The sequence below is a fragment of the Alterinioella sp. B-7 genome (genome assembly GCF_056857775.1).
Genome location: NZ_JBSXNT010000020.1, coordinates 1 through 54359 on the forward strand (window position 1 = coordinate 1; position 54359 = coordinate 54359).

A 54359-nucleotide genomic window follows, 5' to 3' on the forward strand; every position below is an offset into this window, starting at 1 on the left:
CCAATCAAGTGTGCAGGACAAACCAATGCGGGCGGGGCTCAAGCCCGGAGACGATGTCTTTGAAAGCTCAAAGCATCTGGATATTTACGAGCTCCCGCCCGCAACCATCATCGCATAATCCAAACGGACTGGATATTTGCGGAACAAAGAGGCCGGGGTTAATTTTGTGTAAGCGTGCGGGAGAGTCGTTAACCGTTTGAAAGTAATAAACTTATTGACTTGGCGAACGGTCTCTGGCATAGATTGTGACATGCTGGAAGAAATGGGCAAGCGGCCTCGGGGGTGACCCTGACGGTCGCTTTTTCGTTTCTGCTCGTGCGGGATTTTGCACGGGGAAAACAATTATGACGATTTTGACCGATGGGGAAGAAACGTGGGCGCAGAAGATGCTGGGCCGCGCGGAGACGGCGTTCTCGACGGCACAATTGGTGCTGCAGAGTGCGATCGAAAAGCTGAAGGCGGAGCAAGAGGTCTCGGGGACGGATCTCTCCAAGGACCTTCGGGCGATGAACCATGCGCTGATGATGGCGATGGGTTTCGAGGGGAAGACACGTGACGCAGCAGCAGAACAAGCAAGGGTTGGGGCCGGTGCCCTCGACCTCGACGCGGCGCGCGCTGAAATCGGGTGCCGCCTGGATTGCCTCAGAGCCGCCCGAGGTGGCGGAGGCGTTTCTGGCGAGCCTGCCGGATGAGGCGCTGGCCGCGTTGCCCTGGATCTTCGAGTTCTGGGCCTTGCCGCATCAACTGGCCCCGGAGGGCGACTGGAAGACCTGGGTGATCCAGGGCGGGCGCGGCGCGGGCAAGACCCGCGCCGGGGCCGAATGGGTGCGGTCCATGGTGGAAGGCGCGACGCCGGAGGCGCCGGGACGGGCGCGACGGGTGGCGCTGTTGGGTGAGACCTATGACCAGGCACTGGCGGTGATGGTGAAGGGGGAGAGCGGGATACTGGCCTGTTCTCCGCCCGACCGCTGCCCGCGCTGGGTGGCGGGAGAACGAATGTTGGTCTGGCCCAACGGGGCCGAGGCGCGGCTTTATTCGGCGCATGACCCGGAGGCTTTGCGCGGCCCGCAATTCGACGCGGCCTGGGTCGATGAGCTGGCCAAGTGGAAGCGGGCAGAGGACACCTGGGACATGCTGCAATTCGGGCTGCGTCTGGGCGACGATCCACGGCAGGTGGTGACGACGACGCCGCGCAATGTGGAGGTGTTGAAGGAGCTTCTGGCGCGCAACAACACGGTCGTGACGAGCGCGCCGACCGAGGCCAACCGGGCCTATCTGGCGGACTCGTTCCTGGCCGATGTCCGGGCGCGCTATGGCGATACGAAACTGGGCCGGCAGGAGCTGGATGGCGAGCTGGTCGAGGATATGGAAGGCGCGCTTTGGGACCGGGCCGCCCTGGAGGCGGGACGGGTCACGGAGCTGCCCGAGGGCGCGCGTATCACGGTGGCGGTGGATCCGCCGGTGACGGGGCATGCGGGCTCGGACGCCTGCGGGATCGTCGTCGTTGGCGTGGTGCAGCACGGCGCGCCGCAGGGCTGGCACGCGGTGGTGATCGAGGATTGCAGCGTTCAGGGCGTCTCGGCGCATCAATGGGCGGAGCGGGCGGTGGCGGCCTATGAGAAACACGGGGGCGCGCGGATGGTGGCGGAGGTCAACCAGGGCGGCGACCTCGTGCTGGACGCGGTGCGGGCGATCGACCCGCTGGTCAATGTGCAATCGGTGCGGGCGTCTCGCGGGAAAGTGGCGCGGGCCGAGCCGGTGGCAGCGCTTTATGAGCAGGGCCGCGTGGCGCATATGCCGGGGCTGAACGCGCTTGAGGACGAGATGTGCCGGATGACGATGACCGGCTACCAGGGGCGCGGCAGCCCGGACCGGGTCGACGCCCTCGTGTGGGCGCTGACCGACGGGATGATCGTGCCCGCGCGGAATGTCGCGCGGCCGGGGATGCGGCGGATCTGAAATTTTTGCAATGAAGGGCGCGCTATCCGCGCTTTTCGAGGCGTTTCGCTGAACCGGCGGGGCGCCTTTTTTGATGGATCAAGGAGACAAGCGGATGGTGTTGGATTTCTTGCGGAAACCGGAGCCGGTGGAGGCAAAAGCCTCGGCGACGGGGCGGGTGGTGACCTGGGCAGGCGCGGGGCGCGTGGCCTGGAGCCCGCGCGATACGGTGTCGCTGATGAAGACGGGGTTTTCCGGCAACCCGGTGGGCTTCCGGTCGGTCAAGCTGATCGCGGAGGCGGCGGCGGCGCTGCCCCTGATCTGCCAGGATGCCGAGCGGCGCTATGAGGTGCATCCGGTCTTGCGGCTGCTGTCGCGGCCCAATGCGGCGCAGGGGCGGGCGGAGCTGCTTGAGGCGCTCTACGCGCAACTGCTGCTGTCGGGTAACGCTTACGTCGAGGCGGTGAGCCCGGAAGGCGACACGCCCGAGGAATTGCATGTGCTGCGGTCCGATCGGATGGGGCTGGTGCCGGGGCCGGATGGCTGGCCGATTGCCTATGATTACACGGTCGGGGCGAAGAAACACCGGTTCGACGCGCGGGGGCTGTCGCCGATCTGCCATATCAAGCTGTTCCATCCGCAGGACGACCATTACGGGTTGAGCCCGATGCAGGCGGCGGCGACGGCGCTGGACGTGCATAACAGCGCCTCGCGTTGGTCGAAGGCGCTGCTGGATAATGCGGCGCGGCCTTCTGGCGCGATTGTCTATCGGGGCGCGGATGGCGCGGGCACGATGACCGGCGACCAGTTCGAGCGGTTGCAGGCGGAGATGGAGAGCCATCACCAGGGCGCGCGCAATGCGGGGCGACCGATGCTGCTGGAAGGCGGGCTGGACTGGAAGCCAATGGGGTTCAGCCCCTCGGATATGGAGTTCCAGAAGACCAAGGATGCCGCCGCGCGCGAGATCGCCCTGGCCTTCGGGGTGCCGCCGATGATCATGGGGATACCGGGTGACGCGACCTATGCCAATTACGCCGAGGCGAACCGGGCCTTCTATCGCCTGACCGTTCTGCCGCTGGCGGGCAAGGTTCTGTCGTCGCTGTCGCATTGGCTGGCGGGGTATTCCGGCGAGGTCGTGGAGCTCAGGCCCGACCTTGACCAGGTTCCGGCGCTGTCGGTCGAGCGGGACGCGCAGTGGCGGCGGGTGGCGGAGGCCGAATTCCTGACGCCTGCCGAAAAGCGCGCGATGCTGGGTCTGCCGCGGCTGTCGGAGGATCAATGAGTGCGCGGGGCACGTCCGGCGGATCGCGGTTCCTCTATGACCCGTTCAACGCCGCCACGGCCCGGATCGACGCCAATGAACGGGTGGCCGAGGAACGCTGGCAGGCGCTGGCGTTCCGGCTGAAGGGGATCGAGGGGGCATTGGACCGGTTGGAGCGGCGGCTGTGGCTGGCCGTCTTCGGCGCGGTCAGCGTCATCCTGGCGCAAGGTGTGAACGAGCTGATCCAGATGAGCTCTGGCGGATAGGAGATTGAGAATGAACATGATTTCAGAGGCGGGGCTTGAGATGAAGTTCTGCCGCTTCGACGAGGCGCTGACCGTGCGGGAAGGCCACAGGATCGAAGGTTACGCGAGCCTCTTCGGCGCCTGCGACCAGGGCGGCGACGTGGTGCAGAAGGGGGCCTATGCGCGCAGCCTGAAGGGGCTGGCGGGGGCCGGGCGCAACGTCAAGATGCTGTGGCAGCACGATCCGGCGCAGCCTATCGGGATCTGGGACGAGGTGCGGGAGGATGGCCGCGGGTTGATGGTCAAGGGGCGGTTGCTGGAAAGCGTCGCCAAGGGGCGCGAAGCGGCGGCCCTGCTGGAGGCGGGCGCGATTGACGGGCTGTCGATCGGCTATCGCACCGTGCGGGCCACGAAGGATGACCAGGGGCGCAGGCTTCTGAACGAGGTGGAGCTTTGGGAGGTGTCGCTTGTCACCTTCCCGATGCTGCCGCAGGCGCGGGTGGACGCCCACAAGGCCGAGGAGGCCAAGGGCGATTTCCTGCATGAACTGGCGACGGTGTTCCAGGACGCCCGCCGCAAACTGGCGGCGCGGTAAGGCAGGTCTCGGAAATACCTGAAAACCAAGCATCGCATGGCGCGTTGGAATCTCTGATTTCAGGCAGCGTCGGGTGATTCAGGTTTTTCCGAACGTGCCACTGACCCCGCGACGACTTCTAATTGGGATGATCGGATGACCGAGACTGTATCGAAGTCCTCGGGCCGCAGCCCTGTGCCTCAGGCCCAGGATGCGACCACCGAGGTGAAAACGGCCCTGGCAGGGTTTTTGAGTGAATTCAGCCAGTTCCAGGACGACATGACCACCAAACTTGCAAAACAGGAAGAGCGTATTTCCATGCTGAAAACTAAAACCATGACCCATTCGCGCCCTGCGCTTTCGTCTTCTGTCGAGGCGGGTGCGCCGCACAAGAAGGCCATCGGCACCTACTTGCGCACCGGCGACGACGACGGGCTGCGCGGCCTGGAGCTTGAGGGCAAGGCGCTGAACACTGCCGTCAACGCGGAAGGTGGCTACCTGGTCGATCCGCAGACGGCGGAGATGATCCAGGGCGTCTTGCGTGGCTCCTCCTCGCTGCGGTCCGTGGCCAATGTGGTCAATGTCGAGGCGACCTCGTTCGATGTGCTGGTCGATCACACCGATGTGGGCGCGGGCTGGGCCACCGAGACGGCGGCGAGCACCGAGACCGACACGCCGCAGATCGAGCGCATCTCGATCCCGCTGCATGAGCTGTCGGCCCTGCCCAAGGCATCGCAGCGCCTGCTGGACGACACCGCCTTTGACATCGAGGGCTGGCTGGCCGAGCGGATTGCGGACAAGTTCAGCCGCGCGGAAGCCATGGCCTTCATCTCGGGCGACGGGATCGACAAGCCGACCGGCTTCCTGACCCACCCCACCGTGGACGATGCGAGCTGGTCCTGGGGCAACCTGGGCTATGTCGTGACCGGCGCGGATGGCGATTTCGATGCCACCAACCCCGCAGATGCGATTGTCGATCTGGTCTATGCCCTGGGCGCGCGCTACCGGGCCAATGCGAATTTCGTGATGAATTCCAAGACCGCCGGGGCCGTGCGCAAGATGAAGGATGCCGATGGCCGCTTCCTGTGGTCCGATGGTCTGGCTGCCGGGGAGCCCGCGCGCCTGATGGGCTATCCGGTCCTGATCGCAGAGGACATGCCCGATATCGCGTCGGGTGCCATGGCGATTGCCTTCGGCAATTTCGATGCCGGCTACACCATTGCCGAGCGTCCCGACCTGCGCGTGCTGCGTGACCCGTTCAGCGCCAAGCCGCATGTCCTCTTTTATGCCACCAAGCGCGTCGGTGGCGATGTCAGCGATTTCTCGGCCATCAAGCTGCTGAAATTCGGCACCTCCTGACGATCTGAGGCGAGGCGAGATCCCGTTCCGGCCCTCTTTTTTCGGGTCGGGGCGGGCGGCATGGCGGGGCTTGGCGGCCTCCAGCCTATTTTTGTCCTCCGCATGAGCGGTGCAAAGCCCTGTCATGCCAGTTTCCGAGGCAGTCTTTCGTGGAGAATAAAGAACATGATGATGGTCGAAATGACCTCGGTCCCGAGCGCTTCGCTGCCGGTGACCGAATTGACCGATCACCTGCGCCTGTCATCCGGGTTTGCCGATGATGGCAGCCAGGATGCGCAGTTGGAAAGCTGCCTGCGGGCAGCCCTTGCGGCGGTCGAGGCGCGGATCGGAAAGGCGCTGTTTCAGCGCGGCTTTACCTGGCACCTGAACGGCTGGAGCTCGACCGAGTGCCAGGCGCTGCCGGTGGCCCCGGTGCAGAGCATCACATCAATCAAGGTGATCACGCGTGGGGGCGTCGAGACGGTGCTGAACCCCGATGCCTATGTGTTGCGCAAGGACACGCATCGCCCTGCGGTGGAGGCGGTGAGCAGCCTGCCGAACCCGTCGCGCGGCGGCTCGATCGAGATCGAAATGATCGCGGGCTATGGCTCGGACTGGAATGGTATCCCCGCCGACCTTCGGCAGGCGGTTCTGATCCAGGCCGGTGAACTCTACGAGTCGCGCGGCACCAGCGACGCCACGATTGCCGTGGGCGTGGCGGTGCTGATCGAGCCCTACCGCGCGGTGCGGATGCGGGGGGTGGGCGGATGACCCGGCCCGATCTTTCGCGCCGCCTGCTGCTGGAGGGGCCGGTGCGGGTGCCCGACGGCGCGGGCGGGTTTGCTGAGACCTGGCAGCCGCTTGGCCAGGTCTGGGGCGAGGTGCGTCCGCGCACGGGCCGCGACAGCGGTGACCTGGCGCGCATGGGGTTCAGGATCACGGTGCGGGCCGCGCCGCAGGGAGCGCCGTCACGGCCGACACCCTTGCAGCGGTTCCGCGACGGCGCGCGGCTGTTTGCCATCGAAGCGGTGACGGAGGCCGATCCCGAAGGGCGGTTCCTGGTCTGTTTCGCACGTGAGGAGGAAGGCGCATGAGCTATGGCATGACTGCCGCGCTGCAAAGCGCGGTCTACGGGCGGCTGAGCGCGGATGCGGGGCTGGCCGCGATTGTCGGAACGGATGTGTTCGACGCGATGCCGCCGGGACCGGAGCCCGAGATCTACGTGACGCTCGGCCCCGAAAAGGTGCGCGACCGCAGCGACGGGTCGGCGGGCGGCGCGCTGCATGAGTTCAGCGTCTCGGTCGTGACGACGGGGGCGGGGTTTCACCTGGCGAAAGAGGCCGCGGCAGCGGTCTCGGATGCGGTTCTGGCGGCGCCATTGACCCTGAGCCGGGGCCGGGCCAGCCGGGTTCACTTTACCCGCGCCAAGGCGGTGCGGACCAGCGCCAACCGGCGCATCGATATCTGGTTCCGCGCCCGCCTGGACGAGGTTGTCGCGTGAGCTTTGACTTGCAAATATCTGATATAACTGGAGATTAAAATGCCTGCACAAAACGGCAAGGACCTGCTGATCAAGGTCGACCTGGATGGGACAAGCACGTTCCAGACCATGGCGGGGCTGCGCGCCTCGCGGCTGAGCTTCAACGCGGAAACGGTGGATGTGACCAGCCTGGAAAGCGCCGGGGGCTGGCGCGAATTGCTGGCCGGGGGCGGCGTGAAATCGGCGGCGATCTCGGGCTCGGGCGTGTTCCGCGACGAGGCGACGGATGAGCGCGCGCGCCAGATCTTCTTTGACGGCGAGGTGCCCGAGTTTCAGGTCATCATCCCCGATTTCGGCACCGTGGAGGGCGCGTTCCAGATCACCTCGATTGAATATGCGGGCAGCCATGACGGCGAGGCGAGCTATGAGCTTTCGCTGGCCTCGGCGGGCGTGCTCTCGTTCACGGCGCTGTAAGCGATGGCGAACCCCTGGGCAGGCGAAGTGGCGCTGGAACTCGATGGCGAGACACGGGTGCTCAAACTGACGCTCGGCGCGCTGGCCGAACTGGAGACCTGGTTGCGGGCCGAGAGCCTGGCCGACCTGGTCGAACGGTTCGAGGCGGGTGCGTTCAAGAGCCGCGATGTGCTGGCGCTGGTCTGTGCGGGGCTGCGGGGGGGCGGTTGGAACGGCGACCTGGGCGATCTGGCGAAGGCGGAGATTGCAGGAGGTCCGCTGGAGGCCGCGCGCGTGGCGGCGCGGCTTCTGGCGCTTGCGTTCCAGCCGCCCCAATGAGCGGCGCGAGGCCGTTCGACTGGCCCGGCCTGATGCGGGCCGGGATGCAGGGACTTGGCTTGAAGCCGCATGAATTCTGGGCGCTGACGCCCGCGGAATTGCTGATCTTGATGGGGGACGAGCCGGGCGTGGCCCCGATGGGACGGGCGGGGCTTGAGGCCCTGGCCGCCCGCTTTCCCGATGTGAAGGACGATCACGATGGATGAAGAAATTGACGGCTTCGACGCCGAATTGGGAGAGCTGGAGGCCTCGCTTGGCTCGGCCACCGCGATGGTGGCGGCGTTCCAGGGCGAGCTGCGGACGATGCAGGAGACGATGCTTTATACGGGCCGCGAAGTGCAGGGGTTGAGCCGGTCTTTCGGGACCGGTCTGCGGCGGGCCTTTGACGGCGTTGTGTTCGACGGGATGCGCCTGTCGGATGCGTTGCGCAGCGTGGCGCAGAGCATGGTGGACGCGGCCTATAACACTGCGATCCGGCCCGTTCAGAACGCGGTGGGCGGGCTCTTGGCCAATGGGGTCAACGGCCTGGTCTCGGGCCTTCTGCCCTTCGAGAAGGGTGGCGCGTTTTCGGGCGGACGGGTGACGCCTTTTGCCCGTGGCGGCGTGGTCAGCGGCCCGACCAGTTTCGCCATGCGGGGCGGCATGGGCCTGATGGGGGAGGCGGGGCCGGAGGCGATCATGCCGCTGAGCCGGGGGCCCGATGGCAGCCTGGGCGTGCGCACGCAGGGCGGCGGGTCTCCGATCAACATCACGATGAATATCCAGACCCCCGATGTGCAGGGGTTCCAGAAATCGAAGAGCCAGATCGCCGCGCAGATGAGCCGGGCGCTGGCGCGCGGGCAACGCAACCGCTGAGGGAGGCCGACGATGGCATTTCACGAAATACGCTTTCCCGCCAATCTGAGCTTCGGCTCGGTCGGGGGGCCGGAGCGGCGCACCGATGTGGTGACGCTGGCCAACGGCTATGAGGAGCGCAACACCCCCTGGGCGCATTCGCGCCGCCGCTATGATGCGGGCGTGGGGATGCGCAGCCTGGACGATATCGAGACGCTGATCGCGTTTTTCGAGGCGCGGCGCGGGCAGCTGCATGGCTTCCGCTGGAAGGACTGGTCGGATTACAAGGGCTGCGCGCCCTCCAAGCCGTTGCACTATCGGGACAATCTGATCGGGATCGGTGATGGCGAGACGCGCGTGTTTCAGCTGGTCAAGGTCTATCGGTCAGGCGAGCAGACCTATGCGCGCCCTATCCGCAAGCCGGTGTCAGGTAGCGTTTTGGCCGGGTTCGACGCGGCGGAGCTGGTCTTTGGCACGCATTACGAGGTCGATGACACGACCGGGCTGATCACCTTCGCCGATGCGCCCGACGAGGGGGTCGAGGTGGCGGCGAGCTTTGAGTTCGACGTGCCGGTGCGGTTCGATATCGACCGGATCCAGACCTCGCTGGCGAGCTTCCAGGCGGGCGAGGCGCCCAATGTGCCGGTGGTGGAGATCCTGTCATGAGCGGGGGTGAGGGGCTACTGGCGCATCTGGCGGGCGGGGCCAGCGAGGTCGCGCGCTGCTGGCGGGTGACGCGGGCCGATGGGGTGCAATACGGGTTCACCGATCACGACCGCGCGTTGGCGTTCGAGGGGACCGTGTTCAAGGCCGATAGCGGGTTGTCGGCGGCGGCGCTGAGCCAGACCACGGGGCTGTCGGTGGACAATACCGAGGCCGTGGGGGCGCTGAGCGATGCCTCGATCCGCGAGGCGGATATCCTGGCGGGCCGGTTCGACGGGGCCGTGGTCGAAGCCTGGCTGGTCAACTGGTCCGCGCCGGAAAACCGCGCGTTGCAGTTCAAGGGCTCTTTCGGCGAGTTAGAGCGGCAGGGAGGCGCGTTCCAGGTGGAATTGCGCGGGTTGGCCGAGCCGATGAACCGGCCCGAGGGGCGGGTCTATCAGCGGCCCTGTTCGGCGGTTCTGGGCGATGCGGCGTGCCAGTTCGATCTGACCGTGTCGGGCTATGCGCATGAGGGTGCCGTGAGCGCAGTTGCGGATGGACGGGTGCTGATCTTCGAGGGTCTCGATGAATTCGCGCCGCGCTGGTTCGAGCGCGGGCGGATGATGGTGATGTCCGGGGCGGCCGAGGGGCTGGTCGGCGTGATCAAGAACGATCGCATCTCGGATGGTGTGCGCCGGGTCGAACTGTGGGAGGAGTTGCGCGCGGAGATCGCGGCGGGCGACCTCGTGCGGCTTGAGGCGGGGTGCGACAAGCGGATGGAGACCTGCCGGTTGAAATTCGCCAATATCCTCAATTTCCAGGGCTTTCCGGATATTCCGGGCGAGGATTGGGTGATGGCCTATCCCGGTCGCGGATCGGCACCGTCGGATGGCGAGAGCCTGCGATGAGTGTGATCGTGACCGTGGCGCGGGGCTGGATCGGCACGCCTTATGTGCACCAGGCCTCGACCCATGGGGCGGGCTGCGATTGCCTGGGGCTGGTGCGGGGCGTCTGGCGCGAGGTGTTCGGGCGGGAGCCTGAGCCCGTGCCCGCCTATACGCCCGACTGGTCGGAACCCGAGGGCGATGAGCGGCTTTGGCGTGCGGCCTTGCGGTATCTGACTGCAAAGCGGATCGCAGAGGAGGCCGAGGGCGATCTGCTGCTGTTCCGGATGCGGCGCGGCGCCGTGGCCAAGCATCTGGGGCTTCAGGCCGAAACCGGCCCCGCCCCCACTTTCATCCATGCCTATAGCGGGCATGGCGTTATCGAAAGCGCCCTGACGCCGCCATGGGAGCGGCGCATCGTGGCGCGTTTTGCGTTTCCCGAAAGGACCTGACACATGGCGACGATCCTTCTTTCCGCGGCGGGTGCCGCCATTGGCGGGCTGTCCTCGGGCACGGTTCTGGGGCTGACCGGGGCCGTGGTGGGCCGGGCCGTGGGCGCGACCCTGGGCCGGGTCATCGACCAGCGGCTGATGGGCCAGGGCTCGGAGGTGATCGAGCAGGGCAAGATGGACCGGTTCCGTCTGACCGGGGCCGCGGAGGGGGCTCCGGTGGCGCGGCTCTTCGGGCAGATGCGCCTTGGCGGGCAGGTGATCTGGGCCACGCGCTTCAAGGAAAGCGTCGCGGTGACGGGGGGCGGCAAGGGCGCGCCGCCGCAGCCGAGGACGGCGAGCTACAGCTATTCGGTGAGCCTGGCGGTGGCGCTTTGCGAGGGTGAGATCGCCCGTGTGGGGCGGGTCTGGGCCGATGGGGCCGAGATAGCGCAGACCGATATCACGATGCGCGTCTATCGCGGCACCGACGACCAGATGCCGGACCCCAAGATGGAAGCGGTGGAGGGGGTGGGCATGGTGCCCGCCTATCGCGGCATAGCCTATGTCGTGATCGAGGATCTGGACCTGACGCCATACGGCAACCGGGTGCCGCAATTCAGCTTCGAGGTGATCCGGCCTGCCAGTCCTGCGGGATTGGACAGCGCGCCGCAGCCGTCAAAGGCCATCCGTGCCGTGGCGATGATGCCGGGGACGGGGGAGTATGCGCTGGCGACGACGGCCGTGAGTTACGCGCATGGCTTTGGCAAATCGGAAAGCGCCAATGTGAACACGGCCAGCGGCGAGGCGGATTTCCTGCGCGCGTTGGACAACCTTCAGGGAGAGTTGCCCAATTGCGGGGCCACCAGCCTGATCGTGAGCTGGTTCGGCGACGATCTGCGCGCGGGGCAATGCAGCGTGAAGCCGAAGGTCGAGCAGAACGTGTCGGATGGCGCGGAAATGCCGTGGTCGGTGGCGGGGCTGACGCGGTCCAATGCGGAACTAATCGCACGGGTCGAGGATCGGGTGGTCTATGGCGGCACGCCCGCCGATGCCTCGGTGATCGAGGCGATCGAGGCGCTGAACGAGGCGGGGCAGGACGTGATGTTCTACCCTTTCCTGCTGATGGAGATCCTTGAGGGCAATGGCTTGCCCGATCCATGGCGCGAGACGGGGGACCAGCCGGTGCTGCCCTGGCGGGGCCGGATCACCGGGGAAAAGGCGCCGGGGATCGCGGGCTCGCCCGATAGGACGGCGGCGGCGGATGCGGAAGTGGCGGCGTTTTTCGGCACCGCCTCGGCCTCGGATTTCACGGTGAGCGCGGGCAGCGTGACCTATTCCGGGCCGTCCGAATGGCGCTATCGCCGGTTCATCCTGCATTGTGCCGCGCTGGCGGCGGCGGCGGGCGGAGTCGAGAGCTTCTGCATCGGGTCCGAGATGCGCAGCCTGACGCAGTTGCGCGGGGCAAGCGGGTTTCCGGCAGTGCAGGCGCTGATCGACCTGGCGGCAGAAGTGCGCCTGCTGTTGCCCGATGCGAAACTGTCCTATGCCGCCGACTGGTCGGAGTATTTCGGCTATCACCCGCAGGACGGCTCGGGCGACGTGTTCTTTCACCTCGATGCGCTTTGGGCGGATGCCAATATCGACTTTGTCGGGATCGACAATTACATGCCGCTTTCCGATTGGCGAGACGGCGAGGACCATGCCGATGCGGGGTGGCGCTCCATTTACAATCTCGATTACCTCAAGGCCAATATCGAGGGTGGCGAGGGGTATGACTGGTATTATGGTTCGGTCGAAGGGCGCGCGGCGCAGAAGCGCCTGCCCATTACCGACGGGACGGAAAACAAACCCTGGATCTACCGATACAAGGATATTCGCAACTGGTGGGCGAACGCGCATCATAACCGGACCGACGGGGTCGAGAACGATCTGACCGATCTGGGGCAGGCGCCATCGACCTGGTATCCATTCCTGAATGGTGTAGTTGCCCCCGCAAATGCAACGCCAATCGCGGGATTTGACGCTCCGGCGGAAATCTCGACAATGGGCCACATTGCTGCTGCAGGGCGCATAAACACCAATCCGATTGATAACAGTGGTGGCAAAAGGTTCGTCTTTCGATCTTGGGTCGGGGAAGGCACGTCCGGCAAAGTGCGCATGAGTGTTGCCTACACCGGGAATGGACCTCTGCTTGAATACGACTTTGCGTCAAAAACGATCTCAGTCGGTGACAACGGTCATGCTGTGCACAGCAGCTCGGCAACAGATATCGGAAACGGCATTGTGCGCCTGGAACTGGACGCAACATTAGCAGCCGACGACAACACCATTTTTCTTCTTGTTGGGCCGAATTCGACCGTGTCGGGGGAATCCGTGATTGCCTACGGTGCAGTTGCGATGGAGCACGACGCGGAGGTATCCGCATGGATCCCGCAGAGCAAACCTCTCAGGTTTACCGAACTGGGCTGTGCGGCGATCGACAAGGGCACCAATCAGCCGAACAAGTTCCTCGATCCGAAATCCTCGGAATCCTCGATCCCCTATTACTCGACCGGGCGGCGCGATGACCTGATCCAGATGCAGTATCTGCGCGCGATGACGGATTATTGGCTGGATCCGGAGAAGAACCCGGTCTCGGACGTTTATGGCGGGCCGATGCTGGATATGGATCATGCCTATGTCTGGGCCTGGGATGCGCGGCCCTGGCCGGCCTTTCCGAACAATCAGGCGCTGTGGTCGGACGGCGTGAACCATGCGCGCGGGCATTGGATCTCGGGGCGGATGGGGGCGCAGCCTCTGGCCGATGTGGTGGCCGAGATCTGCGAAGATGCGGGGCTGGAGGATTACGATGTCAGCGAGCTTTATGGCTTTGTGCGCGGCACGGTGTCCTCGGATGTGGAAAGCGCGCGGGCACGGTTGCAGCCGCTGATGCTGGCCTATGGGTTCGAGGCGAGCGAGCGGGACGGCAAGATCGTGTTCCGCAGCCGCGTGGGCATGACCGAGACCACGGTCGATGCCGATCTGATGGCGGTGGATGAGGATGGCAATTCCGCCCCCGTCAATACGCGCCAGCCGCGCGCCGACATGGTGGGGCGGGTGCGCCTGGCCCATACGGAAGCCGCAGGGGCTTATGAAACGCGGGTGGCCGAGGCCGTCTTTCCCGACGATGGCGAGGACGGGATCAGCCAGAGCGAATTGCCGCTTGTGATGACCGGGGCCGAGGGGCGCGCGGTGGCCGAGCGCTGGCTGGCGGAATCGCGGATTGCACGTGACACGATCAGCTTCTCGCTGCCGCCGTCACGGCTGGATGTGGATGCGGGCACGATTTTCGAGCTGGTGGATGGCTCCTCGTGGCGGGTGGACCGGGTCGAGGATGCGGGGGCGCGGCGGATCGAGGCCGTGCGCTCGGAGATGGAGATATACGAGCCGTCCGATACCGTCGATGAAGCCGTGACGCTGGAGGCCTTCGTGCCGCCGGTCCCTGTGAGCCCGGTCTTCATGGACCTGCCGCTGCTGACGGGCGGTGAGGTCGAGCACACGCCGCATCTGGCCGTGGCCGCCGTGCCCTGGCCGGGGGTCGTCGCGGCCTATAGCGCGCCGGGGGATAGCGGCTACACGCTGAACACGCTGATCGAGCGGCGCGCGACCGTGGGGGTGCTGGAAACAGCCCTTTTTGCGGCGGAGCCCGGTATCTGGGATCGGGGGCCTGCGCTCAGGGTGCGGCTGAGCAGCGGGGCGCTGTCCTCGGCCGAGATGGCGGATGTGCTGAACGGGGCCAATGCGGCCGCGATCGGCGATGGCGACGGGGCCAATTGGGAGGTGATCCAGTTTGCCCAGGCCACACTGGTGGGCGAGGACCTGTGGGACATCTCGCTGCGATTGCGCGGGCAGGCGGGCAGTGACGGGATCATGCCTGCCGATTGGCCGGTGGGCTCCCTCTTCGTGTTGCTGGACGGCGCGCCGGACCAGATCGAGGTGCCGCTATCGGCGCGCGGCCTGGCGCGGCATTACCGGGTTGGGCAGGCCGCCAAGAGCTATGACCACCCGAGCTATGTGCATCGGCAACTGGCCTTTGACGGGATCGGGCTCAGGCCATACGCGCCCGCGCATCTGCGCGCGCCGAACGAGGGCACCGGGCGCGAGATTTCGTGGATCCGGCGCACCCGCATCGACGGCGACAGTTGGCAGGGCACCGACGTGCCGCTGGGCGAAGAGGTCGAGCGCTATGTCCTGCGGGTGCGGGATGGCGGCGGCATCATGCGCCGGGAGGCCACGCTAAGCGCGCCCGCCTTCACCTATAGCGATGCGATGCGGACCTCGGACGGGGTCAGCGCGCCATACAGTATTGAAGTTGCACAGGTTTCTGCGCGCTTCGGACCGGGACCATTTGCAAGGATCGAGATCAATGACTGACACGAGCAACCTGACCCTCCCGCTTCTGGCCGCCGCGCAGGCGCAGAAGCATGTGACCGTGAACGAGGCCCTGCAACGGCTGGATGGCGTTGTGCAACTGACCCTGCGCTCGCGCAGCGAGGCCACGCCGCCGGGGGCGGTGCTGGAGGGGGAATGCTTTGGTGTGCCGGGCGGGGCGGTCAATGCCTGGGCCGGACGTGACGGCGAGGTGGCGCAATACGTCAATGGCGGCTGGGTGTTCTTCACGCCGAAAGCCGGTTGGCGGGCGTTTGTCGCGGATCGTGGCACCACCGATCTGCATGACGGCAGTGGCTGGCGCGCGGGCGCTGTCTCGGCGGCACCGGGCGGGGCCGGGATGCAGGTGATGACGGTCGAGCAGGATGTGGCGATCACGGCGGGGGGCAGCGTCGCGGCGGCGCTGTCCTTTCCGGCGCGCTCCATCGTCTTTGGCGTGACGGGCCGGGTGACGGATGCGATCACCGGGACGCTGGCCGATTGGCGGCTTGGCGACACGTCCAGCGATGACCGTTTCGGCAGTGGCCTGGGTACGGCGCAGAACTCCTGGATCAGCGGGCCGGTGAACCCGTTCGTGGTCTGGGCGCCGACGCCTTTGCTGCTGACGGCGAATGGCGGGGATTTCGCGGGCGGCACGGTGCGCCTGGCGCTGCATTACGCGGCGTTTACCATTCCGGACGCGGTATAAGCGATTGTGATCGGGGCGATCACGGCTTTCGGCTTGGTTCTTCGGGGGCACCTGATGTAGTCAGGAGGGGAGATGACCCGGAGGCGCCCCATGGCAAAGACCCGCACACATCTGGCCGAGCTTGACCCGGTCTGGAGCCGTATCACCCGCGAAGCCGAGGAGGCGGTGCGCGATGAACCGCTTCTGGGCGGGCTGGTGCATGGCTGTATCCTGCATCACGGCTCGCTGGAGGCGGCGCTCGCGTACCGGATGGCGCAGAAACTGGCCTCGGGCGATGTGTCCGAGCAGTTGATTCGCGAGGTGGCGGATGAGGCCTATCGCAGCGAGTCCGGTCTGGGCACGGCGGCGCGGGCCGATATCGTGGCCGTCTATGACCGCGATCCGGCCTGCCATCGCTTCATGCAGCCCTTGCTCTATTTCAAGGGGTTCCAGGCGATCCAGGCCTATCGCGTCGGCCATCACCTGTGGCAGGCGGGGCGGCGCGACCTGGCCTATTTCGTGCAGATGCGGGTGAGCGAGACCTACGGGATCGACATTCACCCGGCGGCACGGATCGGGCAGGGGATCATGATCGACCACGCCCATTCCATTGTGATCGGGGAAACGGCCGTCGTCGGCGACAATGTCTCGATGCTGCATTCGGTGACGCTTGGCGGGACCGGCAAGGAAGACGATGACCGCCACCCCAAGATCGCCGATGGCGTGCTGATCGGGGCGGGGGCGAAGGTCCTGGGCAATATCACGGTGGGCAAATGCAGCCGGATCGCCGCCGGATCGGTGGTGTTGGAGCCGGTGCCGCCTTGCAAGACGGTGGCGGGCGTGCCCGCGAAGATCGTGGGCGAGGCGGGCTGCGACCAGCCGTCGCTGTCGATGGATCAAATCGTGCCGGGTGGGTCGAAAAGCTAAATCTTCTATCAGAAATGAAAAAGGGGCGGGCCGTAATGGGCCCGCCCTTTTTTCGTCTTGGTAAAGGGATTTAGACGCGGACCGGGACAGGGCGGGGGTGGGGATTGGGCCGCGCGCGCAGGAAAATCGCGCTGAGGGAGACAAGGACGTAAAAGATCTGGATCAGGGCGGAGGACAGGTTGAAATCGACGGTCAGGCTGAGCAGGACGCAGGTGGAGGCGACAAGCGTCATCGCGAAATAGCGGGTGCCGCGGCTGTCGAGGCGTCCGGTGCTGAGCAGCATGAAGCCTGTGACGTAAATGCCGAACCCGATCAGGCCGAGCGCCTTGAGGAAGGTCTCAAGATCCATGCTGAGTTCGGAATAAAACATCTGGCCCTCCTCGTGGTTAACTGTCTGTCGGTTTGGCATCTGGTCCGGTTCAATATCTATAAGTGTATATAAGACACTAATAGAATGCAAGCAGAAAAACGCCCCGTCCGATATGGCGGGGCGTTTTCCGTGTGTTTGGCCTCTGGCGATGCGGCGTCAGGCCAGCATGGTCATGGGATTTTCCAGGTTCTCGACAATGGCTTGCAGCAGCTTCGCCCCAAGCGCGCCGTCGATGACGCGGTGATCGACCGACATGCTGGCAGACATGATGGTGGCGACCGTCAGCTCTCCATCCTCGCCCACGACCGGCTTTTTCACGCCCGAGCCCACGGCCAGGATCCCGGCATGGGGCGGGTTCACGATGGCGTCGAAATTGTCGATGCCGAACATGCCCAGGTTGGAGATCGCGAAAGTGCCGCCCTGGTATTCATGCGGCGCGAGCTTGCGGTCGCGGGCGCGGGCGGCGAGGTCTTTCATCTCGGCGGAGAGGGCCGAGAGCGATTTCATCTCGGCATCCTTCAGCACCGGTGTGAAGAGACCGCCCTCGATGGCGACGGCGACGGCCACATCGGAAGGCTTCAATTGCAACACCCGGTCGCCCGCCCAGACCGAATTGCACTCGGGCACCTGTTGCAGCGCGTTGGCGACGGCCTTGATGATGAAGTCATTGACCGACAGCTTGACGCCGCGCGCCTCCAATTGCTTGTTCAGCTGGCTGCGGAATTTCAAGAGCGCGTCCAGCTTGATATCCCGGCGCAGGTAGAAATGCGGGATGGTCTGCTTGGCCTCGGTCAGGCGGGCGGCGATGGTCTTGCGCATCCCGTCCAGCTTGACCTCCTGGAACTCGCGCCCCTCGTAGGTCTTGAGCACCACATCGGCGGAAGGTCCGACGGGCGCGGGCGCCGCGACCGGGGCTGCGGCGGCGGGGGCGGCCTGTTTTGCCTCGGCGGGTTTGGCGGCGGTGGCGCCTTCCACATCGGATTTGACGATCCGCCCGCGCGGGCCGGAGCCCTTGATCTGCGTGAGGTCCAGCCCCTTCTGCGCGGCGATGCGACGGGCCAGCGGTGAGGCGAAGATGCGGCTGCCATCGGAGGCCTGCGGCGCGGCGGGGGCGGGTTTTGCCTCCGGTTTGGCGGGCTCCTTCGGGTTCTCGGGGGCGTCCGCGGTCTCTTTCTTTTCGGCGGGTGCGGCGTCGGACTTGCCCGCGCTTTCCCCGATATCATCGGCGCTTTCGCCCTCGGCCAGCAGCACCGCGATGGGGGTGTTGACCTTGACGCCTTCGCTGCCTTCCGGGATCAGGATCTTGCCGATCACGCCTTCATCGACGGCCTCAAACTCCATCGTGGCCTTGTCGGTCTCGATCTCGGCCAGGAGGTCGCCCGAGTTGACCTCGTCGCCTTCCTTGACCAGCCATTTCGCCAGCGTGCCTTCCTCCATCGTGGGGGAAAGGGCGGGCATGAGAATTTCTGTCGGCATCTCTTATCTCTCCTGTTCAAGCACCACGGCCCGATACGGCGCACGCGGTTGCTGGCCTGCCAAACGCGCCCTGATCGCATCGGTCAGGTCATGTCGGTTGGCGGCAATCCATTCATAAGCCTCCGTGTGGCTGACCCGCGCGCCTGTCCCGTACTCCGAGGTCAGGAACGCATCGGGGACCAGCCCGACCACCGCGCGCCCGTCGATCTCGACGGAAACGCGATAGGCCTCGGCAGTCTTATTTTTTCCAAGAACATCCATGGCTTAACGGTAGGTCACCTGCTTGACCGCCTCGATCACCTCATCGGTGGTGACCAGCGCGTGTTTCTCCAGGTTGGCCGCGTAGGGCATGGGCACGTCCTTGCCGGTGCAGTTGATCACGGGCGCGTCGAGGTAATCGAAGGCCTTTTCCATGATCGTGGCACTGAGGTGGTTACCGATGGAGGCGACGGGGAAGCCTTCCTCGACCGTGACGCAGCGGTTGGTCTTCATGACCGAGGCCAGCAGCGTGTCATAGTCGATGGGGCGCAGCGTGCGCAGGTCGACCACTTCCGCCGAGATACCCTCCTCGGCCAGCTTGTCGGCAGCCTCCAGCGCGTATTGCATGCCGATGCCGAAGCTGACGATGGTGACGTCGTCGCCCTCGCGCCAGATGCGGGCCTTGCCGAAGGGGATGGTGAAATCCTCAAGGTCCGGCACATCGCCCGAGCGGCCATAGAGGATCTCGTTTTCCAGGAAGATCACCGGGTTGGGGTCGCGGATGGCGGTCTTCATCAGGCCCTTATAGTCGGCGGCCGAATAGGGCATCACGACTTTCAGGCCCGGCACCTGGGCATACCAGGCGGCGTAATCGTGGCTGTGCTGCGCGCCGACGCGGGCGGCGGCACCGTTGGGGCCACGGAACACCATCGGCGCGCCCATCTGGCCGCCCGACATGTAGAGCGTCTTGGCCGCCGAGTTGATGATCTGGTCAATCGCCTGCATGGCGAAGTTGAAGGTCATGAACTCGACGATGGGGCGCAGGCCGCCGAAAGACGCGCCGACCGCGACACCGGCGAACCCGTGTTCGGTGATCGGCGTGTCGATGACGCGCTTGCCCCCGAATTCGTCCAGCATCCCCTGGCTGATCTTGTAGGCGCCCTGGTATTCGGCGACCTCCTCGCCCATCAGGAACACAGAGTCATCGCGGCGCATTTCCTCGGCCATGGCGTCGCGCAGGGCCTCGCGCACGGTCTGGGTCTTCATCTCGGTGCCTTCGGGGTAGTCCGGCTCGACATTGGCGGAGGGGACGGGGTCGGCGGCACGCGCCGGGGCCGTGGCCTCCTCCTTCGGGGTCTCCTCCTCGGCCGCGGGTGCGGCCTCCTGGGATTTGCTCTCGGGCACCGCGTCGGCATCCTCGCCTTCTTCCAGAAGAACCGCGATGGGGGTGTTGACCTTGACCCCTTCGGTGCCTTCGGCGATCAGGATCTTGCCGATCACGCCTTCATCGACGGCTTCAAATTCCATCGTGGCCTTGTCGGTCTCGATCTCGGCCATGATGTCGCCGGATGCGACGGTGTCGCCTTCCTTCACCAGCCATTTCGCCAGTGTGCCTTCCTCCATCGTGGGGGAGAGGGCGGGCATGAGAATTTCAGTTGCCATGGCTTAGCGCTCCATATTCACAGGTTTGATGAGGCCGACGACATTTCCCTGTCCGTCCTCTACATAGGCACAGCGACCGATGCCGGGGTAATCTTCGGGCGGCAGCGCCTCGGCACCGCCATTGTCCAGCGCCCAGGCGTAACGCTCGTCGCAATCGTCCACTTCAAAGGTCATGGTGCCGCCGCGGATGGGCGCGCCCGGTTGGGGCGCATCGCCCATGCGGTTCATCAGCCCGCCGGTGACGCCCTTGTCCATCCCGATCTGGTCGCCCTCGATCAGGTGATAGGCCATCTCCTCGCCGCCCTCCATGGGCGAGAAGTCCCATCCGAAAAGGCCGGCGTAGAAGGCTTTCGCGGCCTCGACGTCGCTTGCGTGTATCTCGAAATGCGGCATCAGGCGTCTTCCTCCTGCGGGGCGTCGCCTTTCGCATAGATGTCGGTCCAGAGCTCTTCCAATGCGGGTTCCGGGCTTTCCTTGGAGAACTCGGCGGCGTCATTGACGATGCCCTTGATCTCCTTGTCGATCGCTTTGAGATCGTCCTCGGAGGCGTGCTTGCCGGTCAGGAGCAGCGAGCGCACGGCCTCGATCGGGTCGCGTTCCTCGCGCATCTTCTGCACCTCCTCGCGGGTCCGGTACTTCGCCGGGTCCGACATGGAGTGGCCGCGATAGCGGTAGGTCTTGATTTCCAGGATATACGGCCCCTTGCCGGCGCGGCAATGCGCGACCGCCTTTTCGGAGGCTTCCTTGACCTTCAGCACATCCATGCCATCGACGATCTCGCCGGGGATGCCGAAAGCCTCGCCGCGCACGTAGATATCGGCGCTGGAGGTCGAGCGCGCCTGCGCCGTGCCCATGGCATACTGGTTGTTCTCGATCACGAAGATCACCGGCAGATCCCAGAGTGCCGCCATGTTGAAGGTCTCGTAGACCTGGCCCTGGTTGGCCGCGCCGTCGCCGAAATAGGTGAAGGTGACGTTGTCATTGCCCTTGTACTTGTCGGAAAAGGCCAGGCCCGCGCCAAGCGGCACCTGCGCGCCGACGATGCCGTGACCGCCGTAGAAATGCTTCTCCTTCGAGAACATGTGCATCGAGCCGCCCTTGCCCTTGGAATAGCCGCCCTCGCGGCCCGTCAGCTCGGCCATGACGCCCTTGGGGTCCATGCCGCAGGCCAGCATGTGACCGTGATCGCGGTAGGAGGTGATGCGCTTGTCACCTTCTTTCGCGGCGGCCTCCAGCCCCACGACGACGGCCTCCTGGCCGATATAGAGGTGGCAGAACCCGCCGATCAGACCCATGCCATAGAGCTGGCCGGCCTTTTCCTCGAATCTGCGGATCAGCAGCATATCGCGGTAATAGGCCATCAGCTCTTCGGCGGAAACGTTTGGTTTTGCGGCGCTTTTCGCAGATGCCTTGCGTGCGGCCATGGGGTCCCCTCCTGCGGATTTGGACAATAGTTTAGTATTGAACTATCTTCTAAACCATCACAGGAGGAAAATCACCCCCGGAATTGACCTTGCGTCAGAATGCGCGGATCAGGGCCGGTGCGATCAAGGCAGGATTACTTCGTCGGCGCGCATGTAGCCAAGCCGGTCGCGCGCCTGCTGGTCCAGCAGATCGAGGTCAAGGTAATCATCCGAGAGGCGCCGGGTCAACAGGGTCATCTGCGCCGTTTCCGCGACCAGCGCATCCAGTTCGGCCTGGTAGGTATCGCGTTCGGCCTCGATCTGGATGCGGCGGAACAGCCCGTAATCGCCCTGCACGGCGGCAAAGGTGAAATAGGCCCCCACGAAGAGCAACCCCATGGGCACAAGAAGCCCGGCCAATGAACGTTTTTTCTGCATCGCCTCTGCCCGCCGCCTCTTTTTGTGGGCGTCTGCGGGCAGATTCGCACATCCCGCGCGAAAAGGGAATCCCTTGTGTTGCGATTGTTACCCGGAAGTCGATGCCTTGGCGATCGAGGCGATGGAGGCCTCCAGCGTGGCGTTGAACTCGGCCTCGCTCTGCTGTGCCGACAGACCTTCGGTCAACGCGCGGCTGAAGCTGGCGATCATGCCGGTCTGGCGCGCGAGCCGCGCATTGGCCTCCTCGCGCGAATAGCCGCCCGACAGCGCCACGACCTTCAGCACGCGGGGGTGATCGACCAGCGGTTTGTAGAGGTTGTCCACCTCCGGCAGGGTCAGTTTCAGCATCACCATCCGATCCTCGGGCAGCGGGTCGAGATGTAACAGAAGCTCACGCAGCAGCATCTCCTCGGCCTCGGCCTTGTCGGCGATGGAGATCGTCACCTCGGGCTCGATGATCGGGATCAGCCCGTGGCCCAGGATCTGCTCGGCAACCTCGAATTGCTGGTCGGTGATGGCCTTGATGCCGTCCGGGTTGGCCGCGTCGATGACCGAGCGCATCTTGGTGCCGTAAACGCCAAGCTCGCGCGCCCGGATCAGCAGCGCATCCAGGTCGGGCATGGGGTTCATCAGCCTGACGCCGTCGGCCTCCGCCTCCAGCCCCTTGTCGACCTTGAGAAAGGGCACCACGCCGTGATCTTCCCACAGGGCGGCGGGGGCGGGTTTGCCGCCGATCTCGCGCTCCATCGTCATCTCGAACAGGATCGCGCCGACGACGCGGTCGCCGTTGAAGGCGGGGGCCTCGACAATGCGGGACCGCATGGCGTGGATCAGGTCGAACATCTCGGCCTCGGAGGCATACTGATCCTCGTCGATGCCGTAGAGTTTCAGCGCCTTGGGCGTGGAGCCGCCGGATTGGTCGAGCGCCGCGATGAAGCCCTGGCCCCTGGCGATGCGGTCGGTCTGGTCCTGGTTCGGCATGATCTGGCAATCCCTCGCTGATGGCATGGTGTCGGGCGCTGTATCGCAGCCCGGAGACCGGGCTGCAATTCTGGTTACGCTAACAGGGGCAGGGTGCCGCGCCCGTTACTGGTCGGTCTCGGTCTCCGGTTCGGCGGTCTCATCGGCGGCCAGGCCGAAGAAATGCGCCGTGACCCGCGCCTGCACCGCGTCGGCCATGCCCTGCCATTCGGCGGTCTCCTCCTCAGGCGCGCGGGCGATCATGGCCTCGATCTCGTCGACCAGGCTGGCGGCGGCACGGTCGCCCTCGGCCAGCGCCAGCAGCCCGTAGAAATAGGCATGGGCATAGTTGCGCGGGGTGCCGAGGCCGATCAGCGCGTCATAGCCCCGGCGGCGCAGGTCGGCGGGGCTTTCCTCGCCCGACAGCTCGGGGGCCTCGCCCGTTTGCACCGCGCGGATATCGGCCACCGGCAGCGCGCGTTCCAGGGCATCCAGCCGGGCAAAGGCGGCGCGGTTGCCCTCGGCGGCGGCGCGATGGGCCAGTTGATAGGCCAGGCCGGGATCGAGGTCATCCAATGCCTCCAGCGCCATGGCGACGGCGACGGGGTGGTTGTCCTCCAGAAGCGGGCGCAGGATCTGCAACGCGGTGTCGGTGTTGCGCGGCGCGCCGATGCCGGTGAGGAAGGCGCGTGCGATGCGCAACCGGTCGGCAGGCTCCAGCGCGATCTCGCCGCTTTCGGCCTCGCCGGTCAGCGTCTCGATCTCGGCCCCGGTGACACGGGTGATCTCGGGCGCGTCGCTGGTCGAGACCGAGGGGTGCAGGGCCGAGACGAAGAGGCCGAAATCCTCGAACATCTCCTCGGTCAGCAGCACCGGTTCGGGCGGCGAGAGGGTCAGGGCAAAGCGCCCCGGTTCGGCGGCGAACCCTGCCAGCGCGGTGGCCAGCTCGCCGATGAATTGCTCGGTCGGTCCGGTGTCACCGGCCACGCCCTGTTTGGACGGCACGGCCGGGGTGGGGGTGACAGGGTCGGGGGTGTCCGGGGCCGGGGCCGTTGGATCAGGTGTGATCGGTGCGGGCGCCGTCGGGGCCGCCCCGCCGCCGCGCATCAGCTCGGCGCTCAGCATCTGGCGCAGGGTTTCGGGATCGGCGATGAAGGGCGGCAGCATCGGCGCGAGATTGGCCCAGGCCCCCTGGTCGTGGATCTCGTATTCGGCATGGCGCAGATAGGCCACGGGTTCGGGGGAGCGGCCCGTCACGTCGACCGCGAAATAGGACAGGTCGACCGAGCCGCTGACCTCGGCCAGACCTTCGGAGACGGCCTGGAAATCGACGCGGGTTTCGGCGCTTGCGATGACCTGTTCGATCTGCACCTGCACCCGGTCCAGCACGAAGCGGTCCAGTCCCATCTGCGCCAGTTCCATCCGGTCGATCTCGGACAGGCAGCCGGGGCTCATCTCCAGCCCGATGATGTCGATATTGGCGGCGCCGTAGTCCAGCTGATCCAGCGGTGCGGCCGTCATCACGATGCGGTCGGCGGAAAAGGCGCAATCGCCATCGCCGGGGGATGCGTAGGGTTGCACGCTGAGGCCGGTCAACGCCACGCGCCCCTCAAGCACCGCGATATCGAGGTCGGTATAGGTGACCTGCGCCACGGTCCGCGAGAGCGCGATGGCATATTGCGTGACCCAGGTGGCGACCCGGTCGATGGTCAGGAGTTCCCAGAGCGAGCTTGGCGTGGCGGCGGCGGGCGTGGCCGCAAGAAGCGCGGAGACAGCGAGGGCGGTGCCGGACTGGCGAAAATCGGTCATGTCGGACCCTTTCAAAATGAATTAACGGATGCGGGTATCAAACCGCATCCGTCCGGGTCTTGGCAAGCGATTGCAGCGATCAGCCCTGAAGTGCTGCGACACCCGGCAGGGTCTTGCCCTCGAGCCATTCCAGGAAGGCGCCGCCCGCGGTCGAGACATAGGTGAAATCCTCCGCGACGCCCGCATGGTTGAGCGCCGCGACCGTGTCGCCGCCACCCGCGACCGAGATCAGCCGGCCCGATTTCGTGGCCTCGGCGGCCGCCCGCGCGGCCTTGACCGTGGCGGTGTCGAAGGGCTCGATCTCGAAGGCGCCAAGCGGGCCGTTCCAGATCAGCGTGCGGCAATTGGACAGCACCGAGTCGAACTCGGCCACCGTCTTGGGCCCGGCATCCAGGATCATCCCGTCCTCGGGGCAATCGTCGATCCCCATCACCTCATGCGCGGCCCCGGCGGCGAATTCGCGCGCGACGACGATATCGAGGGGCAGGTGGATGGTGCAATCGGTGCCGCGCGCCTTGTCCATGATCTCGCGCGCGGTGACGGCGAGGTCATGTTCGCAAAGCGATTTGCCGACATGGATGCCCTCGGCGGCGAGGAAGGTATTGGCCATGCCGCCGCCGATGAAGAGGTGATCGACCTTCTCGACCAGATTGCCCAGAAGCGCCAGCTTGGTCGAGACCTTGGCGCCGCCGACCACCGCGATGAGGGGGCGGTCGGGATGACCCAGGGCCGCCTCCAGCGCGCGCAGTTCGGCCTCCATCAGCCGTCCCGCGCAGGAAGGCAGCAGATGGGCCACGCCCTCGGTCGAGGCATGCGCGCGATGCGCGGCGGAAAAGGCATCGTTGCAATAGACATCGCCGAGCGAGGCGAGGAAGGCGGCCATGTCGGGGTCGTTCTTTTCCTCGCCGGGGGCAAAGCGGGTGTTCTCGACCAGGACCGCGGTGCCCCTGGGGACGGCCTCCAGGCTGGCGCGGTCGGGTTTCTCGATGAATTTCACGTCGCAATCGAGATGTTCGCGCAGGGCGGGCAGGGTGAGTTTCAGGCTCAACTCGGGGACATATTCGCCCTTGGGACGCCCGAAATGCGCCAGCATCACCGGCTTGCCGCCCTTGGCGAGGATATCGTGGATCGTCGGCACGATGCGGGTGATCCGGGTCGCATCCGTCACCGCGCCATCCTTGACCGGCACGTTGATATCGACGCGGGTGAGCACGATCTTGCCGGCAAGATCCATGTCATCGAGGGTTTTCCAGGTCATTGGCAGGGCTCCTTGCTGACGGGTATGGACATCCTACCAGCCCGCCGCGCGGGCGGCGAGGGCGGGATGCCTCCGGCGGAGGTATTTTGGGCAAAATGAAAGGCAGGGCGCGCGTTAACCTTGATACAGTGTTAAGGCGCCCCCGGTCGGGTCAGAGGTGCTTGCCCATTGCCACAGCGGTATCCAGCATCCGGTTCGAGAAGCCCCATTCATTGTCATACCAGCTGAGCACGCGGACCATGCGGCCCTCCAGCACCTTGGTCTGGTCGGTGGCGAAGGTGGAACTCATCGGATCGTGGTTGAAATCCATCGACACCAGCGGCTTGTCGGTCACGCCGAGCACGCCCTTGAGCGGGCCGGAGGCCGCGGCCTTGCGCATCAGCTCGTTGATCTCGTCCTCGGTGACATCGCGGGCGGCCTCGAAGGTCAGGTCGATGCAGGAGACATTGGGCGTCGGCACCCGGATCGCGACGCCATCCAGCTTGCCCTTCAACTCGGGCATGACCAGCCCGACGGCGCGCGCGGCCCCGGTCGAGGTGGGGATCATGCTCATCGCCGCGGCGCGGGCGCGATAGAGATCCTTGTGCATCGTGTCCAGCGTCGGCTGGTCGCCCGTGTAGCTGTGGATCGTGGTCATGAAGCCGCGCGTGATGCCGATGCCGTCATTCAGCACCTTGGCGACGGGGGCCAGGCAGTTGGTGGTGCAGGACGCGTTCGAGACATGCAGATCGGCGCCCGTCAACGTGTCGTGGTTGACCCCGAAGACGATGGTCTTGTCGGCACCCGAGGAGGGGGCCGAGACCAGCACCCGCGAGGCGCCGTTTTCCAGATGCACCTTGGCCTTGTCGCCGGTGAAGATGCCGGTGCATTCCAGCACGATATCGACATCGCCCCAGGGCAGTTCCGCCGGGTTGCGGATGGCGGTGGTGGCGATCTTGCCGCGGCCTGCGTCGATCCAGTCCTCGCCATGGCTGACCTCCGAGGGGAAGCGGCCATGCACGCTATCGAATTGCAGCAGATGTGCGTTGGTCTCGACCGGTCCCAGATCGTTGATCGCGACCACCTCGACATCGTCACGCCCGCCCTCGACCAGCGCCCGCAAAACCAGCCGCCCGATGCGTCCGAACCCGTTGATGGCTAGTTTGACTGTCATGATCCACTCCTTGGTGTCTGCGGCTTTGGTTTCGCGGCCCTGACGCGTGTTAACGCTAACATCGCCGTTATGGCTGCGTTTACTCCAGCTTTCGGCAAAATGCAAAGCCTCAATCGCAGGGGGTCAGCGCCAGAAGGCCACCCATTCGATGATCCGAAGGATGTAACGCCCCAGCACGATATGCAGGTCCCAGTCGAAATAGAAATAATCGGCGGCGAAGATCGCGGCGATGAGGAAGGCAAGCCAGAAGGCGATGGTATTGGTCATGGGCATCCCGGGCTTGAAGCGTCGCGGCGACCATGGCGCAGGGCAGGGCAGGGCGCAAGGCGGCATGAAAAAGCGCCCGGACCGCGAGGGGACGGGCGCGCAAGACGGGATCGAGGGGAGGTTCAGCCCCGCAAACGCCCCATCGCACCGGCGACATCGGCCATGCGCGCCGAGAACCCCCATTCATTGTCATACCAGGCCAGCACCCGCACCGTGCGCCCGCCGACAACCTTGGTCTGGTCGGGCGCGAAGATCGAGCTTTGCACGGTGTGGTTGAAATCGATCGAGACCTTGGGTTCGGGGTCATAGGCCATCACCATACCCATGTGACCGGCGCAGGCCTCGCGCACGATCTCGTTCACATCCTCGACGCTCACGTCGCGACCCGCTTCAAAGGTCAGGTCCACGGCCGAGACATTGGGCGTCGGCACCCGCATGGCCGATCCGTCCAGCTTGCCCTTGAGGCCGGGCAGCACCTCGCCAAGCGCCTTCGCCGCGCCGGTCGAGGTCGGGATCATTGCCATGGCGCCGGCCCGCGCGCGGTAGAGGTCGTCATGGCGCCGGTCCAGCGTCGGCTGGTCGCCGGTATAGGAGTGGATCGTGGTCATGATGCCGCGCTCGATGCCGATGGCCTCGTCCAGCACCTTGGCCAGCGGGGCCAGGCAATTGGTGGTGCAGGAGCCGTTCGAAACCATGGTGTCGTCATCCGTCAGCGTGCGGTGATTGACGCCATAGACGATGGTCTTGTCCACGTGTTTGGCGGGGGCCGAGATCAGCACCGATTTCGCGCCCTGCTCCAGGTGGATATTGGCCTTGTGGCCGTCATTGAACTTGCCGGTGCATTCCAGCACCACGTCACAGCCCGACCAGTCCAGCTCACGCGGGTCATAGGTGGAAAACACCTTCATCGGGCCGCGGCCCAGGTCCATGTGATCGCCCTCGGTCGTGATGGTGCCCGCAAAGCGCCCATGCACCGAATCGTAGCGCAAGAGATGCGCCGAGGTCTCGATCGGCCCGGTCGCGTTGATCTTGACCACCGACACGTCATTGCGCGCGCTTTCGGCGATATGGGCCAGAGTGCAACGGCCGATGCGGCCAAATCCGTTGATCCCGATGGTGACGGTCATGGGGCGTGCTCCTTCTTGCCTCTTGGCCCCGGCTTATAGGGGGGCTCACCCCGCGTGAGAAGGCGGGAAACCGATTTGCCGCAACATGTTAGCGATAAATGCTGATGTTAGCGCATGACATCGGGCTGCCGCTGCTGCAACGCGGCATCGCCGTGCCGCCAAAAGCCGGACATTGCGCGAATCCCTTCCCCATCTTCTTGGCAAAAATACTCAAAACCACCCCATCCACACCGCGCCGCCATTCCGGTTCGCGCGCTGAGCCGCGCCGAGGACGGCCCGCCAGGGCCGGAGGAGGCGCGTGGCGACGCCGAAGGCGGCGCAATCCCTGCCCACGAAAAAGCCCCACGCCGGGATCGACGCGGGGCCTCACGATCTGTCACGATCCGCGCTTACAGCAGCGCGCGCACCTTGGCGGCCACGGCCTCGCCCGTGATCCCGAAATGGGCGTAAAGCTCCTCCGCCGGAGCAGACGCGCCGAACCCCTCCATGCCGACAAAGCCAGCCTTGGCCTCGCGCCCGCGTTCGCCCAACAACCACTGGTCCCAGGGTTGGCGCACACCGGCCTCGACGGCCACGCGCACCGCGCCACCCGGCAGGACGCGCTTGCGGTAGCTCTCGTCCTGGGTCGCGAACAGCTCCATGCAGGGCATGGAGACGACGCGCACGCCGATGCCCTCGCCCTCCAGGATCGCCCTGGCCTCCAGCGCGATGGAGACCTCCGAGCCGCTGGCAATCAGGATCGCCTGCCGCTTGGCCTCGGCCTCGGCCAGCACGTAGGCCCCGCGCCAGGTCTGGTTGGCGGTCTTGTGCTCGCGGCGCACGGTCGGCACGCCCTGGCGGGAAAGCGCCAGCACCGACGGCGTCGCCTTCTGGTTCAGCGCCGCCTCCCAGGCCTCCGCCGTTTCCACCGCATCCGCGGGACGGAAGACCAGCATGTTGGGCGTCGCGCGCAGCATGGCCAGGTGTTCCACCGGCTGGTGTGTCGGCCCGTCCTCGCCCAACCCGATGCTGTCATGGGTCATGACATATTGCACCGAGACGCCCATCAGCGCGCTGAGCCGCATCGCGCCGCGCGCATAATCGGTGAAGCACATGAAGGTGCCGCCATAGGGGCGCACGCCGCCATGCAGCGCCATGCCGTTCATCGCGCCCGCCATGCCATGTTCGCGGATGCCGTAATAGATGTAGCGGCCGGTGCGGTTTTCCGGCTCGAACGTGCCCAGATCGGCGGTCTTGGTGTTGTTCGATCCCGTCAGGTCGGCCGAGCCGCCAAGCGTTTCGCGGATGATCGGGTTGATCACCTCCAGCGCCATTTCGCTGGCCTTGCGGGTGGCCACCTTGGGGGTGGTTTCCGTCACCTGCTTTTTCAGCGCCTTGATCGTGGCCGAGAGCTTCTTGGGCATCTCGCCCGCGATGCTACGCGCAAATTCCACCTGCCGGGTGGTGGAAAGCGCCGCGATGCGGGCATCCCAATCCGCGCGGTCGGCCGCGCCGCGCGCGCCGATGGCTTCCCATTCCTCCTTGAGGTCCGAGGGGATCTCGAAGGGACCGTGGCTCCAGCCATAGGCCGCCTTGGTGTCGGCGATCAGCTGGTCATCGGTCAGCGCGCCATGCCCCTTGGAGGTATCCTGCGCCGAGGAGCCGAGCGCGATATGCGTCTTGCAGGCGATCATCGCGGGGCCCGCGCTGGCCTTGGCCGCGGTCAGCGCGCGGTCGATATCCTCGGGGTCGTGGCCGTCACATTCGAACACGTCCCAGCCGGAGGCGGCAAAACGCGCCATCTGGTCGGTGCGGTCAGACAGCGACACCTTTCCGTCGATGGTGATGTCGTTATTGTCCCACATCACGATGAGGTGGCTCAGCTCGTGACGTCCGGCAAGGCCGATCGCCTCCTGGCTGATGCCCTCCATCAGGCAGCCATCGCCGGCGATGCAATAGGTGTGGTGATCGACCACCTTCTTGCCCCACCGGGCGCGCAAGAACTCCTCGGCCATGGCAAAGCCGACGGCATTGGCCAGCCCCTGGCCAAGCGGGCCGGTCGTGGTCTCGATCCCCGCGGCATGGCCATATTCCGGGTGGCCCGCCGTGATCGACCCCAATTGGCGGAAATTGCGGATCTGGTCCAGCGTCATATCCTCGTAGCCCGTCAGGTAGAGCAGCGAGTAGAGCAGCATCGAGCCATGGCCCGCGCTGAGGATGAAGCGGTCGCGGTCGGGCCAGTGCGGGGCGGAGGCGTCGAACTTCAGGTGATTGCGGAACAGCACTGTCGCGACATCGGCCATGCCCATCGGCATGCCGGAATGGCCGGAATTGGCGGCAGCGACGGCGTCGAGCGTCAGGGTGCGGATGCAGGCGGCACGGCGCCAGTGATCGGGGTGCGCGGCGGCAAGGTCTTTGGTGTCCACGGGGGCGGGCTCCTGTCAGGCGAGGGCTTGTCTTGCGCAGGGTGATAGCAGGCCGGGGGCGGAGTGCAAGCAAGGCAGCGGCCCCCATCGCGGCATTTTCGGCGCATTTCGGCAATCGAGGCTCGAAAACGACCCGGAAACTGTTGCAAATGGCGCCGGGATACGATTCGCTTGCGGTCAGGCAGATCGGCCCGGGCAGGCAGGGCAAGACCCGGGTTGGAAACAAGACGAGGGGCATGGGCTGATATGAGCGAACCATCGGATCTGGACCAGATCACGGCGCTTGAACACCGGATCACGGCGGCACTGGACCGCATCGCGCAGGGCGTGGCGGCACGCGGCGCGGGTGTGGGTGTGGGGGCGCAGGGCGAAGACGCGGGCGGAGACGCGGGCGAATTGGCCGAACGCGTCGCCGCCCTCAGCGCGGCGCTTGAGGAAACCCAAGGCGCGCTGGCCGCCGAGCAGGCCGCGCATGCCGAGTTGAGCGACCGCCTGCGCGCCGTCGAGGCCGCCCGCAAGGCCGATGCCGACGAGGCCGCGCGCGAGATCGCCAGGGCGAAGGAAAGCGCCCCCGCCATGAGCGAGGCCGATATCGAGACGATGCAGGCGCTGGAGGCCGAGGTCGAGCGCCGCCAGGGCGTCGAAGACGTGCTGCGCCGCCGGATCCAGCGCCTGCGCGAGGAACGCAACGCGCTGCAGGAAGAACGCACCGAGGCGCGCGAGCAACTGGACGAGGTGCAGGGCAAGCTCGACCAGCTCGAGGCGATTGCCGGACCGGGTGGCGGGGCCGACAAGGAACTGACCCGCCTGAGGCAAAGCAACAGTGCGCTGCGCGACACGATCGAGGAAATGCGCGAGGGGATCGGCAATGACGCGGTGGCCAATGGCGACCTGGTGACCGCCGCCCTGGCCGCCGAACTCGAAAGCCTGCGCGCCGAACGGGCCGTTGACGCCGCCGAGGCGCGCGCCATCCTGGCCGAGATACGGCCGGTTCTGGACAAGGAAGGGAGCGGGGCCAATGCCTGAGATCTCGATCAATATCGGCGGGCGCAGCTTTGCCGTCTCCTGCCAACCGGGCGAGGAGCCCTATCTGCAGGCCGCCGCCAAGATGCTGGATACCGAGGCCACCGTGATCCTCGGCCAGATCGGGCGCATGGCCCCGGAACGGATGCTGCTGATGGCGGGGCTGATGCTGGCCGACAAGACCGCCGGGCTGGAAGAGGATCTGCAACGCGCCGAGGAAACCCTGCGCGCCCGTGACCGCAGCCTGGCCGATGCCGAGGACCGGCTGGAACGCCGTGCGCGCCGAATCGCGGAACTGGAAGAGGCGCCGCCGCCCGACCCAGAACAGGTCTCGGTCGCCGTGGTGCCCTCCGCGATCACCGACAGCCTGGCCGAGCTTGCAGCCCGCGCCGAGGCGCTGGCGCTGGAGTTCGAGGACGCGCCCGAGAGCTGATCACGCCCGCGACAGGATCCGCCGCTCGTCTTGCAGCAGCCAAAGCGCTGATGCCAGCCCGACAGAGCAGGTGGCCAGCAGCAGCGCAAGCAGCATCGGGGCCGCGGTCTCGGCGCGCAGGACAAGGCCGGTCGCGGTGCTGAGCGCGGCCCCGCCCGCCACGATCATCGCGCCCGCCAGACCCGCGGCACTGCCCGCCAGATCGGGCCGCACCGACATCAGCCCGGAATGCACCGCGGGCATGGTCAGCCCGTTGCCAAGGCCGACCGTGATCGTCGCGGCGAAATAGCCCAAACTGCCGATCAGCCCCGCCGCATAGGCGATGAGGCCAAGCGTCAGCCCGGTGCAGGCCACGACGCGCCCCGCCAGCACCAGCCGCACCAGCCCCGCCCGCGCGATGATGCGCGACGACACGAAGCTGCCGCAGAAGAACCCCGCCGAGATCGAGCCGAGCACCACCCCGAGGGCGGCGGGCGGCAGGCCGAAGGTGGCGCTTGCGACCAGCGGCGCCCCGGCCAGGAAGACGAAGAAGGCGCCCACGGAAAAGACCGCGCTGATGGCGAAGCCGCGAAACCGGGGCAGTTTCAGCAGCGAACCTATGTCGCGCCCGATGCCGCCAAGCCCGCCCGTGCCGGGGCGATGCGTCTCGTCCAGGCTGCGCCAGGTGACGGCCAGCAGGGTCAGCCCCGCGCCCGTGTAGACCGCGAACCCCGCGCGCCAGCCGACCGTCGCCTCCAGCGCGCCGCCCAGGACCGGGCCGACCATCGGCGCAATGGCCATGGCCATGCCAAGCGTGGCGATGCGGGCGGCGGCAGTGTCGGCGGGATGGGTGTCGCGCAGGATCGCCATCGCCATGGCCGAAAGCGCGATGATCGCAGCCTGCACCATGCGCGCGGCCAGGAGCAGCCAGAGGCTTGTGGCCAGAAGGCAGGTCAGCGAGGCCGCGACGAAGACCGCCAGCGCCACCAGCACCACCGGCCTGCGCCCGACCCGGTCCGAAAGCGGCCCGGCCACGATCTGCACCAGCGCGGTCACGCCCAGGTATCCGCCCACCATCAGGTTGACCGAGGCATAGCTGGCGTCGAATTCCGCCGCGATGGCGGGCAGCGAGGGCACAATCAGGTTCAGCGTCAACAGCGCCAGCCCGGTCATCGCGACCAGCATCGGAAAGGCGGGGGCGGTGGCGGGGGGGCGTGTCCGGGACATGACCGGGCCTCCTCTGCCGACTGTCCGGTCGACGTTAGGTTTGCCCGGGGCTGTCGTCAATTCCGATCTCGGCGCGATGGGCGCCAGGGCCGGTCCTTAACATAATTCAGCCAAGGATGCAGAAACCTGCTATGAGGGACGGGTTGCAATGTCAAAAAGGGGGATCATGACATGCCGACTTTCATCCTGACGGGACGCTATTCTCTGGATGCCGTGCGGGGGCTGATGGCAAAGCCCGAGGACCGGACCGAGGCCGTTTCGGCGGTCGTGTCGGCCGCGGGCGGTACGTTCCTGCATTACTGGGTCACGACCGGCGCGACCGATTTCGTTCTTGTGGCAGAAGCCGACAGGGCCGAAGAGTTTCTGGCCGGGGTCATGACCGCCGCCGCCTCGGGCTCGGTGACGGACCTGACGACCGTGCAGGCGTGGAGTTCGCCTGACTTTGCCAAGGTCGCGGAAAAGGCGGCCGACATGGCCTCTGCATATCGCGCTCCGGGCGACTAGCGCCGAGCAGGCCGGGTCAGCCCCGAGGCAAGAGAACGCCAAGCAGCCGGTCGGCTTCGGCCATCGGGTCGGCCAGCGGGCCGCGATCCTCGCCGGGATGGAACCGGGCGCGGGTGGCGGTGGGCATCGGGGCGGGCTTCAGCAGGTGGACCGCCGGTCCATGGCGCGCGGTCTCGGCCTGCCAACTCTGGATCAGGGCGCGCCCGGCGGCTTTCGAGAGCGCATAGGCCCCGGCGAATTTCTTTTCGATCCGGGTGTCGTCGAAGAACAGGGCCGTGGCGTCATCCGAGGCGGCGATGAGCGGCTCGATCAGCGCTATGGCGCGGGCGAGGGCGCGGATATTGGTGGCGATGTTGGCATCCAGATCCTTGGCGCGGATATGGCCCGCGGGCGTCAGCGCGGTCACGTGAATGGCGGCGTGGACCCAGATATCGGCGCGGCCCCACCTCTCATGCAGCGAGCGGCAGAGATGGGCCAGCGCGTTCTCATCCGTGATGTCCATCGGCGCCAGCGTGGCACTGCCGCCGGCGGCCTGGATCCGGTCGTCGAGATCTTCCAGGCCCCCCACGGTGCGCGCGACCGCGACGACATGGGCGCCGCGTTGCGCCAGCCACAGCGCCGAGGCCGCGCCGATCCCGCGTGAGGCCCCAGTGACAAGGGCGATGCGTCCATCGAGAGGTTTCTTGCTCATGGCCGCGTGATGGCCGGTTTGGCGCGGCTTGGCAAGGGGGCAAGCGGCTTGACTTTGGCGGTGCCGCTGGTGAGAACAAGGGCCAATGGAAACCTCCAATCAGAGACAGAGGAGACGCGCATGAGCCGCGACATGACTTTGAGCCAGGCCGTTACCGGATCCACCAGCCTGTTGAAACAGGTGCTGATGGTCGCGGGCGGCACCGCCTTCATCGCGCTGGCCGCGCAGATCTCGGTGCCGATGCTGCCGGTGCCGATGACCTTGCAGACGCTGGCCATCTTGATGGTGGGCTTCACCTTCGGCGCGCGCCTCGGGGCGGCGACGCTGATCGCCTATCTCGCCGAGGGCGCGATGGGGCTGCCGGTCTTTGCGAACGGCATGAACGGCGTCGCCTTCGCGGGGCCGACCGCCGGTTTCCTTGTGGGCTTCGTCGGCATGGCCTGGGCCGCCGGTTGGGCCGCCGAGCGCGGGCTGGCGCGCGGGTTTGTCGGCACGGCGCTGTCGGCTATCGTGATCTCGGCGCTGCTCTATGTGCCGGGCCTGGCCTGGCCCGCGCTGGTGGCGGGCGCCACGGGTGTCGAGGCCGGGTGGGTCGCCCAGGGCAGTGGCTTCTACTGGACCTGGTTCGTCGCGCCCTTCCTTCTGGGCGATGCGGTCAAGGCCGTGATCGCGGCGCTTCTGGTTGCGGGCGGCTGGAAGGCCCTGTCGGCGCGCTGAGCCACAGGGGTTTGAATTGAAACGCCGCCCGGGGGGGAGCCTCGGGCGGCGTTTTCTTTTTGGGATTGCGCTGCCTTCGGCATCGCTCCGCGCCTCCTCCGGCCCTTGCGGGCCGTCCTCGGCGCGGGGGGCGCATCACTGGAGATGATGTGTATGGTGGGCCCGTTGCGCTGCCTCCGGCGGGGATATTTGCGGAACAAAGAAGCGGTCGGGTCAGTCTTCGTGCAACCGGGCCAGCGCCGTTTCGCAGAGGCCGAGATCCAGCCATTGGCAGCCCTGACAGAGGGTTTGCAAATCGCCGGGCTGGACATGTTTGCGGATGCGGGCCTGCGCCTCGCCCCATGTCAGGCGCTCATGCGGGGCAAGGCGCAGGGCGCGCGCATGGGCGCGGTCGAGCCGGGAGATGGAGGTCTGCTCGGTACACAGATTGCCGCGCCGCTTGGGGCAGGGGGCGCAGATGTCGTCGGCATGCCCGGTGACCTGAATCGGCGTTGCGTCGCCGTCGGGGGCGCGCAGGCGGTCCACGACGATGGCCGACATGTTGGCGGTGAAGCCGTCCGAATAGCCCTTGCCCTGGTAGCCGAGCGCGCAGAGGAAATGATGCGGGCGGAAGCGCAGCACGGGCGGCTACTCCGCCGGTTCGCGCATCTCGAAGCCCTTGGCGACCATGTCCGAGGGCTGCACCGGGTAATCGCCCGAGAAACAGGCATCGCAATATTGCGGGCAGGCATTGTCGCGGCCCTTGGCCTCGCCGACGGCACGGTAGAGCCCGTCGAGCGAGATGAAGCGCAGGCTGTCGACGTTCAGGTGGCGGCGCATTTCTTCCTCGGACATGGTCGAGGCCAGCAGTTTCTCGCGCTCGGGCGTGTCGACGCCGTAGAAGCAGGGCCAGGCCGTGGGGGGGGAGGCGATGCGGAAATGGACCTCTGCCGCGCCTGCATCCAGGATCATCTCCTTGATCTTGCGGCTGGTGGTGCCGCGCACGACCGAATCGTCGACCAGGATCACCCGCTTGCCCCTGATCAGCGCCCGGTTGACATTGAGCTTGAGGCGCACGCCCATGTTGCGGATCTGTTCGGTCGGCTCGATGAAGGTGCGGCCCATATACTGGTTGCGGATGATCCCCATCGCGTAAGGGATGCCGCTTTCCTGGGAATAGCCGATGGCCGCGGGCGTGCCGCTGTCGGGCACGGGGCAGACGAGATCGGCCTCGACTGGGGCCTCGCGCGCCAGTTCCACGCCGATCTGGCGGCGGGTTTCATAGACGGACTGGCCGTTCAGGATGCTGTCGGGACGCGAGAAATAGACATGCTCGAAGATGCAGAAGCGGGGCCTTGCGGGCTCGAACGGCATGAAGCTCTCGATGCCCTTGGGCGAGATCACGACCATTTCGCCGGGCTCCACCTCGCGGATGAACTCGGCCCCGATGATGTCGAGCGCGCAGGTCTCGGATGACAGCACCCAGCCGTCGCCCAACCGGCCCAGGACCAGCGGGCGCACGCCGAGGCGGTCGCGCACGCCAATCAGCTTGGTGCGCGTCATGGCCACGACCGAGAACGCGCCCTCGACCCGGCGCAGCGCGTCCTTCATGCGTTCGGGGATGTTCTTCTGGTAGCTGCGCGCCATCAGGTGGATGATACATTCGCTGTCAGAGGAGCTGTGGAAGATCGAGCCGCGCCCGATCAGGTCGCGGCGCAATTCCTCGGCATTGGTGATATTGCCGTTATGGGCCAGGGCGGCCCCGCCCATCGAGAATTCGCCGAAGAAGGGCTGCACGTCGCGCAGCTGCGTCTGGCCCTTCGATCCGGCGGTGGAATAGCGCACATGGCCGATGCCGATCGAGCCCGGCAGCGTCTCCATCAGCTTGGCGGAGGTGAAGTTGTCGCGCACATAGCCGAAGCGGCGGGCCGACTGGAAGCCGTGATCGGGGTCATGGGTGACGATGCCGCCCGCCTCCTGCCCGCGATGTTGCAGGGCGTGGAGGCCCAGGGCCACGAAATTGGCCGCATCGGAAACACCGACCACGCCGAAAACGCCGCATTCCTCCTTGAGCTTGTCGTCATCGAAGGGATGGCTATGGAACGGGGTCATCTCGGCACGCATGGGGGCAGGGTCCACGTCTGGGGCGATTCCCCGGAGCTATAGAGAAGCGGCCCCGCAAAGTCACCCACATGCGCGCGGGCCCCGGCGGAATATCGGCGCGGCGTTGCGCTCAGGTGGCCATGGGCAGGATCAGGAGCGCGGCCAGCACGCTCACCGCGGCGAGGGCCAGCGCGGGCAGGCGGGACGTGGTGCGGCGGGCCAGGCGATGCGCCTCTTCGCTGCGCATCCGGCGGCCACGGGCCATGTAGCGGGCGGTGTCGATGGAGCCATCGGGGCGGGTGTGGATCGGGGTGCGGGTCATCGGGGCGGTCCTTCTGATTGGGTGAGATCACCATGACAGGGCTGCGCGCTCCGCGCTTGAAGGGGGCCTTTAGAAAGCCTTGGGATGGGCTTCTATTTCGCCCCAGACCCCTCTCTTTCCTTGAGAAACCGCGGGTCCGGTGCGCATCATGGGCGCATGATCTATCGTTTCGGCCCTGCTGAGTTGGATACGGACCGCTACCGGCTGCGTGTGGCGGGAAAGGAGGCGCATGTGGAGCCGCAGGTCTTCGCCCTCATCGCGCTTCTGGCCTCCCGCGCGCCGGATCTTGTGCGTTACGACGAGATCCGGGCCGATGTCTGGCAGGGGCGCATCGTCTCGGACGCGACGGTGGCGGCCCGGATCAGTGCGGCGCGCGCGGCCCTGGGCGATGACGGCAAGCGGCAGGGCGTGATCCGCACGGTGCCCCGGCGCGGTTTGCAGATGGTGGTGGAGGTCGTCACGGACGGCGGCGCAATCCGCCCGGTGCCGCCCGCGGGTCAGACCATCCGCTACACCACCTCGCGCGATGGCACCGCGATTGCCTGGGCCGAACTGGGCGAGGGGCCGCCGCTGATGCGGGGCGGGCATTGGCTGAGCCATCTGGAACACGATCTGTCCAGCCCGATCTTCGGGCCGCTTCTGCAACGGCTGGCGCGCGGGCGGCGGCTGATCCGCTATGATCCGCGCGGCACCGGGCTGTCGGAACGCGATCTGGACCTGAGCCGCGTCACGGTCGAGGATCTGGCCGATGACATGGAGGCGGTGGCCGATGCCGCCGGGATCGACCGGTTCCCGGTCTACGCCATTTCCCAGAGCGTCCCGGCGGCGCTGGTCTTCGCCGCGCGCCGCCCGGACCGGGTCGCCCGGATGATCCTGAACAACGGTCTGGTGCGTGGCTCGACCGCGCGGGGGGAGGGTGAGACAACCGAGACCATGGTGGCGATGATCCGCGCCGGCTGGGGCGTGGCGGGCAGCCCGTTCATGAAGGCGGTGGCGACGCTCTTCGCGCCGCGATCTACCGTTGAAGAACTGGACAGCCTTGTCGGGCTGCAAGCGGTCTCGGCCACGCCCGGCGCCGCCGCCGAGCTGCGCCGCGTGATCGGGGACATCGACGTGACGGGTATCCTGGGCGATGTGACCTGCCCGGTGCTGATCCTGCATTGCGCGGGCGATGCGATCCAGTCGCCGGAGCAGTCCAAGCTGATGGCACGGAGGATCCCGAATGCCACGTTTCACCTCTGCGACTCGCCCAATCACATGGTGGTGCCCAGTGATCCGATCTGGGCCGACTGCCTGGATGCGTTCGACCGGTTCCTGGAGGATGCGGCCCCGGTCTGAACGGTTGCCTGCACCTGGCCCCTCGGATTAGCGTGTCGGCATCCGATTTGATCAGCAAGGACCCGTCATCATGCGTATTATTGCAATTCTCGCCGGGGCCGCGATGGCCGCGAGCGCCTTTCTCAACTGGGTCAGCATGCCTTTCGCGGGCGGCTTCACCCCCTATGACGCGCTGCGCCCGGCGCTTGGCCCCGATGCACCGCTGGAGGTGCTGCTCTATGCGGGCACCTTTGCGCTTGGCGGGCTGGCGGGGCTGGTCGCGCTTCTGTCCACCCCCTCGCGGCTGCTGAATTTCATTGCCGGGGCCGCGCCCTTCGCGCTGGTGGTGTGGAACCAGATGCAGGCGCAGGATGCGCTGGACCAGGTCGGGCTGAGCCTGTGGGACTTCTCGGACGGGATCGGTGCCGCGATGAACCGGATGATGGAGTTCGTCGATATCGGCTTCTACGCCTATTGGGGCGGTGCGGTCCTGCTGCTGATCGCGGCGCTGGCGGGGGGCGGTGGCCGCCGCTATCGCCGCGATGATGCGATCTGACACCGGTTCCGGGGCGGCGCAGGGCCTTCGAATGCCCTGACGAGGCTTTTCGAAAAGCCTCGCGCGCCCCGTCCGGGGTTACTCCGCGACCACCGGGTCGCAGCTGTTCACCAGTTCCTCGTAGCGCTGCACGATCCAGCCGGGCGCGTCCGAGGGGATGTTCTCCTCGATCGAGCCGGTGATTGACTGGAACACTTCCGCAGAGCGGCTGTCCGAGATCACCTCGATGGGCTCGTTGCCCACCACGCGGTCATAGGCGATGAGCGCGACCGCCACCAGGAGCACGCCGCGCGCGACACCGAAGAGGAAGCCGAGCCCCGCATCCAGGCCGCCGACCGCCGAGCGCTGCACGGCGGAGGAAAAGAACGGCGTGAAGAGCGAGATGATCACCAGCGCCAGCGCGAAAACGGCGGCAAAACCGGCGATCACCGCCAGCTCGCAGGATCCGTTGAGGAAATCGCCCAGGTAGGGCACCTCGAACATCAGCTCCTTCGCCTGCGGGGCGAAGATGAAGGCCACGATCGCCGCCGCGATCCAGCCCAGGATCGACAGCGCCTCGCGCACGAAACCGCGCGAATAGGCCAGGATGGCGGATATCACGATGATACCGGCAACGACCGCGTCAAATAGGGTGAAGCCTTCCATATCGGCCCTCTCGTTCTTGTTTGGCGGGTCTCAGCCCGCGCCGAATATATCGCCAGTGAACCGGGTCAGGTCCGGCATCAGTTTCAGATCCATACCAGCCCCGTCGGATATTTTGCATCCCTCGGGCGCGATAGCCGATGAAAAACCAAGTTTCCGGGCCTCTTTCAACCTGTTTTCGGCCTGAGCCACCGGACGCAGCGCGCCAGAGAGCGAAAGTTCCCCAAAAACCACGGATGTGGCGGGCAGGGCGGCGTCTTCGCGTGCCGAAAGCAGCGCGGCGGCAACGGCCAGGTCGGCGGCGGGTTCCGAGATGCGCATGCCGCCCGCGATGTTGAGGTAGACGTCGAGCCCCTGGAAGCTGATGCCCACCCGTGCCTCCAGTACGGCCAGGATCATCGAAAGCCGCCCGCCATCCCACCCCACGACGGCGCGGCGCGGCTGGCTGAGCGACGACGGCGCGACCAGCGCCTGCACCTCGACCAGCACGGGACGGGTGCCCTCCATGCCCGCGAAGACGACCGATCCCGGCGCCCGTTCATTGCGGTCGGAGAGGAACAGGGCAGACGGGTTCGGCACCTCGGCCAGGCCCGCGCCGGTCATCTCGAACACGCCGATCTCATCGGCCGGGCCAAAGCGGTTCTTGACGGAGCGCAGGATGCGGAACTGGTGGCCGCGCTCGCCCTCGAAATAGAGCACGGTGTCGACCATATGCTCGACCACGCGGGGGCCCGCGATCTGGCCTTCCTTGGTGACGTGCCCCACCAGCATGACCGAGGTGCCGCTGCGCTTGGCAAAGCTTGTCAATTCATGCGCCGAGGCGCGGACCTGCGCGACAGAGCCCGGCGCGCTTTCGACGGTATCCAGCCACATGGTCTGGATGGAATCGATTATGGCGAGATCGGGCTGTTCCCTGTCCAACGTGGTCAAGATGTCGCGCAGATTGGTCTCGGCGGCGAGTTTGACCGACGCATCGGCCAGACCCAGGCGCCGCGCGCGCATCCGCACCTGGGCGGTGGCCTCCTCGCCCGAGACATAGATCACCTTGAGCCCTGCGCGCGCGAAACTGGCGGCGGCTTGCAGCAGAAGCGTCGATTTGCCGATACCGGGATCGCCGCCGACCAGGGAGGCCGAGGCTGCGACCAGCCCGCCCCCAAGGACGCGGTCGAGTTCCGCCATGCCCGAGCCGACGCGGGGCGGCGGGGCCTCTTTCGTGGCAAGGTCGGTCAGCGCCATGCCCTTGCCCTTCATGCCGCCAAGCCCGCGGCCCTTGGGACCGGTCGAAAGCGGCTGTTCCTCCTGCACCGTATTCCATTCGCCGCAGCCCTCGCAGCGCCCTGTCCATTTGCTGTGAACGGTGCCGCAATTCGCGCAGATGAAACGGGTGACGGGTTTGGCCATTGCGTTGGCTTAGCCCAGGTGCCCGCGCTTGACCAGTGCGCCCGTGGCAAGGCTGATGGCAAGCGAGATGAGCGTGCAGGCAGTGAAGAGCCAGAGGCCCCAGGCGGTCTCGACCCGGCCAAGCCCCACGCCCTTTACCAGCAGGATATAGAGCGCGATCAGGAACACATCGGCCATGGCGAACTTGCCCATCACGGTGAAACCGGTGAGCAGGCGCGAGGGGGCCTGGCCGAAATGGATCAGGACAAGGCCGAGCGTCTTCACGATCGGGGCGGCGATGGCGAAAAGGGCGACGAGGCTGGCCAGCAGGATATCCTCGCCCCAGAGCGTCGCGATGCCGGAGAGGATCGAGATCTCGTCGAGCGCGAAGAAGGGCAGGAGCCCCGCGCGCATCAAGGGCGCCTGCCAGGAGATCGGGTAGAGCACCAGCAGGGCAAGATTGGCGAGGGCGAGCAGCTTCAAGGTCATGTGGCGGGGCCGGGGTCACCATGCGGGGATCTGGGGGGCATACGCACCCCCTTTACCCCGCCCGGCCATGCCGAAACAAGGTGAGGGGCGCTCAGGCCCCGGCGGCCATCCGGTTATGCTTGCGCGCAACGTAATCCTTGGCCGTCTCCACCGCCACGGCGGCATCGCGGCAATAGGCGTCGGCGCCGATGGCCTTTCCGAATTCCTCGTTCAGGGGGGCGCCGCCGACCAGCACGATATAATCCTCGCGGATGCCCTGTTCGATCATGGTGTCGATCACGACCTTCATATAGGGCATGGTCGTGGTCAGAAGGGCCGACATGCCCAGGATGTCGGGCTGCTCGGCCTCCAGCGCCTCGAGGTAGTTCTCGACCGCGTTGTTGATGCCCAGGTCCACCACCTCGAAGCCCGCGCCCTCCATCATCATCGAGACCAGGTTCTTGCCGATATCGTGGATGTCGCCCTTGACGGTGCCGATCACCATCTTGCCCACGCGCGGCGCGCCGGTTTCGATCAGAAGCGGCTTGAGGATCGCCATGCCCCCCTTCATCGCGTTGGCGGCCAGCAGCACCTCGGGCACGAAGAGGATGCCGTCGCGGAAATCCTTGCCGACGATGGTCATGCCGCCGACCAGCGCCTCGGTCAGGATGCGGTAGGGCTCCCAGCCGCGGTCCAGAAGGATGTTGACGCCTTCCTCGATCTCTTCCTTGAGGCCGTCATAGAGGTCGTCGAACATCTGCTGCACAAGCTCTTCGTCGTCGAGCTCGGACAGGATGATTTCATCTTCATCGGACATGGGTCGGAAACTCCCTGGCTTCGGCATGGGGGTGGCGATTGGGTGATCTTTGGCGTCTGGCCCCGAACCTGACGCGCCGGATTGCGACTTGGTTCATGTCGGGACCGACCTTGGCTTGCATATGTTCCGGTTTCGTTCCAGAATGGCGCAATGCAGCGAAACGACAAGATAGTGCGCGGGCGCGGGGCGGGTTCGAACCCGCCGGGCCGGTTCGAGCCGCTGACAGCGGAGGCGGTCGATGACGGCTGGCCGCGGACCGAGGAGGCGGTGACGCTGCGCACGGAAACACGGGCCGAGAGGCCGCGCCGCGTGATCACGCGCAACGCCTCGCCCGACCTGGGATTTGACCGCTCGATCAACCCGTTCCGGGGCTGCGAACATGGCTGCATCTACTGTTTCGCACGGCCCACCCATGCCTATCTGGGGCTGTCGCCGGGGCTGGATTTCGAGACGCGACTGGTGGCGCGGCCCGAGGCACCCGAGGTGCTCCGGCAGGAGCTGTCGCGGCGCGGCTACAAGGTCGCGCCGATCGCCATCGGCACCAAAACCGACCCCTATCAGCCGATCGAGCGCGATCTGGGCGTCATGCGCGGCATCCTGGAGGTGTTGCAGGAGTTCCGCCATCCGGTCGGCATCGTCACCAAGGGCGTTCTGGTCGAGCGCGATATCGGATTGCTGGCGGAAATGGCCGCCGACGGGCTGGCCAAGGTCGGCATCTCGGTCACGACGCTGGACCCCGAACTGTCGCGCAAGATGGAGCCGCGCGTGCCCGCGCCCGCGCGTCGCCTCAAGGTGATCGAGCGGCTGGCGGCAGCGGGGATTCCGGTCCGGCTCATGGCCTCGCCGATCATCCCCGGCCTGACCGATCACGAGATCGAGCGGCTGGTGCAGGCCGGCGCCGAGGCGGGGGCGAGGGCGGCCAGCATGATCACGCTGCGCCTGCCGCTCGAGGTCGGGCCACTGTTCCGCGAGTGGCTGGAGACGCATATGCCGGACCGCGCGGGCCGCGTCATGGCGCGGGTGCGCGAGATGCAGGGCGGCAAGGCATACAGCAGCGAATACGGCACGCGGATGACGGGGACCGGCGTCTATGCAGACCTGCTGCAAAAGCGGTTCGCGCGGGCGCGTCGGGCGCATGGGCTGGCAAAGGAACTGCCGCCGCTCAGATGCGACTTGTTCGCGGTGCCGCTGGTGCGTGGCGATCAGTTGAGCCTGTTCTGAGGGTGGGGCAAGAGCCTTCGAAGGCTCTTGCCGATCTCTTCGAAGAGATCGGATTGCGCGCGTTGGTGGGGGGCTCAAGGCCTTCGAAGGCCTTGGCCTGCCTTTTCGAAAAGTCAGGCCCCCGTCATTCGAGGATGCGCACGGGTTCGGCGTTGCAGAAGACGACCACCTGCCCGCCATTGAGAACCGCGCGGTAGCCGCGCCGCTTGATCTCGCTGGTGAACACCTCCCACCCGACGATCCGCTCCACATCGCGGGCCTTGCGGCGCACGACACCGCCTTCCGCGGCGGCGCGGGACGAGAAAAGATGCGTAACCCAGATCTCGGGGTCGATGACATCGGGTTTCGAGCGGCGCGGAGGTGGGGCAAATATGTCTCGCATGAGGGCAACATTGCCGTCGCCTCGGTCAATATCCGGTGAATCTCTCAGCCCCGCGCGCGGCGGCGGCTGGTCCGGGCGCGGGTCGGGCCTGCCCCGTCGGTGCCGTCGCTGTCGGAGGAAAACGCGCCAAGCGTTGCCGCGATCTTGTCCAGGGTCGGGGCGGGGCCGGGGGGCGTGTCTTCCAGCGCCTTGCGCATCCGGCGCAGATGCTCGGTCTGGGTGCCGCAGCAGCCGCCGATGATGCGCGCGCCGCAATCGCGGGCCAGCACCGCGTATTGCGCCATCAGATCGGGCGTGCCGTCATAGTGGATGTGGCCATCGACATATTTCGGAATGCCCGCATTGCCCTTGGCGATGATCGGGATCTCGACGCCCGAGGCGCGAAAACCGAGCGCGGTGCGCAACAGGTCCGACGCGCCGACCCCGCAATTCGCGCCATAGGCCAGCGGCTTATGCGCCAGCCCGTCCACCATCGTCGCCATATCGGCCGAGGTCAGCCCCATCATGGTGCGGCCCGCCGTGTCGAAGCTCATCGTGCCGCACCAGGGCATCTCGGCCAGGCGCGCGGCCTCGGCGGCGGCCTTGTATTCCTCGGCGGCCGAGATCGTCTCGACCCAGAGCACATCGGCCCCGCCCGCCTTCAGCCCCTCGGCCTGTTCGTGGAACATCTCGACCGCGCCCTTATAGGTCAGGCTGCCCATCGGCTCCATGATTTCGCCGGTGGGCCCCATCGAGCCCGCGACCACCACGTCGCGCCCGGCCTTGTCGGCCACCTCGCGCCCGATCCCGGCGGCGGCCTCGTTCAGCTCGAACACCCTGTCTTGCGCGTCATGCAGCTTGAGCCGCGCGGCGGTGCCGCCGAAACTGTTGGTCAGGAAGATGTCGGAGCCCGCATCGACCGCGCCCTGGTAGAGCGTTGCCACCCGGTCGGGATGATCGGTGTTCCAGATCTCGGGCGAGTCGCCGGAAGATAGCCCCATGTTGAACAGCGTCGTGCCGGTGGCCCCGTCGGCCATCAGCCACGCGCGGGTGTCAAGCAGTCGGGACAGGAGGTCGGACATGCGCAGTAGGGCCTTCTTGCTTGGGGCAGCGTCGCTGCCGGGTGTGATCGCTCAATGCGCGCGGGGCAAGTTCATATTGCGCATAATGATCATGAGGCGCGGACCGGGATGCAGAATGCCGCCCCGAGGCGGCATCCGATCACCTTGCGGGCACAGTCGCCCGGTCAGGCTTCCTTCATGATCTGGCGCTTGGCCTCGATCATCAGCTCGGCCATCTTGGCGCGGATCTGCTCGTCGCTGGCCTTGTCGCCCAGATCGCCCTTGAGCTTGCGCACGACATCCTCGTGGCCCGCTTCCTCGAAATCGGATTTCACGACCTCGATCGCGTAGGCATTGGCCTCGTCGCCGGATTTGCCCAACAGATCGGCGGCCCAGAGACCGACCAGCTTGTTGCGCCGCGCCTCGGCCTTGAAGACCATTTCGGCGTCATGGGCGAATTTGTTCTCGAACGCGTTCTCGCGGTCATCGAAGGTGGTCATCTTGGGGGCTCTCCTTGCGGGCATGGGCTGCGTTGCCTTCCAAATAATCGGCAAGCGGGGGCGCATTCAAGTGCCGACTTGGCCCGGAGGTTTCCTGCTGGATCGAATCGCGGGCCCGGCATTACTCTGGCGGGACTTTGATTGACAAGGTTTTCACAGCTCCAGGACGGTCCCATGATCCGCCATTTCCCCCTCATCGCCGCCTGTCTTGTCGCAGGCGCAACCGCCACATTCGCGCAAGACACGTTCTCGGAGATCGGCACCGGGCAATACCTGGCCCCGCTGGACATGGCGCCGTTCCAGGATGACACCTGGCAGGGCTATGAGCAGGAGGGCTGGTACGTGCTGGAGAACCGGACCGATCCCGGCGCGATCCGTTATTATCGCGGCAACGTGATCGGCGATGTCGGCAACGGCCGCGTCCAGGCCAATATCTATGTCCGCAACGATGACGGGCAGGGGCTGGCGGCGGCGGGGCTGATCTTCGATTTCAATGTCGAGACCTCGACCTATGCCGCCTTCCTGCTGGATCATGAAAACAACCCGATGGTCCTGTTGCGCGATGAGGACGGGATGGAGCCGATCTTTGCCGACGCTGACGACCCCGTCGGGCGTGGCGATGGCACCGATGTGCTGGCGGTCCGGTTCCTGGACGGGCGGGCGGAGCTGCTGCTCAACGACGAACCGTTTCTGAACCTCAGCGCCGAGAGCGGTTTTCATTCCTATGCCGGTGTTATCGCCGTCGGCACCGGACGCCATGGCTTCTGGGGCTTCGCGGCGGAGTAGACCCCGCCCCCGCTTTCCTTTCCGCCAGTGTCGGCGTATACGCGCGATGACCCGCCTTGGCGGACCCTCGGGGATTCGGAGTAAGCAGCATATGGCACGGCGCAAGAAGGTCTATGAAGGCAAGGCCAAGACCCTGTACGAAGGCCCGGAACCCGGCACCCTGGTGCAGTATTTCAAGGATGACGCGACCGCGTTCAATGCCGAAAAGCGCGACGTGATCGAAGGCAAGGGGGTGCTGAACAACCGCCTGTCGGAATATTTCATGACCGGGCTGAACAACATTGGCGTGCCCACCCATTTCATCCGCCGCCTGAACATGCGCGAACAACTGATCCGCGCGGTCGAGATCATCCCGCTGGAGGTCATCGTGCGTAACTTTGCCGCCGGGTCCATGGCCAAGCGCCTGGGGCTGGAGGAGGGCACGCAACTGCCGCGCCCGATCATCGAGTTTTCCTACAAGAACGACGACCTGGGCGACCCGCTGGTGCCCGAGGAATATATCATCGCCTTCGGATGGGCGAGCCAGCAGGACCTTGACGACATCGTGGCGCTGGCGCTCAGGGTCAACGATTTCATGTCCGGGCTGATGTTGGGCGTGGGCATCAGGCTGGTCGATTTCAAGATCGAGGTCGGCCGGGTCTATGACGGCGATTTCATGCGCCTCATCGTGGCCGACGAGATCAGCCCCGACAGCTGCCGCCTGTGGGATATCGAGACGGGCCGCAAGCTGGACAAGGACGTGTTCCGCCGCGACCTGGGCGACCTGGCCGACGCCTACACGGAAGTGGCGCGGCGGTTGGGCGTGCTGCCCACGAATAACGGCCCGGTGACGAAGCCGACGCTGATCAACTGAAGCTCCGCGCCCGGGGTTTGGCAGGGGATTTTGAGTATTTGGACCAAGAAGATGGGGGCAGGGTGATGCGTGCGACCGTGACCGTGATGCTGAAACAGGGGGTTCTGGACCCGCAGGGCGAGGCGGTGCGCCACGCGCTTGGCAGCCTCGGCTTTGGCGGCGTCGAGGGCGTGCGCCAGGGCAAGGTGATCGCGCTGGACCTGGCCGAGGGAACGTCGGAGGCCGAGGTGACCGAGATGTGCGAGAAGCTGCTCGCCAACACGGTGATCGAAAGCTACCGCATCGAGATGGGCTGAGGTCCGCGATGAAGGCGGCGCTTCTGACAGGTTATCGGTCGGACCTGGAGATCAGTGATCTGCCCGATCCCGACTGCCCGCGCGATGGCGTGGTGCTGGAGGTTCTGGCCTGCGGCATCTGCCGCTCGGACTGGCATGTCTGGGTCGGGGCCGATCCGGATGTGTCCCTGCCGCAGGTGGGCGGCCATGAATATTGCGGCGTGGTGCGCGCCGTGGGCGCGGATGTGACGCGCTGGCGGGTGGGCGACCGGGTCATCGCGCCCTTCATCCTGGCCTGCGGCGGCTGTGCCGATTGCCAGGCGGGCAATCAGACGATCTGCGCCGATCAGGTGGTGCCGGGGTTCACCGCGCCGGGGGCCTTTGCCGAGCAGATCGCCGTGCCGCGCGCCGATGTGAACCTGACCGCGCTGCCCGAGGGGATGGATCCCGCGCTTGCCGCAGCCCTCGGCTGCCGCGTCACGACGGCCTGGCACGCGCTGACGGGGCGTGCCGCGTTGCGGCCCGGCGAATGGCTGGCCGTCTGGGGCGCGGGCGGGGTCGGTCTGGCGGCGGCGCTGATCGGCAAGGCCCTCGGCGCGCGGGTGGTGGTGGCCGACCTGGTGCAGGAGAAGCTGGACCACGCGCTGAGCCTGGGCATTGATGTCGCCGTGCACGCGGGCGGGGCCGATCCGGTGGGGGAGCTCCGCGAGATCACGGGCGGCGGGGCCGACCTGGCTGTCGAGGCGCTCGGCATTGCACCCACCACGATCAACGCTTTGAAATGCCTTCGCAAACTGGGTCGCATGGTGCAGGTCGGGATGCCTGCGGGCGACCACGCCGCGATGAGGCTGCCCTGGGACGTGGTCTATTCCGGCCAGTTGGCCATCTATGGCACGCGCGGAATGCCCGCCTGGCGCTATCCGTCCCTGCTGTCGCTGATCTCGGGCGGACTGGACCTGTCGCCGATGATCGCGCGGCGTGTCACGCTGTCGGATGTCACAACCGAACTGGCCGCCTTCGACGGCCCCGCCCCGCCGGGGATTGCCGTCATCACGGATTTCACACGCTAGACAAGGATCCCGCCCCATGAAAGCCGCCGTCATCACCTTTCCCGGCTCCAATTGCGACCGTGACCTGAGCGATGCCTTCCGCGCCGCCGGATGCGACGTGACCGAGGTCTGGCACAAAGACAGCACGCTGCCCGAAGACGTCGATATCATCGGTATTCCCGGCGGGTTTTCCTTCGGCGATTACCTGCGCTGCGGGGCCATCGCGGGGCGGTCCCCCGTCATGAAGGCGGTCGCGGATCACGTGCACCGGGGCGGCTATGCGATCGGCATCTGCAACGGCTTCCAGGTGCTGTGCGAAACCGGCCTCCTGCCCGGCGCGCTGATGCGCAATGCGGGGCTGAAATTCACCTGCAAGATGCAAGCGCTGACGGTCGCGACCGGCGACAGCATCTTTACCCGTGGCTATGGCGAAGGCGCCGAGATCTCCATCCCGCTGGCCCATCATGACGGCAATTACGTGATCGACGCCGAGGGGCTGGCCGCGCTCAAGGACCAGGACCGCGTGGCCTTCCGCTACCGGGCCAATCCCAACGGATCGGTTGACGACATCGCCGGGATCCTGTCGGAAAACCGGCGCGTGCTGGGGATGATGCCGCATCCCGAGCGTGTGGTTGACGCCCGCGTCGGCGGCACCGACGGGCGGGCGCTCTTTGCCGGATTGGTCGATGCGCTGGCCGAGGCCTGACGGGCTTGAGCCGGATGGGCCAAGCCACTAACATCACGCCATGAACCAGCCGTCTGGCCCCATCGTTGCCCCGCGATCCTCGACAGGGCGGCGCGCATGGATTTTGCGTGGGGTCATGGTATTGTTCCTGGCCATCGCGGGCGGGGTCGTCTGGGTCTCGAACATCTGGCTGACCGAGCGGTTCACCGAAAGCACCCGCAACCGGGCGGAACTGCGCCTGGCGCTCTATTCCGGCTCCATCATCTCGGAATTGCAGCGAAATTCGGTGGTGCCGCTGCTCTTGTCGCGCGATCCGACGCTGACCCGCGCGCTGGCCATCGGGGATTTCAGCCGCACCTCGCAGCAACTGATCTCCTACCGCGAGGAGATCGGGGCCGCGTCCCTGACGCTGCTGGATCGCGAGGGGCGCGTGGTGGCCGCGACCGACCGGCCCCAGATTGGCGAATTGCACCGCAACGAGCCTTATTTCGTGCAGGCGCTGCGCACCAATGACACGGTCTTCACCACCAGCGAGCTGGAAACCGGCGCCTTCGAGTTCACCTTCGCGCGCCGCATCGAGGCCGACAATCAACTGGTCGGCGTGATCCTGGTCAAGGTCGATCTGGGCCGCCTGGAGGATCGCTGGCGCGGCACCTCCGAAGCGGTCTTCGTGGCCAATTCGGAAGGCACCATCATCTTGTCGACCGAACCGCGCTGGCGCGGGCTGGAGGAGGAGGGCGCGATGGCCGTGCAATCGCCCCCCTCGGCCATCCAGCGCGTGATCGAGGCGACGGGGGATTGGGCCTTCACCACGCCGGGGCCGTTCTTTTCCGGCAATTCGACGCTGCGGCTGGAAAGCCGGATTCCGTTTCGAGGCTGGAAACTGGTCTCGTTCACCGCCTTCGCCTCGGTGCGCGAACGCGTCAACGGGGTGCTGGCGCTGGAGATCATGGGATTCGCGTTGGCTCTGGCGGGCGCCTTCTATGTGTTGAGCCGCCGGGCGCGGATGCAGACGGTGATCTTCCAGCGCGAATCGGCGGAGCTTCGCCGCCTCAACAATCGCTTGCAGCGGGAAATCGCCGAACGTCAACGGGTTGAGAAGACGCTGGAGGAGGCCGAGGCGAGCCTGGCGCAAAGCTCCAAACTGGCCGCGATGGGCGAGATGTCGGCCGCCGTCAGCCACGAGTTGAACCAGCCGCTGGCCGCGATGAAAACCTACCTGGCGGGCGCGCGGCTGCTTTTGCAACGCAGACGGCCCGAGGAGGCGCTGTCCTCGTTCCAGCGCATCGACGACCTTCTTGACCGGATGAACGCGATCACGCGGCAGCTCAAATCCTATGCAAGAAAGGGGGCCGAGGCGTTCGCGCCCGTCGATCTGCGCGACTCTCTCGCCGCGTCGCTGACCATGATGGAGCCGCAACTGCGCCAGATGACGGTCGAGATCACCCAGACCATGCCGCGAGAACCCGTGATGGTGCTGGCCGACCGGCTGCGGCTGGAACAGGTGATCATCAACCTGTTGCGCAATGCGCTGGATGCGATGAAGGGCGAGGCGCATCGCGAACTGGACCTGATCATCGCCGAGGGCGACGAGGTGGTTTTGACGGTGCGCGACAACGGGCGCGGCATTGACGATCTGGACGCGCTGTTCGAGCCCTTCTACACGACCAAGAAACCCGGTGATGGCGTGGGGCTCGGCCTCGCGATATCCTCGGGCATCGTGAAGGATCTGGGCGGACGGCTGACGGCGCGCAACGGCGAGGATGGCGGCGCGGTGTTCGAGGTCCGCCTGCCGCGCGCCGATCAAAGCCAGGCCGCGGCGCAATGAGCAGGTAGGGAAAAGACCATGAGAATCGCGATCATCGACGACGAACAGGACATGCGCCAGTCGATCAGCCAATGGCTGGCCCTCAGCGGCTTCGAGACCGAGACCTATGCCAGCGCGGAAGAGGCGCTCAAGCAGATCGGGCCGGATTATTCCGGCGTCGTCGTCAGCGACATCAAGATGCCCGGCATGGACGGGATCGCCTTCCTCAAGCGGTTGATGGGGATGGATAGCAGCCTGCCCGTGATCATGATCACCGGCCATGGCGACGTGCCGATGGCGGTCGAGGCGATGCGCCTCGGGGCCTATGACTTCCTGGAAAAGCCGTTCAATCCCGACCGCATGACCGAGCTTGCCAAGCGCGCGGGCCAGACACGGCGCCTGACGCTGGACAACCGCGCGCTGCGCCGCGAGCTCAGCGATGGCACCGTGCTGATGCGCAAGCTGATCGGCTCCTCGCCGGTGATGGAGCGGCTGCGCGAGGATATCCTGGACCTCGGACAGGCCGATGGCCATGTACTGATCACCGGCGAGACCGGGACCGGCAAATCGCTGGTGGCCCATGCGCTGCACGCGGTGGGGCCGCGCGCGGGCAAGCCGCTGGTCTCGGTGGCCTGCGCCGCGCATGAGGAAAGCGCGCTGTCCGCCATGCTGTTCGGGCCGGTGGGCGAGGGGCAGGATCTGCCGCTGGTCGAACAGGCGCGCGGTGGCTCGCTGCTGCTGGAGGGGGTCGAGGCGCTGCCGCAGGCGTTGCAGGCGCGCCTCCTGACCCTGATCAACGACATGGGCAACCCGGCCGAGACCCGCGTCGTGGCGATCTGCAACGCGGCGGAACCCGAAAGCTGCGAGGCCAGCCTGCGCCCCGATCTCTTCTATCGCCTGGCCGCGATGCGCATCGACCTGCCGCCGCTGCGCGCGCGCGGCGAGGACATCCTGACCCTCTTCAACCGTTTCGGGGAACAGTTCGCCGAGGAATACGGCACCGAGGCCCCGCAGGTCACCGCGCAGGAGGCCGCGCAGCTCCTGCAGGCCCCCTGGCCCGGCAATGTGCGCCAACTGATCAACATCGCCGAACGCGCCATCTTGCAACAGAGGCGGGGCTCGGGCTCGATCGCCTCGCTTCTGATGAACGATGGCGAGGAGGTGGGCCAGCAACAGGTCGGCGAGGGCAAGCCGCTCAAGGAATATGTCGAGGCGTTCGAGCGGATGCTGATCGACAACACCATGCGGCGGCACCGTGGCTCCATCGCCAATGTGATGGAGGAGCTGAGCCTGCCGCGCCGGACCCTGAACGAGAAGATGGCGAAATACGGGCTCAGCCGTTCGGATTATCTTTGAAGCGTCGCGTCTGACGCGGGGGCGGGAGCCTTCGGCGAGGATATTTTGAGAACAAAGAAGAGGGGCGGAACAACCCCTGATCCGGGCCAGCGCCCGCATCAGGGGTCTTCTTCGTTCACGGTCATCGGCGTCCCCGCCTGTACCGTGCCTTTGGTATAGGTTTGAAATGTTGCGTTCCGGTTAACGGCGGCGGCGGTTAACCTTAACGGCTTCTTTGTTCCGAAAATATCCTGGGGGAGGCGCCCATAGGGCGGCGGGGGCAACGCCCCCTACGGCGCCATGATCGTGGGCCGGTGCAACGGGGTCTGGTGTCGAATTGCCATTGTAATCGCCCCGAACTTGCCCTTAATGTTGTAGACGCGGCAATGGGCCGGACGCCCGGACCGCATCAACAGATTTCCGAACCGTCTTCCGGCGCGCGTCCCAAGACGACGCGGCGCGGATTTCGGGAAGGTCACGAGGGCCCCCGCAATCGACCGGGCCCGACAGGATTGTCCCGGCAGGGCCGGGGCTTGCAAACGGATGGTGGGCACGACACCCCGCCATCGGAGATAAACCGCGATGCAACGCGAGCGCAGGATTGAGGGATGGCATGACGGGTTCTTGGCCCGCATCCTGTCCGACTGCGCCCCCGCCATCGCCATTTCAGGACAACATGGAACAACGGATGCCGGCCCCCCGGGGCACGGTAGCGTGGCTCCATGCGCAAGGAACACATGGCAAAGAAAATGCTTATCGACGCCACGCACGCGGAAGAAACCCGCGTCGTCGTGGCCGACGGGAATAAGGTTGAGGAATTCGACTTTGAGTCGCTGAACAAGCGGCAACTGGCAGGAAATATCTATCTGGCGAAGATCACGCGGGTCGAACCCTCGTTGCAGGCCGCCTTCGTGGATTACGGCGGCAATCGCCACGGGTTCCTCGCCTTTTCCGAGATTCACCCCGATTACTACCAGATCCCGACCGCCGACCGTGAGGCGCTCCTGGCCGAGGAACGCGCCTATGCCGAGGCGCAGGCCGCGGCCGAGGCCGATGCCGACGCCAAGCCCAAACGCAGCCGCCGCCGCCGCAAGAAACCCGCGGATGCGCAGGCCGGGACGGCGAATGAAACCGTCGCCGCCGACAGCAATGACGACGCCGTCACCAGCGGCGACGCCGAGGACGCATCCGCCACACCCTCCTCGATGGACGTGGTCGATCTGGACGCGGATGAGGGCGGCCCCGAGCTGATCGGCGACGAGAGCGACGATAACGGCGACGACACCGCCAAGCCCGCCGACGAGGCGAAGGATCCCAATATCTCGACCGTCGCCGATGATGACGACCAGGAGGATATCCGCCCGGTGCGCAAACCGCGCCCGCGCCGCTACAAGATCCAGGAGGTCGTGAAGGTCCGCCAGGTCATGCTGGTGCAGGTCGTCAAGGAAGAACGCGGCAACAAGGGCGCGGCGCTGACCACCTATCTCAGCCTGGCCGGGCGTTACTGCGTCCTGATGCCC

60 protein-coding genes and 1 pseudogene (1 of these 61 running past the window's edge) are annotated in these 54359 nt (G+C 66.2%); 35 read left to right on the forward strand and 26 right to left on the reverse strand.

Annotated features, from left to right (window positions below):
* Positions 1-344 precede the first annotated feature (344 nt).
* From AC13C7_RS02380 to cysE, 20 genes and pseudogenes are all read left to right on the forward strand, one after another.
* Positions 345-692 (forward strand): hypothetical protein, encoded by a 348-nt coding sequence (locus AC13C7_RS02380; protein WP_446247627.1) that lies wholly within the window; start codon positions 345-347, stop codon positions 690-692.
* On the forward strand, positions 616-1959 hold the full coding sequence (locus AC13C7_RS02385; RefSeq protein ID WP_482866561.1) for a DNA-packaging protein: 1344 nt from the start codon (positions 616-618) through the stop codon (positions 1957-1959). The genes AC13C7_RS02380 and AC13C7_RS02385 overlap by 77 nt, the downstream gene beginning before the upstream one ends.
* 94 nt (positions 1960-2053) lie before the next feature.
* Complete coding sequence (locus tag AC13C7_RS02390) at positions 2054-3220, forward strand: phage portal protein (RefSeq protein WP_482866499.1); 1167 nt, start codon at positions 2054-2056, stop codon at positions 3218-3220.
* Positions 3217-3465 (forward strand): GTA head formation protein, RCAP_rcc01685 family, encoded by a 249-nt coding sequence (locus AC13C7_RS02395; protein ID WP_172317614.1) that lies wholly within the window; start codon positions 3217-3219, stop codon positions 3463-3465. Before AC13C7_RS02390 ends, AC13C7_RS02395 begins: the two co-directional genes overlap by 4 nt.
* A 16-nt stretch (positions 3466-3481) precedes the next feature.
* A complete protein-coding gene (locus AC13C7_RS02400) occupies positions 3482-4039 on the forward strand; it encodes an HK97 family phage prohead protease (protein ID WP_172317917.1) in 558 nt (185 codons plus the stop codon).
* A 135-nt stretch (positions 4040-4174) separates the two neighbouring features.
* The gene (locus AC13C7_RS02405) at positions 4175-5377 is read left to right on the forward strand and encodes a phage major capsid protein (protein ID WP_482866500.1); all 1203 of its coding nucleotides are present in this window, start codon (positions 4175-4177) and stop codon (positions 5375-5377) included.
* A gap of 165 nt (positions 5378-5542) precedes the next feature.
* Positions 5543-6127: a head-tail connector protein gene (locus tag AC13C7_RS02410; protein WP_172317618.1), complete on the forward strand. Its 585-nt coding sequence runs from the start codon at positions 5543-5545 to the stop codon at positions 6125-6127.
* Complete coding sequence (locus AC13C7_RS02415; RefSeq protein ID WP_172317620.1) at positions 6124-6450, forward strand: head-tail adaptor protein; 327 nt, start codon at positions 6124-6126, stop codon at positions 6448-6450. The genes AC13C7_RS02410 and AC13C7_RS02415 overlap by 4 nt, the downstream gene beginning before the upstream one ends.
* Positions 6447-6857, forward strand: a complete 411-nt coding sequence (locus AC13C7_RS02420; RefSeq protein ID WP_482866501.1) for a DUF3168 domain-containing protein — start codon at positions 6447-6449, stop codon at positions 6855-6857. The genes AC13C7_RS02415 and AC13C7_RS02420 overlap by 4 nt, the downstream gene beginning before the upstream one ends.
* 39 nt (positions 6858-6896) lie before the next feature.
* Complete coding sequence (locus tag AC13C7_RS02425; RefSeq protein WP_172317624.1) at positions 6897-7310, forward strand: phage major tail protein, TP901-1 family; 414 nt, start codon at positions 6897-6899, stop codon at positions 7308-7310.
* Positions 7311-7313: 3 nt separating this feature from the next.
* Positions 7314-7628 (forward strand): gene transfer agent family protein, encoded by a 315-nt coding sequence (locus AC13C7_RS02430; RefSeq protein WP_482866502.1) that lies wholly within the window; start codon positions 7314-7316, stop codon positions 7626-7628.
* Positions 7625-7834 (forward strand): rcc01693 family protein, encoded by a 210-nt coding sequence (locus AC13C7_RS02435; protein ID WP_172317628.1) that lies wholly within the window; start codon positions 7625-7627, stop codon positions 7832-7834. The genes AC13C7_RS02430 and AC13C7_RS02435 overlap by 4 nt, the downstream gene beginning before the upstream one ends.
* A complete protein-coding gene (locus tag AC13C7_RS02440) occupies positions 7827-8483 on the forward strand; it encodes a phage tail tape measure protein (RefSeq protein ID WP_482866503.1) in 657 nt (218 codons plus the stop codon). Before AC13C7_RS02435 ends, AC13C7_RS02440 begins: the two co-directional genes overlap by 8 nt.
* 12 nt (positions 8484-8495) lie before the next feature.
* Positions 8496-9128: a phage distal tail protein, Rcc01695 family gene (locus AC13C7_RS02445; RefSeq protein ID WP_446119501.1), complete on the forward strand. Its 633-nt coding sequence runs from the start codon at positions 8496-8498 to the stop codon at positions 9126-9128.
* Positions 9125-10012, forward strand: coding sequence for a DUF2163 domain-containing protein (locus tag AC13C7_RS02450; RefSeq protein ID WP_482866504.1), 888 nt, complete (start codon positions 9125-9127; stop codon positions 10010-10012). Before AC13C7_RS02445 ends, AC13C7_RS02450 begins: the two co-directional genes overlap by 4 nt.
* Positions 10009-10440: an NlpC/P60 family protein gene (locus tag AC13C7_RS02455; protein WP_482866505.1), complete on the forward strand. Its 432-nt coding sequence runs from the start codon at positions 10009-10011 to the stop codon at positions 10438-10440. Before AC13C7_RS02450 ends, AC13C7_RS02455 begins: the two co-directional genes overlap by 4 nt.
* 3 nt (positions 10441-10443) lie before the next feature.
* Positions 10444-12387 (forward strand): annotated as a pseudogene (locus AC13C7_RS02460) (baseplate multidomain protein megatron); the annotation flags it as partial.
* A gap of 429 nt (positions 12388-12816) precedes the next feature.
* On the forward strand, positions 12817-14832 hold the full coding sequence (locus tag AC13C7_RS02465) for a phage tail protein (protein ID WP_482866562.1): 2016 nt from the start codon (positions 12817-12819) through the stop codon (positions 14830-14832).
* A complete protein-coding gene (locus tag AC13C7_RS02470; RefSeq protein WP_482866506.1) occupies positions 14825-15535 on the forward strand; it encodes a DUF2793 domain-containing protein in 711 nt (236 codons plus the stop codon). Before AC13C7_RS02465 ends, AC13C7_RS02470 begins: the two co-directional genes overlap by 8 nt.
* Before the next feature lie 90 nt (positions 15536-15625).
* The gene (cysE, locus tag AC13C7_RS02475; protein WP_172317639.1) at positions 15626-16441 is read left to right on the forward strand and encodes a serine O-acetyltransferase; all 816 of its coding nucleotides are present in this window, start codon (positions 15626-15628) and stop codon (positions 16439-16441) included.
* Positions 16442-16511: 70 nt separating this feature from the next.
* Here the strand turns inward: cysE and AC13C7_RS02480 are convergent, their stop codons facing one another.
* From AC13C7_RS02480 to tkt, 14 genes are all read right to left on the reverse strand, one after another.
* Positions 16512-16811 carry a CBU_0592 family membrane protein gene (locus AC13C7_RS02480; protein ID WP_172317641.1) on the reverse strand — a complete coding sequence of 100 codons (300 nt, stop codon included), beginning with the start codon at positions 16809-16811 and terminating at the stop codon, positions 16512-16514.
* A 156-nt stretch (positions 16812-16967) separates the two neighbouring features.
* Positions 16968-18287: a pyruvate dehydrogenase complex dihydrolipoamide acetyltransferase gene (locus tag AC13C7_RS02485; protein WP_482866507.1), complete on the reverse strand. Its 1320-nt coding sequence runs from the start codon at positions 18285-18287 to the stop codon at positions 16968-16970.
* 3 nt (positions 18288-18290) lie between these two features.
* Positions 18291-18548, reverse strand: a complete 258-nt coding sequence (locus tag AC13C7_RS02490; RefSeq protein WP_482866508.1) for a hypothetical protein — start codon at positions 18546-18548, stop codon at positions 18291-18293.
* Positions 18549-18551: 3 nt separating this feature from the next.
* Positions 18552-19928 (reverse strand): pyruvate dehydrogenase complex E1 component subunit beta, encoded by a 1377-nt coding sequence (locus AC13C7_RS02495; RefSeq protein WP_482866509.1) that lies wholly within the window; start codon positions 19926-19928, stop codon positions 18552-18554.
* A 3-nt stretch (positions 19929-19931) separates the two neighbouring features.
* Positions 19932-20321 carry a VOC family protein gene (locus AC13C7_RS02500; protein WP_482866510.1) on the reverse strand — a complete coding sequence of 130 codons (390 nt, stop codon included), beginning with the start codon at positions 20319-20321 and terminating at the stop codon, positions 19932-19934.
* A complete protein-coding gene (gene pdhA / locus AC13C7_RS02505) occupies positions 20321-21352 on the reverse strand; it encodes a pyruvate dehydrogenase (acetyl-transferring) E1 component subunit alpha (protein ID WP_172317651.1) in 1032 nt (343 codons plus the stop codon). Before pdhA ends, AC13C7_RS02500 begins: the two co-directional genes overlap by 1 nt.
* A gap of 123 nt (positions 21353-21475) precedes the next feature.
* On the reverse strand, positions 21476-21751 hold the full coding sequence (locus AC13C7_RS02510; RefSeq protein WP_328700454.1) for an FtsB family cell division protein: 276 nt from the start codon (positions 21749-21751) through the stop codon (positions 21476-21478).
* 105 nt (positions 21752-21856) lie between these two features.
* On the reverse strand, positions 21857-22750 hold the full coding sequence (locus AC13C7_RS02515) for a fructose bisphosphate aldolase (protein ID WP_172317655.1): 894 nt from the start codon (positions 22748-22750) through the stop codon (positions 21857-21859).
* Between the two features lie 105 nt (positions 22751-22855).
* Positions 22856-24538, reverse strand: a complete 1683-nt coding sequence (locus AC13C7_RS02520; protein ID WP_172317657.1) for a YML083C domain-containing protein — start codon at positions 24536-24538, stop codon at positions 22856-22858.
* Positions 24539-24617: 79 nt separating this feature from the next.
* Positions 24618-25796, reverse strand: coding sequence for a phosphoglycerate kinase (locus AC13C7_RS02525; protein WP_482866511.1), 1179 nt, complete (start codon positions 25794-25796; stop codon positions 24618-24620).
* A gap of 151 nt (positions 25797-25947) precedes the next feature.
* Positions 25948-26949 (reverse strand): type I glyceraldehyde-3-phosphate dehydrogenase, encoded by a 1002-nt coding sequence (gap, locus tag AC13C7_RS02530; RefSeq protein WP_482866512.1) that lies wholly within the window; start codon positions 26947-26949, stop codon positions 25948-25950.
* A 123-nt stretch (positions 26950-27072) separates the two neighbouring features.
* Positions 27073-27216, reverse strand: coding sequence for a hypothetical protein (locus AC13C7_RS02535; protein WP_172317663.1), 144 nt, complete (start codon positions 27214-27216; stop codon positions 27073-27075).
* Between the two features lie 122 nt (positions 27217-27338).
* Positions 27339-28343: a type I glyceraldehyde-3-phosphate dehydrogenase gene (gene gap / locus AC13C7_RS02540; RefSeq protein ID WP_172317665.1), complete on the reverse strand. Its 1005-nt coding sequence runs from the start codon at positions 28341-28343 to the stop codon at positions 27339-27341.
* Between the two features lie 389 nt (positions 28344-28732).
* Positions 28733-30748 (reverse strand): transketolase, encoded by a 2016-nt coding sequence (gene tkt / locus AC13C7_RS02545; RefSeq protein ID WP_482866513.1) that lies wholly within the window; start codon positions 30746-30748, stop codon positions 28733-28735.
* A gap of 246 nt (positions 30749-30994) precedes the next feature.
* Here tkt and AC13C7_RS02550 point away from each other — a divergent pair, with 246 nt between their 5' ends.
* Together AC13C7_RS02550 and AC13C7_RS02555 are read left to right on the forward strand one after the other, a co-directional pair.
* Positions 30995-31774, forward strand: coding sequence for a hypothetical protein (locus AC13C7_RS02550; RefSeq protein WP_446249177.1), 780 nt, complete (start codon positions 30995-30997; stop codon positions 31772-31774).
* Complete coding sequence (locus tag AC13C7_RS02555) at positions 31767-32204, forward strand: cell division protein ZapA (protein WP_446249178.1); 438 nt, start codon at positions 31767-31769, stop codon at positions 32202-32204. Before AC13C7_RS02550 ends, AC13C7_RS02555 begins: the two co-directional genes overlap by 8 nt.
* Here AC13C7_RS02555 and AC13C7_RS02560 read toward each other — a convergent pair whose 3' ends face one another.
* Complete coding sequence (locus AC13C7_RS02560) at positions 32205-33410, reverse strand: MFS transporter (protein ID WP_235952587.1); 1206 nt, start codon at positions 33408-33410, stop codon at positions 32205-32207.
* A 171-nt stretch (positions 33411-33581) separates the two neighbouring features.
* Between AC13C7_RS02560 and AC13C7_RS02565 the strand changes: the two genes are divergently transcribed.
* The gene (locus tag AC13C7_RS02565) at positions 33582-33914 is read left to right on the forward strand and encodes a GYD domain-containing protein (RefSeq protein ID WP_172317673.1); all 333 of its coding nucleotides are present in this window, start codon (positions 33582-33584) and stop codon (positions 33912-33914) included.
* 16 nt (positions 33915-33930) lie between these two features.
* Here the strand turns inward: AC13C7_RS02565 and AC13C7_RS02570 are convergent, their stop codons facing one another.
* A complete protein-coding gene (locus tag AC13C7_RS02570; protein ID WP_172317675.1) occupies positions 33931-34605 on the reverse strand; it encodes an SDR family NAD(P)-dependent oxidoreductase in 675 nt (224 codons plus the stop codon).
* A gap of 120 nt (positions 34606-34725) precedes the next feature.
* Here AC13C7_RS02570 and AC13C7_RS02575 point away from each other — a divergent pair, with 120 nt between their 5' ends.
* The gene (locus AC13C7_RS02575; RefSeq protein WP_172317677.1) at positions 34726-35322 is read left to right on the forward strand and encodes a biotin transporter BioY; all 597 of its coding nucleotides are present in this window, start codon (positions 34726-34728) and stop codon (positions 35320-35322) included.
* Between the two features lie 213 nt (positions 35323-35535).
* Here the strand turns inward: AC13C7_RS02575 and AC13C7_RS02580 are convergent, their stop codons facing one another.
* From AC13C7_RS02580 to AC13C7_RS02590, 3 genes are all read right to left on the reverse strand, one after another.
* The gene (locus tag AC13C7_RS02580) at positions 35536-35943 is read right to left on the reverse strand and encodes a DUF1284 domain-containing protein (RefSeq protein ID WP_482866514.1); all 408 of its coding nucleotides are present in this window, start codon (positions 35941-35943) and stop codon (positions 35536-35538) included.
* 6 nt (positions 35944-35949) lie between these two features.
* On the reverse strand, positions 35950-37413 hold the full coding sequence (gene purF / locus AC13C7_RS02585) for an amidophosphoribosyltransferase (protein WP_446117584.1): 1464 nt from the start codon (positions 37411-37413) through the stop codon (positions 35950-35952).
* Positions 37414-37534: 121 nt separating this feature from the next.
* Positions 37535-37726, reverse strand: coding sequence for a hypothetical protein (locus AC13C7_RS02590; protein ID WP_446117575.1), 192 nt, complete (start codon positions 37724-37726; stop codon positions 37535-37537).
* Between the two features lie 156 nt (positions 37727-37882).
* Between AC13C7_RS02590 and AC13C7_RS02595 the strand changes: the two genes are divergently transcribed.
* Positions 37883-39064 (forward strand): alpha/beta hydrolase, encoded by a 1182-nt coding sequence (locus tag AC13C7_RS02595; RefSeq protein WP_482866515.1) that lies wholly within the window; start codon positions 37883-37885, stop codon positions 39062-39064.
* A 70-nt stretch (positions 39065-39134) separates the two neighbouring features.
* Complete coding sequence (locus AC13C7_RS02600; protein WP_446117573.1) at positions 39135-39599, forward strand: hypothetical protein; 465 nt, start codon at positions 39135-39137, stop codon at positions 39597-39599.
* Positions 39600-39677: 78 nt separating this feature from the next.
* Here AC13C7_RS02600 and AC13C7_RS02605 read toward each other — a convergent pair whose 3' ends face one another.
* The 4 genes from AC13C7_RS02605 to AC13C7_RS02620 all read right to left on the reverse strand — a co-directional run bounded on the left by AC13C7_RS02605 (position 39678) and on the right by AC13C7_RS02620 (position 42906).
* Positions 39678-40244 (reverse strand): CvpA family protein, encoded by a 567-nt coding sequence (locus AC13C7_RS02605; RefSeq protein WP_172317687.1) that lies wholly within the window; start codon positions 40242-40244, stop codon positions 39678-39680.
* A 30-nt stretch (positions 40245-40274) separates the two neighbouring features.
* On the reverse strand, positions 40275-41642 hold the full coding sequence (gene radA / locus AC13C7_RS02610; RefSeq protein WP_172317689.1) for a DNA repair protein RadA: 1368 nt from the start codon (positions 41640-41642) through the stop codon (positions 40275-40277).
* A 9-nt stretch (positions 41643-41651) separates the two neighbouring features.
* Positions 41652-42110 carry a paraquat-inducible protein A gene (locus AC13C7_RS02615; protein ID WP_482866516.1) on the reverse strand — a complete coding sequence of 153 codons (459 nt, stop codon included), beginning with the start codon at positions 42108-42110 and terminating at the stop codon, positions 41652-41654.
* 91 nt (positions 42111-42201) lie between these two features.
* Complete coding sequence (locus AC13C7_RS02620; protein WP_446117571.1) at positions 42202-42906, reverse strand: corrinoid protein; 705 nt, start codon at positions 42904-42906, stop codon at positions 42202-42204.
* Between the two features lie 150 nt (positions 42907-43056).
* Here AC13C7_RS02620 and AC13C7_RS02625 point away from each other — a divergent pair, with 150 nt between their 5' ends.
* The gene (locus AC13C7_RS02625; protein ID WP_482866517.1) at positions 43057-44127 is read left to right on the forward strand and encodes a PA0069 family radical SAM protein; all 1071 of its coding nucleotides are present in this window, start codon (positions 43057-43059) and stop codon (positions 44125-44127) included.
* Between the two features lie 124 nt (positions 44128-44251).
* Here the strand turns inward: AC13C7_RS02625 and AC13C7_RS02630 are convergent, their stop codons facing one another.
* From AC13C7_RS02630 to AC13C7_RS02640, 3 genes are all read right to left on the reverse strand, one after another.
* Positions 44252-44509, reverse strand: a complete 258-nt coding sequence (locus AC13C7_RS02630) for an N-(5'-phosphoribosyl)anthranilate isomerase (RefSeq protein ID WP_172317695.1) — start codon at positions 44507-44509, stop codon at positions 44252-44254.
* A 44-nt stretch (positions 44510-44553) separates the two neighbouring features.
* Entirely contained in the window at positions 44554-45570 is a 1017-nt protein-coding gene (gene bmt / locus AC13C7_RS02635) for a betaine--homocysteine S-methyltransferase (protein WP_446118382.1), read from the reverse strand.
* Between the two features lie 164 nt (positions 45571-45734).
* Positions 45735-46049: a DUF1476 domain-containing protein gene (locus AC13C7_RS02640; protein WP_482866518.1), complete on the reverse strand. Its 315-nt coding sequence runs from the start codon at positions 46047-46049 to the stop codon at positions 45735-45737.
* 174 nt (positions 46050-46223) lie between these two features.
* Between AC13C7_RS02640 and AC13C7_RS02645 the strand changes: the two genes are divergently transcribed.
* The 8 genes from AC13C7_RS02645 to AC13C7_RS02680 all read left to right on the forward strand — a co-directional run.
* Positions 46224-46835: a hypothetical protein gene (locus tag AC13C7_RS02645; RefSeq protein WP_482866519.1), complete on the forward strand. Its 612-nt coding sequence runs from the start codon at positions 46224-46226 to the stop codon at positions 46833-46835.
* 91 nt (positions 46836-46926) lie between these two features.
* The gene (purC, locus tag AC13C7_RS02650) at positions 46927-47688 is read left to right on the forward strand and encodes a phosphoribosylaminoimidazolesuccinocarboxamide synthase (protein WP_172317703.1); all 762 of its coding nucleotides are present in this window, start codon (positions 46927-46929) and stop codon (positions 47686-47688) included.
* A gap of 65 nt (positions 47689-47753) precedes the next feature.
* Complete coding sequence (purS, locus tag AC13C7_RS02655; RefSeq protein ID WP_482866520.1) at positions 47754-47984, forward strand: phosphoribosylformylglycinamidine synthase subunit PurS; 231 nt, start codon at positions 47754-47756, stop codon at positions 47982-47984.
* Positions 47985-47992: 8 nt separating this feature from the next.
* Positions 47993-49033, forward strand: a complete 1041-nt coding sequence (locus tag AC13C7_RS02660; protein ID WP_482866521.1) for an alcohol dehydrogenase catalytic domain-containing protein — start codon at positions 47993-47995, stop codon at positions 49031-49033.
* A gap of 16 nt (positions 49034-49049) precedes the next feature.
* Positions 49050-49718, forward strand: a complete 669-nt coding sequence (purQ, locus tag AC13C7_RS02665; protein WP_482866522.1) for a phosphoribosylformylglycinamidine synthase subunit PurQ — start codon at positions 49050-49052, stop codon at positions 49716-49718.
* A gap of 40 nt (positions 49719-49758) precedes the next feature.
* Positions 49759-51525: a sensor histidine kinase gene (locus AC13C7_RS02670; RefSeq protein ID WP_172317711.1), complete on the forward strand. Its 1767-nt coding sequence runs from the start codon at positions 49759-49761 to the stop codon at positions 51523-51525.
* Positions 51526-51543: 18 nt separating this feature from the next.
* Entirely contained in the window at positions 51544-52860 is a 1317-nt protein-coding gene (locus AC13C7_RS02675; protein WP_172317713.1) for a sigma-54-dependent transcriptional regulator, read from the forward strand.
* A gap of 716 nt (positions 52861-53576) precedes the next feature.
* Positions 53577-54359: the 5' end (the start) of an Rne/Rng family ribonuclease gene (locus AC13C7_RS02680; RefSeq protein ID WP_482866523.1), read on the forward strand. Its footprint extends 1743 nt past the window's final position; 783 of the gene's 2526 nt are visible here — the first part of the coding sequence; its start codon is at positions 53577-53579; its stop codon lies beyond the right edge, outside the window.

Bases quoted from the DNA above. Each gene is read 5' to 3' on its own strand.
- AC13C7_RS02495 (WP_482866509.1), bottom strand. From the start codon at position 19,928: ATGGCAACTGAAATTCTCATGCCCGCCCTCTCCCCCACGATGGAGGAA.
- AC13C7_RS02465 (WP_482866562.1), top strand. From the start codon at position 12,817: ATGGAGCACGACGCGGAGGTATCCGCATGGATCCCGCAGAGCAAACCT.
- purS (WP_482866520.1), top strand. From the start codon at position 47,754: ATGCGTGCGACCGTGACCGTGATGCTGAAACAGGGGGTTCTGGACCCG.
- AC13C7_RS02600 (WP_446117573.1), top strand. From the start codon at position 39,135: ATGCGTATTATTGCAATTCTCGCCGGGGCCGCGATGGCCGCGAGCGCC.
- AC13C7_RS02590 (WP_446117575.1), bottom strand. From the start codon at position 37,726: ATGACCCGCACCCCGATCCACACCCGCCCCGATGGCTCCATCGACACC.
- AC13C7_RS02565 (WP_172317673.1), top strand. From the start codon at position 33,582: ATGCCGACTTTCATCCTGACGGGACGCTATTCTCTGGATGCCGTGCGG.
- gap (WP_172317665.1), bottom strand. From the start codon at position 28,343: ATGACCGTCACCATCGGGATCAACGGATTTGGCCGCATCGGCCGTTGC.
- AC13C7_RS02660 (WP_482866521.1), top strand. From the start codon at position 47,993: ATGAAGGCGGCGCTTCTGACAGGTTATCGGTCGGACCTGGAGATCAGT.
- AC13C7_RS02615 (WP_482866516.1), bottom strand. From the start codon at position 42,110: ATGACCTTGAAGCTGCTCGCCCTCGCCAATCTTGCCCTGCTGGTGCTC.
- AC13C7_RS02435 (WP_172317628.1), top strand. From the start codon at position 7,625: ATGAGCGGCGCGAGGCCGTTCGACTGGCCCGGCCTGATGCGGGCCGGG.
- AC13C7_RS02470 (WP_482866506.1), top strand. From the start codon at position 14,825: ATGACTGACACGAGCAACCTGACCCTCCCGCTTCTGGCCGCCGCGCAG.
- AC13C7_RS02640 (WP_482866518.1), bottom strand. From the start codon at position 46,049: ATGACCACCTTCGATGACCGCGAGAACGCGTTCGAGAACAAATTCGCC.
- AC13C7_RS02535 (WP_172317663.1), bottom strand. From the start codon at position 27,216: ATGACCAATACCATCGCCTTCTGGCTTGCCTTCCTCATCGCCGCGATC.
- AC13C7_RS02390 (WP_482866499.1), top strand. From the start codon at position 2,054: ATGGTGTTGGATTTCTTGCGGAAACCGGAGCCGGTGGAGGCAAAAGCC.
- AC13C7_RS02455 (WP_482866505.1), top strand. From the start codon at position 10,009: ATGAGTGTGATCGTGACCGTGGCGCGGGGCTGGATCGGCACGCCTTAT.
- AC13C7_RS02550 (WP_446249177.1), top strand. From the start codon at position 30,995: ATGAGCGAACCATCGGATCTGGACCAGATCACGGCGCTTGAACACCGG.
- AC13C7_RS02560 (WP_235952587.1), bottom strand. From the start codon at position 33,410: ATGTCCCGGACACGCCCCCCCGCCACCGCCCCCGCCTTTCCGATGCTG.
- pdhA (WP_172317651.1), bottom strand. From the start codon at position 21,352: ATGGCCGCACGCAAGGCATCTGCGAAAAGCGCCGCAAAACCAAACGTT.
- AC13C7_RS02670 (WP_172317711.1), top strand. From the start codon at position 49,759: ATGAACCAGCCGTCTGGCCCCATCGTTGCCCCGCGATCCTCGACAGGG.
- AC13C7_RS02425 (WP_172317624.1), top strand. From the start codon at position 6,897: ATGCCTGCACAAAACGGCAAGGACCTGCTGATCAAGGTCGACCTGGAT.
- cysE (WP_172317639.1), top strand. From the start codon at position 15,626: ATGGCAAAGACCCGCACACATCTGGCCGAGCTTGACCCGGTCTGGAGC.
- AC13C7_RS02480 (WP_172317641.1), bottom strand. From the start codon at position 16,811: ATGTTTTATTCCGAACTCAGCATGGATCTTGAGACCTTCCTCAAGGCG.
- AC13C7_RS02570 (WP_172317675.1), bottom strand. From the start codon at position 34,605: ATGAGCAAGAAACCTCTCGATGGACGCATCGCCCTTGTCACTGGGGCC.
- purC (WP_172317703.1), top strand. From the start codon at position 46,927: ATGGCACGGCGCAAGAAGGTCTATGAAGGCAAGGCCAAGACCCTGTAC.
- AC13C7_RS02415 (WP_172317620.1), top strand. From the start codon at position 6,124: ATGACCCGGCCCGATCTTTCGCGCCGCCTGCTGCTGGAGGGGCCGGTG.
- AC13C7_RS02595 (WP_482866515.1), top strand. From the start codon at position 37,883: ATGATCTATCGTTTCGGCCCTGCTGAGTTGGATACGGACCGCTACCGG.
- AC13C7_RS02520 (WP_172317657.1), bottom strand. From the start codon at position 24,538: ATGACCGATTTTCGCCAGTCCGGCACCGCCCTCGCTGTCTCCGCGCTT.
- AC13C7_RS02490 (WP_482866508.1), bottom strand. From the start codon at position 18,548: ATGGATGTTCTTGGAAAAAATAAGACTGCCGAGGCCTATCGCGTTTCC.
- AC13C7_RS02420 (WP_482866501.1), top strand. From the start codon at position 6,447: ATGAGCTATGGCATGACTGCCGCGCTGCAAAGCGCGGTCTACGGGCGG.
- AC13C7_RS02445 (WP_446119501.1), top strand. From the start codon at position 8,496: ATGGCATTTCACGAAATACGCTTTCCCGCCAATCTGAGCTTCGGCTCG.
- AC13C7_RS02395 (WP_172317614.1), top strand. From the start codon at position 3,217: ATGAGTGCGCGGGGCACGTCCGGCGGATCGCGGTTCCTCTATGACCCG.
- AC13C7_RS02515 (WP_172317655.1), bottom strand. From the start codon at position 22,750: ATGCCGAACCAGGACCAGACCGACCGCATCGCCAGGGGCCAGGGCTTC.
- AC13C7_RS02575 (WP_172317677.1), top strand. From the start codon at position 34,726: ATGAGCCGCGACATGACTTTGAGCCAGGCCGTTACCGGATCCACCAGC.
- AC13C7_RS02450 (WP_482866504.1), top strand. From the start codon at position 9,125: ATGAGCGGGGGTGAGGGGCTACTGGCGCATCTGGCGGGCGGGGCCAGC.
- AC13C7_RS02380 (WP_446247627.1), top strand. From the start codon at position 345: ATGACGATTTTGACCGATGGGGAAGAAACGTGGGCGCAGAAGATGCTG.
- AC13C7_RS02625 (WP_482866517.1), top strand. From the start codon at position 43,057: ATGCAGCGAAACGACAAGATAGTGCGCGGGCGCGGGGCGGGTTCGAAC.
- AC13C7_RS02555 (WP_446249178.1), top strand. From the start codon at position 31,767: ATGCCTGAGATCTCGATCAATATCGGCGGGCGCAGCTTTGCCGTCTCC.
- AC13C7_RS02645 (WP_482866519.1), top strand. From the start codon at position 46,224: ATGATCCGCCATTTCCCCCTCATCGCCGCCTGTCTTGTCGCAGGCGCA.
- AC13C7_RS02525 (WP_482866511.1), bottom strand. From the start codon at position 25,796: ATGACCTGGAAAACCCTCGATGACATGGATCTTGCCGGCAAGATCGTG.
- AC13C7_RS02620 (WP_446117571.1), bottom strand. From the start codon at position 42,906: ATGTCCGATGAAGATGAAATCATCCTGTCCGAGCTCGACGACGAAGAG.
- AC13C7_RS02485 (WP_482866507.1), bottom strand. From the start codon at position 18,287: ATGCCGACAGAAATTCTCATGCCCGCCCTTTCCCCCACGATGGAGGAA.
- AC13C7_RS02630 (WP_172317695.1), bottom strand. From the start codon at position 44,509: ATGCGAGACATATTTGCCCCACCTCCGCGCCGCTCGAAACCCGATGTC.
- AC13C7_RS02440 (WP_482866503.1), top strand. From the start codon at position 7,827: ATGGATGAAGAAATTGACGGCTTCGACGCCGAATTGGGAGAGCTGGAG.
- purF (WP_446117584.1), bottom strand. From the start codon at position 37,413: ATGACCCCGTTCCATAGCCATCCCTTCGATGACGACAAGCTCAAGGAG.
- purQ (WP_482866522.1), top strand. From the start codon at position 49,050: ATGAAAGCCGCCGTCATCACCTTTCCCGGCTCCAATTGCGACCGTGAC.
- AC13C7_RS02430 (WP_482866502.1), top strand. From the start codon at position 7,314: ATGGCGAACCCCTGGGCAGGCGAAGTGGCGCTGGAACTCGATGGCGAG.
- AC13C7_RS02400 (WP_172317917.1), top strand. From the start codon at position 3,482: ATGATTTCAGAGGCGGGGCTTGAGATGAAGTTCTGCCGCTTCGACGAG.
- AC13C7_RS02500 (WP_482866510.1), bottom strand. From the start codon at position 20,321: ATGCCGCATTTCGAGATACACGCAAGCGACGTCGAGGCCGCGAAAGCC.
- bmt (WP_446118382.1), bottom strand. From the start codon at position 45,570: ATGTCCGACCTCCTGTCCCGACTGCTTGACACCCGCGCGTGGCTGATG.
- radA (WP_172317689.1), bottom strand. From the start codon at position 41,642: ATGGCCAAACCCGTCACCCGTTTCATCTGCGCGAATTGCGGCACCGTT.
- AC13C7_RS02605 (WP_172317687.1), bottom strand. From the start codon at position 40,244: ATGGAAGGCTTCACCCTATTTGACGCGGTCGTTGCCGGTATCATCGTG.
- AC13C7_RS02410 (WP_172317618.1), top strand. From the start codon at position 5,543: ATGATGATGGTCGAAATGACCTCGGTCCCGAGCGCTTCGCTGCCGGTG.
- gap (WP_482866512.1), bottom strand. From the start codon at position 26,949: ATGACAGTCAAACTAGCCATCAACGGGTTCGGACGCATCGGGCGGCTG.
- AC13C7_RS02405 (WP_482866500.1), top strand. From the start codon at position 4,175: ATGACCGAGACTGTATCGAAGTCCTCGGGCCGCAGCCCTGTGCCTCAG.
- AC13C7_RS02675 (WP_172317713.1), top strand. From the start codon at position 51,544: ATGAGAATCGCGATCATCGACGACGAACAGGACATGCGCCAGTCGATC.